Raw genomic sequence first — 57,671 nt, forward strand, 5'->3', positions numbered from 1 at the left:
GCCCAGTTCCATAACCTGCTGCCGGTTCCCGCCTTTCGTGCCGAGATACAGCTCCAGCAGGTCGCGGCCGGTGAGGAACGAAGGGTATAACGGTTCCGCTTCCGCATAATTGATCAGCCGCCGGAAAGCCACCGGCTGGCGGTGACTGCTGACGTTGCCCTGTAAAATAATCTCGCCTTTAAAAGGGATCAGGCCGGCCATTACTTTCATGCAGGTGGTTTTGCCGGCGCCGTTCTCGCCCTGCAGCCAGTAAATGCCCGCGGGCAATTCGAGCCGGGCGATATCCAGCACATGAAAATCCTGGTAACTCTTCCGTACGTTGTGAAGAGCGATGACTGCTTCCATCCGTTCTATTTTTTCAGTACGTCCCACGTTGGTTTCCAGCCGCTCTTCGGTTCGTAGTACGCCCAAAGGTAAGCGCTTATTTTCCGGATGAGCTGCACGGCCTCATTGTCTGCCTCCCACCGCTGATCTTTGATATTTTTGGTACCTACATAAAATACGTAATCGCCGTGCGGGGCGTTCACCAGCGCCAGCTCCGACCGCGATTCGTTCACCGAGCCGGTTTTGGCGGCCACCTGCACGTAAGGCGGCACTTCCGAAACGGCCTGTTCGTCGTAATACCCTTTCGTCATAAGCCGGTACATTTTTTCACTTGCGCCTTTGCTGATCACTTCGCCCTGGCGGATCTTCAGCAGCAGCGTGCTCATTTCGCGCGGGGTGGTCTGCCCCCAGCCGAACACCGCCCGGTTTCCTTCGCGCCCGGGCGTACGGGAATTCACCCGCGTGTCTTTCAGCCCGTATTGCGCCAGCAATTCGTTCACCCGTGCGCCGCCGCCCGCCAGCGCCTGGTTCCAGAGCGAGGTAGTATTGTCGCTGTAGGCCATCATCAAAGCGACCAGCACGCTCAGTTCGGTTTCGGAGCTGTCTTTGAAGAACTGCATCAGTCCCGAGCCGCCATACTTCGCGGAATCGCGGTACACCAGCGGCTGGTGCCATTGCAGCTCCCCTTTTTCGATCTTGTCGAAAACGCCCGCCAGCAAAGGCACTTTTACGATACTGGCAGTGGGGAAAATCGTATCCGCGTTCACGGCCGCGAAACGCCCGCTGCGCACATGCAGCACGTATACGCCGGCGGTGCCTTTAAAATCGGCCACCATGGCGGCAAGCGCCTTTTCAAGTTTGCGGTCGGGCTTACGTTCCTGGGAAAATAAGGCGTAAGGGAAAAGCAAAATGCTGAATAACAGGGAAATAACCTTCTTCATGCGGCAGGGTTTGGATTCAGGCCTTTAAAATAGAAAAAGATTCACATAAAAGACAGGATATGCCGGGCGATGGCGATATACGAAGCAAGGTCGCTGGGTTTGGCGATGTAATCGCTGGCGCCGAGGTCCATACAGATGGAACGGAAAACCGGCGAATTGGAAGTGCTCCAGATGATCTTCGGAATGTTCCGCAGGCGTTCGTCCGGCCCCAGCAATTGCATGATCTCCGCGCCGTTGAGCTCGGGCAAGTTGTAATCCAGCACGATAACGGACGGCAAAGCATCGTCTGGCCGCTCGCCCAGCCAGTTCATGAATTTTTTGCCATTGGGCAGGCAAATAAGCCGCATTTGCGGGTCTACTTCCCGGAAGGCGAATTGCAACATTTCCTGGTCGTCATGATCGTCCTCAGCCAGAACGATAAACCGGGTTGCGTGGCCTGGAAATTGCATATATGCAAGAGTTGAAATTGGTTGACGCACAAAATTAACACTTGTTTTGATATTGAAGTCGATTAGATATGCATTACTAAATAACCAATCCGCCTATACGCGCTAATTCCTTTACAATGAACTCACGGAAAAAAACCGGGGAGCCCACCGCCTCCAAGACCCGAAGTGTGGAAAAAGTTCCCCAACCTTCCCCTATGAACGGCCACGACCAACTCGATCTCAGCGAACTGTTACAGGTATTGACCGAAGTCCGGAGCGGGAATTTCACCGCGCGGATGCCCGTAGACAAAACCGGTCTCAGCGGCAAGATCTGCGACGCTCTCAACGACATCATTTTTCTCAACGAAACCTTTGTGGATGAATTACATGTAGCCCGCAACACCATCGGCAAACAGGGGCAGCTCAACCACCGCGTGCAGATGCCCCGCACCGCCAAAGGTTCCTGGCATGCTTCGGTAGGCTCCATCAACAGCCTCATTTCCGACCTCGTTCAACCCACCATCGAGATCGCGCATGTGATCAGCTCCGTTGCGAAAGGCGATCTTTCCACAGAAATGAAGCTCCAGATAGAAGACAATGTGCTGCAAGGCGAATTTGCCCGCATCGCCACGGAAGTGAACCGCATGGTGAAACAGCTCAACAATTTCTCCATGGAAGTAACCCGCGTGGCGCGCGAAGTAGGTTCAGAAGGAAAACTCGGCGGCCAGGCGAAAGTAAAAGACGTGGCCGGCGTTTGGAAAGACCTCACCGATTCCGTGAACCTTATGGCCGGTAACCTTACGGCGCAGGTGCGCAATATTGCGGACGTAACCACCGCCGTGGCGAAAGGCGATCTTTCCAAAAAGATCACCGTAGACGTACAGGGCGAAATACTCGAGCTGAAAGGCACCATCAACACGATGGTGGACCAGCTCAATTCCTTTTCTTCCGAAGTAACGCGCGTGGCGCGTGAAGTAGGTACAGACGGCAAGCTCGGCGGCCAGGCGCAGGTAAAAGGCGTGGCCGGCACCTGGAAAGACCTCACCGATTCCGTGAACCAGATGGCCTCCAACCTTACCGGGCAAGTGCGCAACATCGCCGAAGTAACCACCGCCGTGGCGCGCGGCGACCTTTCGCGCAAAATTACCGTAGACGTAAAAGGAGAGATCCTCGAACTGAAAAATACCATCAACACCATGGTGGACCAGCTCAATTCCTTCTCTTCCGAAGTAACGCGCGTGGCGCGCGAAGTAGGTTCAGAAGGAAAACTCGGCGGCCAGGCCACCGTAAAAGGCGTGGGCGGCGTGTGGAAAGACCTGACCGAATCGGTGAACCAGATGGCGGGCAACCTCACGGGGCAGGTGCGAAACATCGCCGAGGTAACCACCGCCGTGGCCAACGGCGACCTTTCCAAAAAGATCACCGTAGACGTAAAAGGAGAGATCCTTGAATTAAAAGACACCATCAACACGATGGTGGACCAGCTTAACTCTTTCGCCTCCGAAGTAACGCGCGTGGCGCTGGAAGTAGGCACCGAAGGAAAGCTCGGCGGCCAGGCCAAAGTGCAGGGCGTGGGCGGCACCTGGAAAGACCTCACCGATTCCGTGAACCAGATGGGCTCCAACCTTACCGCGCAGGTGCGAAACATCGCCGAGGTAACCACCGCCGTGGCCAACGGCGATCTTTCCAAAAAGATCACGGTGGACGTGGCCGGGGAGATCTTCGAACTGAAAAAGACCATCAACACGATGGTGGACCAGCTCAACTCTTTCGCCTCCGAAGTAACGCGCGTGGCGCTGGAAGTAGGTACAGACGGGAAGCTCGGCGGCCAGGCCAAAGTGCCCGGCGTAGGCGGCACCTGGAAAGACCTCACCGATTCCGTGAACCAGATGGCCTCCAACCTCACCGGGCAGGTGCGCAACATCGCCGAGGTAACCACCGCCGTGGCGAAAGGCGACCTTTCGCGCAAAATTACCGTAGACGTAAAAGGAGAGATCCTCGAACTGAAAAACACCATCAACACGATGGTGGACCAGCTCAATTCATTCGGCTCCGAAGTAACGCGCGTGGCGCGCGAAGTAGGCTCCGAAGGAAAACTCGGCGGCCAGGCCAGCGTGCCGGGCGTGGAAGGGCTTTGGAAAGACCTCACCGATTCGGTGAACATCATGGCCTCCAACCTTACCTCGCAGGTGCGTAACATCGCCGAGGTAACCACCGCGGTGGCCAACGGCGATCTTTCCCGTAAAATCGAAGTAGATGTGGCCGGGGAGATCCTCGAGCTGAAAAATACGATCAACACGATGGTGGAGCAGCTCCGCTCCTTCGCCTCCGAAGTAACGCGCGTGGCCCGCGAAGTAGGCACCGAAGGAAAGCTCGGCGGTCAGGCAAACGTGCCGGGCGTGGGCGGTACCTGGAAAGACCTTACCGATTCCGTGAACATGATGGCGGGCAACCTCACCGCGCAGGTACGCAATATCGCGGATGTGGCCATTGCCGTGGCCAACGGCGATATGAGCCGCAAGATCACAGTAGACGTGCGCGGGGAAATACTCCAGCTGAAAGAAACGCTCAACACGATGGTAGACCAGCTGCGCGCCTTCGCCTCCGAAGTAACGCGCGTGGCGCGGGAAGTAGGTACAGACGGCAAGCTCGGCGGCCAGGCGTTCGTGCCGGGCGTTGCGGGCACCTGGAAAGACCTGACCGATTCCGTGAACAACATGACCGGCAACCTTACCTCGCAGGTGCGAAACATCGCTGAGGTAACCAAGGCCGTGGCTTCCGGCGACCTTTCCAAAAAAGTGACCATCGACGTAAAAGGCGAGATCTTCGACCTTAAAAATACCATCAACACGATGGTAGACCAGCTCAACTCCTTCGCCTTCGAAGTAACGCGCGTGGCGCGCGAAGTGGGCACGGAAGGAAAACTAGGCGGGCAGGCCGAGGTGCAGGGCGTGGCCGGTACCTGGAAAGACCTGACCGATTCCGTGAACATGATGGCCTCCAACCTTACCAACCAGGTGCGCGGCATCGCGAAAGTGGTGACCGCCGTGGCCACCGGCAACCTCAAACAAAAACTTTCCATCGTATCCCGCGGCGAGGTGGCGCAGCTCACGGAAACCATCAACGAAATGATCGATACGCTGGCCGTGTTTGCAGACCAGGTAACCACCGTGGCCCGCGAAGTGGGCGTAGAAGGCAGGCTGGGCGGGCAATCCAGCGTACCGGGCGCATCCGGCATCTGGAAAAACCTGACGGAGAACGTGAACCAGCTGGCGGAAAACCTCACCACGCAAGTGCGCGCCATCTCGGCAGTAGCTTCCGCGGTAACCAAAGGCGATCTCACCCAGATGATCCGTGTGGAAGCGAAAGGCGAAGTGGAACAGCTGAAAGACACCATCAACCAGATGATCGCCAACCTGAAAGAAACCACGCAGCTCAACCAGGAACAGGACTGGCTCAAATCCAACCTCGCCACTTTCACACAGATGCTGCAGGGCCAGAAAGACCTTCACACGGTGACCAACCGTATTCTGACGGAGCTGGCCCGCGTGGTGAATGTGCAAAAAGGCATGTTCTACGTTCTGAAACAGGACGAAAACGCCACGCAACCCACGCTCAAGCTGCACGCGTCTTACGCATACGGCGAAGAATCGCATATCAAACGCGAGTTTAACCTCGGGCAGGGACTGGTAGGCCAGTGCGCGGTAGACAAGGAACGCATTCTGCTTACCAACGTGCCCGGCGATTACATCCGCATCAGCTCCGGCCTGGTAGACGCGCCGCCGCTGAACCTCATCGTGCTGCCGGTGCTGTTCGAATCGCAGACCAAAGCCGTGATCGAGCTGGCGTCGTTCGACACCTTCAGTCAAACCCACCTCGACTTCCTCAGCCAGCTGACCGAATCCATCGGCATCGTGCTCAATACGATCGAAGCGAGCTCGCGTACGGAAGACCTGCTGGAACAGTCTCAATCGCTGGCGGACGAGCTGCGCAAAGCGAACGAAGAATTGCAGGACAAGGCGCACCTGCTTGTGAAACAGAAAAACGAAGTGGAAGAGAAAAACAAGGAAGTGGAAGAAGCCCGTTTGTCCCTCGAAGAAAAAGCCGCGCAGCTGCAGCTTACTTCCAAATACAAATCCGAGTTCCTCGCCAACATGAGCCACGAGCTGCGCACGCCGCTCAACTCGCTGCTGATACTGGCGCAACAGCTGTATGAAAATTCAGATGGCAACCTCAACGACAAACAGGTGCGTTACGCGAAAACCATCCACAGCTGCGGCGACGACCTCATCCAGCTGATCAACGACATTCTCGACCTGTCGAAGATCGAATCCGGCTACATTTCAACGGACTTCATCAAAGTGCGTTTCCAGGAAGTGATCACTTTCGTGGAAACCACCTTCAAACATATTTCCGAAAGCAAGAACCTGCGTTTCGGCATCGAACTGGACGAAAAACTGCCGCAGATGCTGGAAACCGACGTCCAGCGTTTGAACCAGATATTAAAGAACCTGCTTTCCAACGCTTTCAAATTCACCGAAAAAGGCGAAGTGAAACTGCGCGTGTACATGGCGGACCGCAACTGGAAAATTCCCAACGAAAACCTCGATACCGCCGGACAGGTAGTGGCATTTGAGATCCGCGACACGGGCATCGGCATTTCGAAAGACAAACAGAACATCATCTTCGAAGCGTTTCAGCAGGCGGAAGGCTCTACCAGCCGCAAATACGGCGGCACCGGCCTTGGCCTGTCCATCAGCCGCGGCCTGGCAGACCTGTTGGGCGGCTCCATCGAACTGGTGAGCGAATCGGGCATGGGCAGCACGTTCACGCTTTTCCTGCCGCTCATCAACGTGCAGACCGCTCCCATCGTTCGCAAGGAAAAACCGCGCGCTGCCGGCCAGTTCGAAAATGTGCAGAAACCTTCCGAAACCAAAGACCTCGAAGGGCTCAACGAGATCATCAACGATATCGGCGACGACCGCAACAACATACTCGAAGGCGATAAAGTGGTGCTTATCGTGGAAGACGATGTGCGTTTCGCCAAGATCATGCAGGAAAAAGCGCATGAGATGGGGCTGAAAGTGGTGATGGCCGTTAGTTTCGGCGAAGTGTTCGACCTCACCAACAGATACCATCCCATCGCCGTTACGCTCGACGTGAAACTCCCCGACGCCAGCGGCTGGCGCATTCTGGACCTGTTCAAAAACGATGTCAATCTCAGGCATATTCCCATCCATCTCATTTCCGGCGAAGAAAACCGGCTGCTGGCCATGCACCGCGGCGCGCGCAGCTTCAACCTCAAGCCGCTCAAGGCCGAGGCGCTCACCGTGCTTTTCAAAAAAATGCTGGAGCAGCATGAACAGAAAAAGAAACGCGTGCTGGTGGTGGAAGACAATCAGCCCGATGCTTCACAGATCGCGCGGATGCTGGAAAACGGCGGGCTGATCGATCTCGATTTCGCGGAAGACGGGCAGGGGGCGCTGGAAAGACTGAGCGCCAATTCGTACGACTGCATCATCGCCGATTATATGCTGCCCGATGTGGACGGCTCCGATCTTTTTGCAAATATCCAGGCCTCCAACCGGCAAAACGCCACGCCGCTTATCGTATATTCGGCAAAAGATTTTTCGACGGCTGAAAAATCAAAGCTTAAGCAATACGCCAACAAGATCCTGCTAAAAGATGTCAATTCCCTTGACCTGCTGCTGGAAGAAACCGTGATGCAGCTGCACATCAATCACTCCACGCTGCCGGAAGAAAAAAGGAAACTGATCGAAGACCTCCGCTCGCAAAAAGACGTACTGAGCAATAAAAACGTGCTGGTGGTAGACGACGACGTGCGCAATCTTTTCGCGCTCACCACCGCGTTCGAAAAATACCACATCAACACCATCACAGCGGAAAGCGGGCAGGAAGCGATGAACATACTCGACGAAAGGGAACATATCGACATCGTGCTGATGGACATCATGATGCCCGAAATGGACGGTTACGAAACGATGCAGAAGATCCGGCGCGAGCACAAAAACAGCGCGCTGCCGATCATCGCAGTTACGGCCAAAGCCATGAAAGGCGACCGGGAAAAATGTCTCGAAGCGGGCGCGTCGGACTACATCACCAAGCCGTTGAAAATCGACCAGCTTCTTTCTCTCATGCGCGTTTGGCTTTACAGATAACCATTACCCGGCAATGAACAATGCAGTAAAAATATTGATCGTAGACGACCGGCCGGATAACCTCCTGTCCATAGAAACCATCCTGGAAAAGGAGCATTATCACATCGTGAAAGCTGCCTCCGGCAGGGCGGCGCTGAAAGCGTTGCTGCAGGAAACGGATTTTTCGCTGATCCTGATGGACGTGCAGATGCCCGATATGAACGGTTTCGAAACGGCCGCGCTGATCTACCAGCGGGAGAAGCTGAAAAACATACCGATCATTTTCATCACCGCGCATACGCATGAGGAAGAAGCCGTGTACAAAGGGTATAACGTGGGCGCGGTGGACTTCATCCATAAACCGCTGAACCCGCAGCTGCTGCGCATCAAAGTGGGGTTGTTCGTTGAGTTGTACCAGAAAACACATTCATTGCGCGAACAGGAAAAAAACCTGCTGCAGGCCAACGCGCTGCTGCAGAGGGAGATCAGGGAAAGGGAAGCGTCGGAAATGAAAGTGCTGGAACTGAACCGGCAGCTGCACCGCAGCAATGTGCATCTCAAAAAAGTGAACGAAGAGCTGGACCGTTTCGCCTACGTGGCTTCCCACGACCTGCAGGAGCCCCTGCGGAAGATCAGGGTGTTCACCGACATGATCAACAAAAACAGCGGCAACCCGCAGGAACTGGAACGGTATATTTCAAAGATCGGGGAAGCCGCGCAAAGAATGCAGCAGCTGGTAGACGACCTCCTGCGTTTCTCCCGCCACTCCACCCAGGGCCGCGATTATGTGAACGCAGACCTGAACGAGATCGTAAAAGAAGCCGTATCCGAACTGGAGATCCCGATACAGACGAATCAGGCCAGCATCCACGTAGACCCGTTGCCCTGCATTCCCGTGATCCCCACCATGATCCGGCAGGTGTTCAACAACCTCATCAGCAACGCCATCAAATTCCGGAAAAAAAACGTAATGCCCGTGGTGCATATTTACGCGCGAAAGTCCGACGAACCGGAAACGATGCCCATGTACCAGATCTTCGTGGCAGACAATGGCATTGGCATAGACAACCGTTATCTCGAAGATATTTTCGCGGTTTTCAAACGCCTGCACAGCTACCACGAGATCGAAGGCACCGGTATCGGGCTGTCTATCTGTAAAAAGATCATGGAACATCACAACGGCACCATTACCGCCACCAGCGAGGTCGATCACGGCACCACCTTCATCATCGGCATTCCTGAAAAACAATCCTGAAACATTTTGCATAACAAAAAACCTTACCGCACAAACATCAGTAAGGTTTTTTTATTGTCCGGCCGCGGCGTTAGTATTTCGCGATCCAGTCCGCCACATACTCCGCATCGCCCTCCCAGCCTGGCTGACCGAGCACGAAATGATTGCGGCCAGGGAACTCCTTGTATTCCAGCACAGAGCCGTTCTGTTTATACCTTTTGAAATTCCGGCGGTTGAGGTGCGCGGGAATGATCGTGTCTTCGAGGCCGGCAGTGATCAGCATCGGCGCATGCGGTTTGTTGTAATCCACTTTTGCCGCGCTGGTGAGGCCGCCGCGGGCCACCGTTTTGGATTCCGGGGCGGTCAGCTCGTCCCAGGCTTTCCGCTGCTGGTCTAAAGGCATGCCGTTTACAAAAGCATATTGCCAGTCTTTGAAAGACATGAGGTAGGTTTTTTTCAGGGAAGTGAACAGCCCGAGGCTTTTCCAGCCAGCCTTCAGGAAAGAAAATTCGTATGGGAACACGCCCAGCGTGGGCACGGGATGAATGGCCACGGCCGCCCTTGCATAACCACGGTTGTTGAGCACCTGGGTCATCATCCCGCCCAGCGAATGCCCGATGATGTAGGGTTTTTCAGGCAGGCTGGCGGCAACTTTGGCGTAGTGGTCGATCAGCTCGGTAAGGGTAAGCGCGGCAAGATCGGTATCGTTTGGCTGACGGGCGCGCAGTTCCGCCGCCGTGCCGTCTTTAAAAGGCCAGGCCGGGGCGATGGTATTGTAGCCTTTTTGTTCGAAATACGTTTTCCATTCGTCCCAGCAATGATGGGTCACGAACGCGCCTGTTACGAACAGGATGGTTTTAGTTGTTTCCATAGACAGATGAGATTCAGGGTGATTGTAATGAAACGAACGATATATAGTATAGTCTGTTATTGAGGTCTGAGCCGGGGTATCCGCTTGTCTAATGTTCCTGTAAAATACGTTTTTTACGGCTGTTTTGTTCGGAGAAATGCCTAAAAGCCGCTAAAATGCCACGAAAATCCGTGATTGTTTTGAAAGCGGCTTGATTTGTACTATTTTAGCCTGGTAAAATTTAGCACTTGCGCAACAAAACCCGTCCAAAGATTTTTTTACTGGCTGATGATGACCCTGAAGACCTGGAAATGCTTGAGGAATCCCTGCTGGCGGCTGATCCTGAAATACAGCTGGCTATGGTGCGGGACGGGCAACAGGCGCTCGAGTACCTCGAAAGCCATGGCGGCGAAGAGCTTCCGTGTTTTATCGTACTGGATTATAAAATGCCGGTGTTTAACGCTGTGGAAGTTTTGGAGAGGATACGGAAAGAACCGGGGCTGCAGGCGATCCCCAAAGTGGTTTGGAGCACTTCCAGCCAGCCGGAGCATGTGAGGTCCTGCCTGGAAAAAGGCGCCCTCGAATATTTTATAAAACCTTCCCGGCTGAGCGAGCTGAAAGACATCACCCGCCGCATGCTGCGGATCTGCGATGAAGCGGCGGGATAACCGCGCTTAATTCCCCGCGGGAATATACACTGCAAATTCTGCTCCCTGGTAAGGAAGGCTGCTGGCCCTGATAACCCCCTGGTGATTCTGCACGATCTTTTTGCAGATAGCAAGACCGATACCTGTGCCCGTGTATTCGTTCCCGTTATGCAGGCGCTGGAACAGGTCGAATATTTTCGCTGCATACTGCGTATCGAACCCGATCCCGTTATCGGTAACGGTGATCTTATGAAAAAAACCGCCCACTTCTTTTAAGTCCTTCAATTCCGAACCGGGCACAATAGACGCCGCCACTTTGATCTTCGGCGGTCTTCCCGGGTGCCGGTATTTGAGGGAATTGCCCAGGAGATTTTCGAACAGCTGGTTGAACTGGAAAGGAATGGCTTTGATCACCGGCAGCTTTTCCCATTCGATCACCGCACCCATTCTTTCCACGGAATCGCGGTGAGACGCCACCACCGCGTTCACGACCTCGTTCAGGTCTACCATGGCCAGCTCCTGGGAGAACGAAGAGGCTTTTGAATAGGTAAGCAAATCGTCTATCAGCTGCCGCATGCGCTTGGCCGCATCCATGGAGCGGCTCAGGAAGTCTTTCATTTTTTCCGGCAGGCCGTCCGCATATTCGTTGACATAACTATTGTAAAACTGGATCTTGCGCAGCGGTTCTTTCATATCGTGCGCGGCTGCGTAGGCGAACTGCTCCAGCTCTTTGTTCTGGAATTCCAGTTCGGCGGCGTATTTCCGGATCTTGTCTTCCGCTATCTTTTTCTCCGTCAGGTCGCGCGTTACTTTCGAAAAACCGATCACGTCGCCGGCATCGTTGTGCAGCGCGGTAATGATAATGCTTCCCCAGAAACGCGTACCGTTCTTCCGCATGCGCCAGCCTTCCTGCATGGCCTTGCCGGCAGTCGCCGCGGAGTTTATCATCCTGGCGGGAAGCCCCTGCTCCCGGTCTTCCGGCAGGTAAAATATGCTGAAATGCCTGCCCACGATCTCCTCTTCCCGGTACCCTTTGATCTTCTCCGCGCCTCTATTCCAGTTCAGGATATACCCTTCCCGGTTCAACAGCAGGATGGCATAATCTTCCACTTCCTCGATCATTTTATGGTACCGCTCCTCGCTTTTTTTCAGCGCCTCGTTTTTACGCAGCAGTTCCGCGTTATACTCCTGGACGCTTTTCTCCAGCGAAGCGGTTATTTTCAGGGCAATGGCTTCATTTTGTTTCGTAATATCAGTCAGCATGTTCACCGTGCCGGTAAGCCTGCCGTGTGCATCGTATACAGGGCGTGGAAAACATGCCACAGTTTTACGGAGTCCGTCTGCCCTTTCCAGGACCACCTCCACCCCTCTCAGCTCATTACCCTCCCGAAGCGCTATGGACATGGGAGCGGCTTCCGGCGGAATGGGACGCCCATCGTGGTCGAATACTTTCCAGAGATCGCTCCACAAGGTTTTGCCGGCCTCGGGCGAAACGCCCCAAAGCTCCGCCGCAGCGTCGTTGTACCGGAGGATAAATCCTGCGGCATCCGTTGAATAAACGGCGGCAGGCAGTAATTGAAGGATTTCGGGATAACCGGTCATTCCCCCCGCCGGTCTGCCTCTATAATGGTTGTTCGTTCCTGTTTCCATTGGCACAAAAGGTAATTACGAAGATACCTTATTGAACCCAAACGACATGCCATTCATGGCGGGAATAGCTGTTTTCAATCATAATGGCCCATGGCCCGGAAAACTTTTCCTTCGGCGTTCAGCTCAAAAAACTCCGCCGCCTTTTTCCCGGCAACGCTATCGTAATAAATAATGATGGTGTGGACGCAGGAAAACACTTCGTGCAATTCAAAATGAAGATCGGGATATTTGCCCATCGCTTTTCGCCAGTAAGCGGCTACGTTTTCTTTCCCTTTGAGCGTGCCGGACGGCGCGATGCCCATCTGCTGAATAAAAGGGCTGCTCATTTCAAAATCTTCCGTGTAATGGAGCAATACGGCTTCGAGGTCGTGGCTGTTCCAGGCATTCACCCATGCCTGCGCGAACTGGAGCGCCTGTTCTCTTGTGATCATGTTTTTTTATTTCAAAATTATGCGCGGCGCGGCCGCGGGGTTATGACAAAAAGCTCAGTTTTTGAAACTGCCCCGGCGTTACCCCGAAATGTTCCCTGAACTTCCCGATGAAATACGAAAGGTCATGAAACCCGCTCTCATGGCAGGCCTGCGAAACGGTAAGCCGTTTATGCTCCAGCAGGTAACGCGCTCTTTCGAGCCTGCGCACCCCGATCCACCTGCCGGCGCTGCCGCCCGTGTGGCGAAGCGCCCAGCGCTTGAACGTGCTCAGGCTCATGTGGTGCAGCCGCGCCAGTTCCGCCAGCGGCAAAGGATCTGTAATGGTCGCGGCGATATTTGCCAGTATGGCGGCCGCATCGTCGCCGGGCGGGGCGTTGTGGTGAAGAATGGTGTTGAGGCTGAGAAACGCTTCTTTTTTAACGGAAATGTCTGAATAGATCACGGAATATTTTGGGATGAAAAGCGCGTCGCCTTCTTTCATCTCATGTTTTTTCCCCTCGAGGTACACTACCTTTTTTCCCTGCCGCACGCAGGTGATGGCGGCATGAGGCATGAAAAACTCGTCTTCCGACGAACGGTCGTAGCGGCAAAGGGCCATATCTATCGTATCGCCGGCGTGCAGTTTTTGCACGCTGGCTTTCCGATGGTTGAAGTCTGAAAAAGCGGTGATCATGCGGGGATCAAATTACGAATTTCCGCGCTACGGGAGAAGCGCCGTGTCTTTCGGCAACCGGAAATAAAAAGTGCTGCCTTTTCCGGGAATGCTGCTGATGTGCAGCTCGCCGCCGTTGTTGGCCACAAATTCCTTGCAGAGCCAAAGGCCCAGGCCGGTGCCTTTTTCGTTGGCGGTGCCGTCTGTGGAATACAGCTTGCTGCCGTACAATATTTTGTACGCAGCCTCGCTGGTCAGGCCGTTGCCGCTGTCTGTCACGTATAGTTCCGTTTTTCCGCCGGCATCTCTTGCGCCGAACGAAATCACGCCGCCGCGCGGGGTGAATTTGATGGCATTGTCTACCAGGTTGCGGATCACGAGTTCCAGCTGGTGATCGTCTGCAAACACCGTGGCGCCCGGTGGCACGGAAATTTCCAGCCGGATGTTCTTCTGGCCTGCGGAAAACCGGTAAGTATCGGCGATCAGCTGGAAAAGCGGCGCCAGCTCCACCTTCTCGGGCCGGGTTTCGATGCGGTTCATCTGCGACAGCGACCAGTTGAGCATATTGTGCATGGTGGAATTGATGTGTTTGATATGCTGCCGGGCCATCTGTGCAAATTCCCCGATCTCCTGCGGCGACAGCGCTTTCATTTCCAGCAGTTCCATCAGCCCCGAAAGCGTGCCCAGCGGGGTGCGCAGGTCGTGCGAAATAATGCCCAGCAATTTGTCTTTTACCGTATTGCTTTCCCGCAAATGCTGCATCATTTTGGCCAGCTCCTGCGTACGGAGGCTCACTTTTTCTTCCAGCAGGTCTTTTTGTTTGTTGACGTACTCCAGGTGCGCCGCCTGCATATCGATCTTTTCTTTTTTCAACAACGCGTACCGGTGCCCCAAAGCCAGCGACAGCAGGATCATTTCCACACCGGAACCGATCGGCAGGATGTGGAACGACCAGGTGCCGTAATGCAGCAGTCCCACGTTGGTACATACGAAAAGCAGCACGCACGACAGCAGCGCGGTCCATGCGATAAGGAAATACAGCGCGGGTTTATATCCTTTCCTGTAAGCGTTGATGGACATCCAGATGAACAAAACGGGAATGCAGAAGCTGCACAATTCACTGACGCGGATGGCCGGCACGCGCCAACCCAACGCCAGGCAGATGACCGGCACCCACAGCAGCCAGAAGATCCACCGCAGTATCCGCGTTTGCACGGGCGCGTACTTTTTGCTCCGCAGGAACAACACCGAAAAACCGATGGTGAACATGTAACTCACCGCCGCAAGGCCGATACCGTACTGGTTGAAGAACAATGCGGCGCGGGGGCCGAGGCTGTAGTGAAAACCGCGCAGGTACAGCAGGTTAAAGCCCGCCAGCGCCACCAGGTAACCGAGATACCAGAGATAGGCCTTGTCGCGCACCCAAAAGAACAGCAGCAGGTTGTAAAAGAACAACGCCGTCACCACGCCGAGATAGATCAGCTCCACGATGTACATATCCGCCAGCGCCGTGGGCACGCCTTCCGCAGTAGCGGCGGCCAGCGGCACGATCAGCGCGTTGCCGGTACGCGCGCGCAGCCAGAAGTCCACCGGCTTCCCGTCATTGGCCGGCAATTCGAACGTAAAACCGTGAAAGTGGAAAGGATTGGGTTTGTATTGCAGGCTGCCCGATTGCGCCACATGCAGTTCGCCCCCGTGCTCGTAATACAGTGTGAGGCTGTCGATATTGGAAAATTCTATCAGCAGGTAAGTGACGTTGGTGGCAGGGTTGCTCACCCGCCCGTGGACCCACACCGCGGCTTTGGTGATGCCAAATGCGCCGATATCGTGTTGGATGGGCTGAAAAAGCGAACTGTAGGCAGGTTGTTTCACCTGCTGATAAGTGAGCATCCCTGTGGGGTCCGGCATCCAGCCGGAGGTTTGGGCTATGCGCACGTAAGGTCTGTCACTGCTCAGCTCGTTCACGGATTGGGCAGACAACGGCCAGGGAAATAGCTGTAGGATGAAACAAATAATAAGTTTTCTCAATACGGAGGGTTATGCATTGTACAACATCGTTCTTAATGTAAGATAATTTGACGACAGAAAAGGGTGAAAACAAGTGAATAATTTCACGGATTATTAACAGCGTAGGGCAATGGCGCGCCTTTCAGCCCGGCGATGATATTTTCGGCGGCCATCCTTGCCATACCGCTGCGGGCTTCCACCGTGGCGGAACCGATGTGCGGCAGCACGGCCACATTAGGCATGTTCAGCAGCGGGTTGTTTTTGTTCATGGGCTCGGGATTGGTCACGTCCAGCCCCGCGCCCCAGATGGTTTGCCGCTGCAGCGCATCCAGCAGGTGCAGCTCGTTGTGCATCGCGCCGCGCGCGGTATTGATGAAAATAGCGGAAGGTTTCATTTGCGAAAATGCTTCCGCATCGAATTTGCCGGCGGTTTCGGGGGTAAGGGCGGCATGCAGGCTGAGCACATCGCTGTTCTTCAACAATTCTTCAAAACTTACATAACGCGCGCCCAGCAAACGTTCCGCTTCTTCGTTGCGGCTGCGGTTGTGATAGATCACCGGCATGTCGAAAGCGCCACGGCATTTTTTCGCCAGCGCCATCCCGATCTTTCCCATGCCGAACACGCCCAGCGTTTTGCCGTTCAGTTCCATGCCCAGGTTGGCCGTAGGCTCAAAAAAGCCCCATTCCCCTTTCCCGATCACTTTATGCATATGAAACGCTTTGCGCGCGGTGGCGAGCATGAGCAGGAAAGCCGTATCGGCCGTGGCATTGCTGAGCACGCCGGGCGTATTGCCGATAGGGATCTTCAGCGCGGTGGCCGCCGCAACGTCTACGTTGTCGTACCCCACCGCCATCAGCGCCACCACTTTCAGGTGGGAACAGGCTTCCAGGAATGCCGCGTCGATCTTGTTGCCGCCAACGCTCAGCAGCGCGTCGTGCATTTTGCAGGCCGCGATCAGCTCTTCAGGGGAAAGGTTTCTTTTCTCACGATGCTCCGTATATGTTATGCCTGCGCTGCGCAACAGTTCCAGCCCGCTTTCGGGAATGATCCTTGTGATGAATACTTTCATGGTGATTGCCGGTTGTAAAGATAAAGATCAGGCTATTTTGTTACATTAGCGACCATAAAATCAAACGATAATGGAAACCAGGACGCTTGGAAATACAGGGTTCCGCATCGCGCCGCTAATGTTCGGCGGCAATGTGTTCGGATGGACGGCCGATGAACAAACTTCTTTCCGCCTGCTGGACGCCTTTACCGACGCGGGCTTCAACGCGGTAGACACAGCGGACATTTACACCGTGCGCGTACCCGGCAATACCGGCGGCGATTCGGAACGGATCATCGGGAAATGGCTGCATAAAACGGGAAAACGCGACAAGGTCATGCTCGCCACCAAAGTAGGCGGTGTGTTCAGCGAAACGAAACGCGGATTGAAAAAAGCATATATCCTTCAATCGGTCGACGATTCGCTGCAAAGACTGCAAACCGATCACATCGATCTTTATCAAACGCATTACGACGACGAGGAAACGCCCATCGAAGAAACGCTGGAAACGTACGGCGAGCTTATAAAGTCCGGGAAAGTGCGCGCCATCGGCACTTCCAACATGACGTTGCCGCGCATCATCGCGTCGGCCGCCGTGAGCAAAAACAAACATCTTCCCGCCTACCAAACCCTGCAGCCCGAATACAACCTGTTCGAACGTGAAAAATTCGAAACGGAATACGCGCCTTACGCCATCGAACACAATCTCGGCACGATCCCCTATTTCGCGCTGGCCAGCGGTTTCCTCACCGGCAAATACAGGAAGGAAGAAGACATCGCGGGCAGCGCCCGCGCGAAATACCTCGCCAAATACATGACCGGGAGAGGTTTCCGCATTCTCGACGCGCTGGATGAAGTGGCGGCGCGTTACAACGCCAACCCCTCCATGATCGCGATCGCCTGGCTGAAAGACCGGCCCGGCGTAACCGCGCCCATCGCCAGCGCCACCAGCATTTCACAGCTGAACGAGATTATCCGCGCCGTTTCCCTCCGGCTGGACGCCGACGCGATGGACACGCTGAATGCCGCGAGCGATTACAATGCATAAACACGGTTACCACAAAAAATAAAAGCGGGCGCATCTTTTCAAATGCGTCCGCTTTTTATACCGGTTTTTTTATTTTCTCGTCTTTTCCGCGTCTCGCAGTTTTTGCAGTGTGGCGGCCATTTCTTTCACCTTTTCGGGATGCGCCGCCGCGATGTTCTGTTTTTCTCCCACGTCCTTTTTCAGATCGAAGAGCTGCGGCTCTTTATCAGCGCCCGATTCGATGTTCACATGCGTCATCACTTTCGCGCCGTTGGAAGGCGTGATGTATTTGAGGTCGCCCTGCACCAGCGAAAGCGCGCCGCCCTGGAGAATAAGCCAGTCGCGGCCTTTCCGCGATTTACCGAGCATGGCGTCGAGCATATCGAAACTGTCCGGCGCGTCGTTGGCAGCCAGGGGCTGGCCGGTCATTTTTGCGAAGGAAGCAAACAGGTCTACCTGGCTGATGAGCGCATCGGAAGTTTGCCCGGCCTTTACGCCCGCGGGCCAGCTCACGATCCAGGGAACGCGGGTGCCGCCTTCGAACGCGCTGTATTTGCCGCCTCTCAGCGGGCCCAGCGGCTGATGGCCGTTTTGCATGGTCACCGCTTCGTCTGCGTAACCATCGTCGAGCACGGGGCCGTTGTCGCTGGAAAACATCACGATCGTATTTTTCTCGAGACCGAGCGCTTTGAGTTTTTCCATGATGCGGCCTACCATCCAATCCATTTCAAGGATCGCGTCTCCGCGGTAGCCAAGGCCGCTTTTGCCTTTGAACACGGTGGCCGGCATACGCGGCACATGCACGTCGCTCAGCGCGAAATACAGGAAAAACGGGTGCTGGCGGTTTTGTTCAATGAACTGTTCGGCTTTATCGGTAAAGGCGTAAGCCAGCTCTTCGTCTGCCCAGCGGGCTTTCCGCCCGCCCTTCATAAAACCGATGCGGCCGATGCCGTTCACGATGGTGTTATTATGGCCGTGCGAAGCCTGCATCCTGAGCAATTCAGGATTTTCCTTGCCTGTAGGCTCGTCGCCCACTTTTTCTTTATAGTTCACGGTGATGGGGTCGTTTGCATCCAGCCCCTGCACGCGGCCGTTCTCCACAAACACGGTAGGCACCCTGTCTGCCGTGGCGGGGAAAAAGAAAGAATAATCGAAACCTACTTCATTCGGCCCCGGCCTGATGTCCTGGTTCCAGTCGATCTCCCGGCCGTCTCCCAGCCCGAGGTGCCACTTGCCCACCAGCGCGGTTTTGTAACCCGCTTTTTGCATCATGGAAGGAAAGGTGGCCTGCCCGACCGGCACGATCATCGCGGCATTGCCGGGCAATACGCCGGTACCGGTCTTACGCCAAGGGTACCTGCCGGTGATAAGCGCGAAACGGGAAGGAGTGCAGGTGGCGGAAGTGGTATGCCCGTTGGTAAAACGGATGCCGCTTTGGGCCAGTTTGTCCAGGTTGGGGGTCTGAACTTTCGTAGCGCCATAGCAGCTGAGGTCGCCATACCCTACATCGTCTGCATAAATAAGGACCACGTTGGGTTTTTGCTGTGCGAAAATTGCCGGGCCGGAAAGGCCCGTTATCAGCAAAAAGAATAACTTTTTCATCGGATGAGCGTTAATTAAACATCGGGTTACAATCTTACTCATTAAATACATCTTTTTTCAACTTAAATTGATTAAATTAACAGTACTGCGTTTTGCCATAGATTGTATAATATTATTTTTCAATGTATTGTACCGGCCGATTGTTCGAAGTTTTAATTATTAATCCCAGCGTGTATGACGACAAATGTACCCACCATATTATTGATCGACGATGATACGGATGACCAGGAAATGTTTCTGTCCGCCCTTGAGTTCATCGACGAATCAATTATATGCAACACAGCCCCGAACGGTTATGAGGCCATTATGCAGCTGAACAGCGCTGATTCCCTGCCTGATCTTATTTTCCTCGATCTCAACATGCCGGTGATGAATGGCGTGCAATTCCTGCGCGAGGTAAAAGCGGCGCACAAAGCCAAAGACGTGCCGGTGGTGGTATATTCCACAGCCTCCGATATCCAGACCATCCAGGAAGCCCGCCAGCTGGGCGCTTTCCAGTTTATCACCAAACCGGAAAAATTCTCCGAACTGGTTGGTTTGCTGCATGGATTGCTGTATCCCGCCACGCGGTAATTTTCTCTTCTGCGATTTGCTACTGTGCGTATGAACGATTGTTCGATGCGAAAAGGTTTGAATACAATTCACTGTTCTGCGGAAGCAATTTCCGATGGCCATGCCACCGGGAGGCCGGAGAGTTTGAATACCGGCATCGTTATATTTCTTTCCTGCAGATAACTGGTCAGTTCTTCCGCGAGCTGTTTCGTCACGGATGGATTTTCCTTCGCCACGTCATGCGTTTCGCCGATGTCTTTTTTCAGATCGTACAAATACAATTCCTCCTTCCGATGATCGTACACAAGCTTCCAGTCTCCCTTCCGCGCAGCGGAAAAAAAGTGCAGGCCGGGGCCTTCGCCGCGGTTCCAGCGATGCGGGTAATGCCATACCAGCAAACGTTCTTTCACTTTCGCCGAATGACCTTTCAGCACCGGTAAAAAACTTATCCCGTCCGTTTGCTGTACCAGCACCGGTTTCCTGGCTCCCGCCATCGCCAGCACGCTCGGGAAAAAATCTTCGATGATCACCGGTTGCTCCGCGACCGTTCCCGGTTTTATCACCGCGGGCCAGCTCACGATCATCGGTTCGCGGATGCCGCCTTCGTTCACCGAGCCTTTGCCCGCTTTCAGCGGCAGGTTCTGCGTATGCGCCGGCGGCGTGCGTGGCGGCGAAAGGCTCAGCCCGCCATTGTCCGACATAAACATCACGACGGTATTTTTCGCCATTCCTTCGCGTTCCAGGTAATCCATGATATCGCCCAGGCTTTTGTCCATGCCTTCTATCAGGCTCGCGTATTTCGCTTCCGTTTCGCTCAGACCCTGATCGATGTAATGCTGGTAAAACCGTTTATCCGCCTCCAAAGGCACGTGCACCGCGTAATGCGCCATGTAGAGGAAAAATGGTTTTTTCGATGCACGGTTTTTGTCGATCGCCGTGAGCGCTTTGCGGGTAAGCGCGTCCGTCAGGAATACGTCTGTGCCGTAAAATTCCTCCAGTCCGGGCACACCATGCGATGCGCTGGCGGCGCCGTATTTTTTCTCCGGCAGATAACTCGCGGGGTGGCCGGCCGCATGCCCTGCAATGTTCACCGCGTAGCCCATCGCCAGCGGGTCCGCGCCGGGCGTGCCATTGGAAGCATAATGCGCCTTGCCGCAATGAATTGTGAAATATCCCGCCTGCGCTAAAAGTTTTGGTAACGGGGTCGCATATACGGTATTTGGAATGCCCGGCACAGGGCTCATCCCGTTCAGGTTCCACGGGCCGGACTGCAGTGTTGAATCCGGGTTGTCTGACCGTTTATCGCGCGCATAGTTCGTCCAGTTGGTAACATGATGGCGCGCTACGTTCATGCCCGTCATGAGGCTCACGCGCGTGGGCGTGCATACCGGTGTTGCGTAGGCGTTGGTGAACTTCATGCCTTGTTTCGCGAGCCTTTGCATGTTGGGCGTACGGTACCGTTTGTTGAGCGGGGTGGATTGCGTCCAGAAAGGTTCGCTTGTGTCTTGCCAGCCCATATCGTCTACCAGGAAAATGATGATATTGGGCCGCTGCTGCGCGCTTGCCTGAAAGGCGAGAAAGAGCGCCAGGCAACAAAAAACGGGTTTTATGCTTATCATATCCCCTAAGATAAAAAGTTATTTGTTCGTAAGCAATCCTTATTATATTATATAATTTTAGAATGCGAAATCATCGCCGCGTATGCTTATATTTATAATTACGCCATCCAACCTAACATTTGCGGCCGGGAGCAACCGGTACATGAGCATTTACGTATCCCTTGTCAGCTCAAATACATCTTCATGAGGCACATTTTGCTGCTCATTTTCATAGGGTGCTCATTCACCCTTAAAGCCGATCACATTACCGGCGGGGAGATGTATTATACGCTGAGAAGCTCCTCGGGCGGCATGAACACTTACCATGTTACGCTGAAACAATTCAGAAGCTGTTTTACGCCGAACCGGAATTTTTACAACCCCATTTACATCGGCATTTTCAACCGGGTAACGGGCGAGCGCATACGGGACGAACAGGTGCCGCTGTCGCGGGAGGAAGAACAGAGCGGTACGAGCGACGACCCCTGCATTACACGCCCGCCGCTGATCTGCTTTTACGTGGGGTACTGGGAATTCGATGTTACGCTTCCCGTATCCGCGGACGGCTACCTGCTTACTTCGCAGGTAACGAACCGGGTAGACGGCATCACGAACCTCGACCCCGGTTATGGCCGCATCGGCGCCACCTACACCGCGGAAATTCCGGGATCGCGGCCGCTGACCGCCGCGCCGGCCAATAGCAGCGCGCGTTTCACCGGCAGCGACCTGATAACCATCTGCGCGGAAAATTCCTTCAATTACAGTTTTGCCGCCGAAGACGCGGACGGCGACGAGCTCCGGTATTTTTTCAGCGAAGCGTACCAGACCGTCGGTTATTCCGGTGGCGGGCCCGGCGGACCGGGTGGAGGAGGAGGCGGTCAGCAAAGCCAACCGGTCGTGGAGCCGCCCTATTATCCTTTACCGTACGGTTCGGGCTTCAGCGGCAGCAGCCCTTTGGGCAACCAGGTAACCATCAATCCCGCTACCGGCATGGTTTCCGGCATTGCGCCGGGCGTGGGCATTTACGTGGTTACCGTATGCGTGCAGGAGATCCGGAACGGCGTGGCCATCGCGACGCAGCGCAAAGACCTTCAGCTGAGCATCACCGGCTGCACTATCGCGGCAGCTTCGCTGCTGCCGGAATACATGCTTTGCGGCAACACGCAGCGGCTGACGGTTACCAACCAAAGCAACAGTCCGCTGATCGCATCTTGGAGCTGGGAATTCAGCAACAGCGCGGGAAATGTCGTATATCGCACTTCAGGCCAGACGGCGGATTATACTTTCCCTGCGCCGGGCACCTACGATGTAAAACTGGTGACCAACCGCGGCATGCAATGCCCCGATTCCACCGTATCGAAAGCGCTCGTTTACCCGGGCTTCGATCCGCGCTTTTCATCGGCGGGCGCATGCATCAGCAAACCCGTTCTTTTCCGCGACGAAACTACCACGGCATTCGGCACCGTCAATTTCTGGGATTGGGATTTTGGCGACGGCGGCACGCAAACCGATTTTTCGCAGCTGCAGCATCCTACCTACGCCTACCCTTCCACCGGCCCGAAAAGCGTGCGGCTGATCACGCACAATTCGGTGGGATGTAAAGACACATTGGTGCAGACCGTTACGATACTGGACAAACCACCCATCCTCCTGGCTTTCCGCGACACGCTCATTTGTCCGCCCGACCCCTTGCAGCTGCGCGCGAACGGATTGGGCACATTCACCTGGAGCCCGGCCGTCAACATGACCGGCGCGAACACCGCCACACCGAACGTCAACGTGACCACGGATACGAAGTATTATGTCGACCTCGACTACGACGGCTGCCTCAACCGCGATTCCGTCACGATACGCGCCGTGGACCAGGTTACGCTGGGTTTGCCGGCAGACACGGTGATCTGTCTTGGCGACGCCATTTCGCTCCGCCCCGCCTCGGACGGCCTCCTTTATTCCTGGACGCCCGCGGCAAGCCTCAATAATGCGTCCGTCAAAAACCCGCTGGCAACGCCCACCGGCAATACGCGTTACGTGGTCACCGCCTCCATCAGCAACTGCACCGCTACGGACGACATCAATGTAAACACCGTGCCTTATCCGCAGGCCAACGCCGGGCCGGACACGGTCATCTGTTTCGAGACCTTTGCCACGCTGCACGCCACCACAGACGGCAGTTCGTACACCTGGAGCCCGCTTCAGCCACAAACGCTCACCCCCACCGTGCATCCCGAAGCCACCACGCAATACATTTTCACGGCAACGGATACACGCGGTTGTCCCAAACCCGTGCGGGACACGGTACTGGTTACCGTGCTGCCCAAAGTGCAGGCTTCCGCAGGCAGAGATACCGCGGTTGTGCTGGGCCAGCCTTTGCAGCTGAACGCCTCCGGCGGTTTGCAATATACCTGGTCGCCCGCCGGGGGATTGTCGAACCCCTTCATCGCCAACCCGCTGATCACTTTCAGCTCGCCCACCCGCGCGATCCGCTACAGGGTGCTGGTGCAGGATGAAGCCGGCTGCATGGATTCCGCGTTCATCAATGTAAAAGTATACAACACCCTGCCGCAGGTATTCGTGCCTACGGCCTTTACACCGAACGGGGACGGCACAAACGATCTTCTCCGGCCTATCGGCGCGGGCATACAGGAGATCCGGTATTTTTCCGTGTACAACCGCTGGGGGCAACTGGTATTTACCAGCTCGAAAAACGGCCTCGGGTGGGACGGGCGCATTAACGGCGCGCCGCAAACCAACGGAGTGTACGTATGGCAGGTGATGGCAGTGGACTATCTCGGGCAGGACTTCTTCCTTACTGGCACCGCCACGCTCATCCGCTGACCGGCGTATGCGTTAAATCAAAGGAATAGATCGCCTTGCGGGGCAGCCTTGTTTGCATCACCTCTTTACAAACGAGTTTGCATTTAAATTCTCATTTTGATTGAATGGCGCTTATGCGTAAATTTATAAAAGCAGCCGTATGAACCACAAGCCCCGACTGATTATTTGTTGACACCAGTTGCAGAACAACACCAAAACATGAAAGTATTTTCGTTCGTCGCTTCGATCATCGCTACAGGCACGCAGGGCCTTTCCGATGAGCAGAAGCAAAGAATAAGCATCAACAACGCATTGTGTTTCACAACAGGCGTGCTGGCCATCGTGATGGGTTTTATTTTCTGGCTGATCACGGATAAGCTGCAGATACTGATCCCCGCGATCATCGAAGGGATCGGCTTTTTCTTCATCATTTACCTCAACCATCTTAAAAAATATGAAACGGCTGCCATCTGCATGATCAGTTATCATGCGATGTGCGTCGTGTATTTCGGCGTGCTGCTGGGCACGCAGGTGGAAGTGGTGCTGGCCTTGCTGTTTATGATCAGCGCGACGTACCTGGTGTTCAACAAACCGAAATCCATTCTTATTGGTTTCTGCATTACGGTTGCCGGCCTGCTGGTGACAGAATTTTTTTATTACTCCGGCATCATCGAACCTATCACTTTTTCCCACAACGTCACTTTTTTTATCCGCTGGGTGTGCATTGCATTCATTCTCACGCTTAACACCGTATGCATCCTCTTTTACAAAAAAACCGCTATCCGGCTGATGGAGGCATTGAAAGAACGTTCGGGGCAGCTCGAGAAAGCCAATCATTCCAGGAAAATATTTTTGCAGGAAACCAGTCACGAGATCAGGAACCCGCTGAACGCCATTTTCGGCATCGTGCAGCTGATGCGGCTCGACCTGAAAAACGGCAGAACGGAAGAGACTTTGCCGGCGCTGGTAGACAACCTGTACGTGGCGAGCTTTAACGTAAAAGACATCATCAACAATGTGCTGGAGCTTTCCCGCATCGAGGCGGGCCAGCTGGACGCGGTGAACCGCAAACACGTGCACATCCGTCATCTCCTGCAAGGCATTACCGGCATTTATGAATATGTGGCCATTACAAAAACGGTGGAGATCAAGCTGCGGTTCGACGACAATATGCCCGATCTCGTTTTTACGGACGATACCAAACTTTCGCAGATCGTGAACAACCTGTTGCTGAACGCCATCAAATACACGCGCAGTCAAAGCGTGATCACGATAGACTGCGGCCTCCGCGACGATAAATGGCATATCAGCATCACCGACCAGGGCGGCGGGCTGGAGACGGAAAACCTGCAGAATATTTACCGCTGCCTGGAAGCGGACAGGAACGCGTTTATGGAAGGCACCGGCCTCGGGCTGCATATTTCCAAACATTTCGCGGAATTGCTGGGCGGCACCATTACCGTGGATACGCTGGAAGGCATCAGCACGACGTTCACGGTGTTGTTCCCGGCCAAAGACATCGTGAACCGCCACACCCCCGCCCCGCAGCGCTCCATGCCCACGCCGCGGCAGTTTGCCGGGAAACATATTCTCGTGGTGGAAGACGATAAAATGAACCAGGCCATTCTCCGCAATTTCCTGCAAAACAATGGCGCCACCGTGTCGCTGGCCGGCAACGGCGTCGAAGGGCTCGAACAGGCAAGGGAACAAATGCCCCATCTCATCATCCTCGATTCGCATATGCCAAAAATGAACGGCCGCGAAATGCTTTTCCATCTCAAACAGGACGAAACACTCCGCAATATCCCCGTCATTATCGCCTCCGGCGACGCGTTTACCGAAACCGCCGAAATGTTCCGGCGCGAAGGCGCCGCCGATTACGTGATCAAACCCATCGAGTTCACCGCGCTGCGCCAGGTACTGGACAAACATCTCAACAACAATATCCCCGTGAACCCCATCGTGGGGTAAACCCGCGTTTTTTACATAATTCCTGCCTTTTATTATACAATTCCTGCAAAACCCTTATTTGGTAAGGATTTTGAACATTCCCGCATGTATACCTGTTTCATTTTTTTCACCTAACTACACCGCAATGGATCATTCTCACGGTCATCAACATATGCCGCAGCCCGCTCCGCATCATCATGAAAATCCCCCGCACGGCGCCGCCGGGCACGATCATCACGCCATGATGACCGGTGACTTCAGGAAACGTTTTTATGTCACGCTGATACTCACCGTGCCCGTGCTGCTGCTAAGCCCCATGATACAACACTGGCTGCGGGTGAACTGGGGCTTCCCCGGCTCCAAATGGCTGCTGTTCGCATTGTCTACCGTACTGTTCGTCTACGGCGGATGGCCTTTCCTGAAAGGCCTGGCCGAAGAGTTAAAAGCCCGCAATCCCGGCATGATGACGCTGGTTGGTTTTGCCATTTCCGTGGCATACATCTACAGCGCAGCCACGGTATTCGGTTTGCCCGGCATGGATTTTTTCTGGGAGCTGGCAACGCTGATCCTCATCATGCTGCTGGGCCACTGGATCGAAATGACTTCGGTGGCGGGCGCCTCGAAAGAACTGGAGCTGCTCGTGAAACTGATGCCTTCCACCGCGCACCTGCTGCATGGCGATCATGTGATGGAAGTGGAAACGGGCGCGTTGAAAAAAGACGACGTTATCCTCGTAAAGCCCGGTGAAAAGATCGCCGCAGACGGATGGGTGGAAGAAGGGCAAAGCGCGGTGAACGAATCGATGCTGACCGGCGAATCGCGGCCGGTGGAAAAACACACCGGGGACAAAGTAATTGCCGGCGCCATCAACGGCAACGGTGCGTTGCGCGTAAAAGTGACGCATGGCAGCGCGGAATCGTACCTGTCGCAGGTGATACAGCTCGTGAACGACGCGCAGCGGTCGAAATCGCGCACGCAGCTGCTGGCGGACAAAGCGGCCCGCTGGCTCACGGTAATTGCCATCGCGGCGGGGCTTATCACTTTCGCCGCCTGGTATTTTTCAGGCAGCACGCTGGCCTTCGCCATCGAAAGAATGGTAACGGTGATCGTGATCTGCTGCCCGCACGCGCTGGGGCTGGCCGTTCCGCTCGTGGTGGCCAAATCTACCTCGATGGCGGCAAGGCAGGGCCTGCTGATCAAAAACCGGACGGCGTTCGAAAACGCGAGAAAGATCACCACCCTCGTGTTCGACAAAACCGGCACACTCACCGTGGGGCAGTTTGCCGTAGTGCGGCATGGCTCGCTGGACAAAAATCTTCCGGACGACGAAGTGCTCCGCCTCGCCTACGCCCTGGAGCAGGGCTCCGAGCACCCCATCGCCACGGGCATTGTGCAAAAGGCGAAAGAAATGGGGCTGACCGCGGAAAAAGCGGAAAACATTACCGCCATCACGGGCAAGGGCATCACGGCCACGGTAAACGGCCGGAAGGTTTCGGTGGTAAGCCCGAATGCGCTGGCTGAGCAGCCCGAGGCGATCCGCGCGGGTGAAACGCTGGTGTACGTGCAGCAGGATGGTCGAACTGCGGGATATATCGCACTCTCCGACAAGGTTCGCCCCGAATCGGCGGAGGCCATCCGCATCCTTCAAGGGCAGCAGATCAAAACCGTGCTGCTCACCGGCGACAACCAAACGGTAGCCGAAAGCGTGAGCCGGGAACTGGGCATGGACCAGTATTTCGCGGAAGTGCTGCCGCACGAAAAACTGGAGAAGATCGTTTCGCTGCAGCAAGCCGGCGAATACGTAGCCATGACCGGCGACGGCGTGAATGATGCGCCCGCCCTGGCCAAAGCCGACGTGGGCATCGCCGTGGGCTCCGGCAGCGACGTGGCGGCGGAAACGGCAGACATTGTGCTGGTAAACAGCAACCCGAAGGATGTGGCGAACCTGGTATTGTTTGGCAAGGCCACTTACCGGAAAATGATACAAAACCTCGCCTGGGCAACCGGCTACAACATCGTGGCCCTTCCGCTGGCAGCGGGCGTGCTCAGCGGGATGGGCATATTGCTGAGCCCCGCGGCAGGCGCGGTACTGATGAGCGTAAGCACCATCGTGGTGGCGATCAATGCGGGGATGCTGAAGATCAGGGATTAAAAATAAAACAACCGTAACCGGGCCGCGCGGTTTCTTATTTCATGAATCCGGGGAGGATTTATTAAATTTAAGACCTAATCTTAACCAGTTATGAAACTTAAAGCTGCTATCCTTTGTCTTTCATGCGCGGCCGTTCCACTGTTGCGTGTTTCCGCCCAATCGGCCACGTTAGAGAAAAAATGGACTTCAGACACCACGCTCCGCGTGCCCGAATCCGTTTATTTCGACGCTAAAAGCAATGTACTTTTTGTCGCCAACATCGACGGGCAACCCTGGGCCAACGACGGCCAGGGCTTCATTTCCAAAATGAGCCCGGATGGTAAAGTGTCTAACCTCCATTGGGTAGACGGTCTCAATTCCCCCAAAGGAATGGGCATTCACGGCAACCGCCTGTATGTGGCGGACATGGGTGAAGTGGTGGAGATAGACATCGCCAAAGGCGCGATCGTTACCCGCCACGCCATCCCGGACGCGGTGAACCTGAACGACCTCAGTGTAGACCCGAAAGGAACGGTGTATGTAACCGATTCCAAAAAGAAAAAGGTGCACACCCTCATCAATGGCAAGTCCGCCGTATTGCTGGACAGTGCGAACAGCGGCCTGAAAGGCCCCAACGGGGTGCTTTACCGTCCGGACGGGCTGCTGGTGCTGGATGCCGGCGCAGTATTCCGCGCGGGCAAAAACGGCAAACTCACCAAACTGGCCGACGTTACCCGCGGCACAGACGGCATCGAACATGTTCAGGGCGACGAATACATCGTTTCCTGCTGGCAGGGCGAAGTGTTTTACGTAAACGTCAAAACCGGTTCCGCCACCAAAGTGCTGGACACGCAGGCCCAGAAACTGCAATCCGCAGACATCGGTTACGACGCAAAAAAGAAGATCGTGTACGTGCCTACTTTCTTTGGGAACAATGTTTCTGCTTACCAGTTGAATGTAACGAAGTAACTTTACGCTTCCGGGCAGGCAACGGGCCGCCCGGAAGCTGTTTATACCTGAATGAGAGCTATACATCTGCTGGCAGCCATATTTCTCAGCCTGGGCGCTTTAGCCCAACAACCTGAGCACGCCTATACCTTTTCCCATCTCACCATGGAAAACGGACTGGCCGGCAATCACGTTTCCGCGATCCTCCAGGACAAAAAAGGCTTTCTCTGGATCGCCAGCACATCGCTGCAACGGTTCGACGGCGAAAATTTCCTCACCATTTCCAATTTCGACCGGTTGCCCGGTTCCATTTATTACGAAGACATCGCCCTGTTCGAAGACCGTAAAGGCCGCATCTGGATGGGCACCCCGGACAACATCCGTGTATACGACCCCGTTACCGCCAAAGTAGCGGTCGTAGCGCTGGAGCCCGGCGTAATGCCTCCCGGCGACTTCCGCTGCCACGCCTTCTTGCAGGACCATAACGGCGTGCTCTGGATCACCACCGGCGCGGGCCTGCTTCAGTTCGACGAAAAAAACAACCGCTTCCGCAAAGCCCCCGGCCTGCCGGACAGCCTGCGCACCCGCATGCGGAGCGCCATCGTTGAGGACGCTTTCGGCCGGCTCTGGGTGAGCGGCATCCACGAGCTTTACATGATACCCAAAAACCGCGACAAGGTTTTCGGTATGCACAACAACCCCGACAGCCTGGCGATACTCAACATCCCGACCAGCGCTAAAAAAATATTCGAAGACCATCACCAGCGGCTCTGGATCGCTACGCGCGGCGAAAGCGAGCTGTATACCTGGCATCCGGACACCAATCACCTGCGTTCCTTCATCTTTCCTTATAAAAAAGGCGAAAACGACCAGGTGTACGACATCATCGAAGACGTTCACGAAGAAATATGGATCGCCATGGAGCATCTTGGCCTTCACCGGTACAACGAAAAAGAAGGCCGATTCAACCTTCATCTCCCCGGCAACAATAAAGACCCGCTCGGCCTTCATTACGATTACGAAACAAACTGCCTGCTGATCGACCGCGACGGGCACCTGTGGGTGGGAACGGACCGCGGGGTGAACATCATGAGCCTGCACAACCAGTCGTTTACACGCCTGGATCACCGCAGCCGCCCGCTTCCGCAGTCCGAGGTCACCGGCATTCACACCGCGCGCAACGGCGACGTGTTCATCGGTTACTGGGGGCAGGGTTTTGCCTGGCTCGGGCCGGACCTTCGGGTGAAAGCGCATTACACGCACCGGCCGGACGGCTCGGGCATCCCGGAAGAACGTTCGCTGGTATGGAGTTTCGCGGAAAAAAAGGACGGATCGATGCTGATCGGGCAGGAAAACGGGCACGTTTCCCAATTCGACCCCGCCACGCGGCGCTTTAAACATTACCGCCCGCCCGGCTTCAGCGACCAAACCGTGCTGTGCATGTGGCCCGAAAACGATTCCATCGTTTGGGTGGGGCTTTACAAAGTCGGTATTGTGCGGTGGAACATGCGCTCCGGCGAAGTGACCGATTACAAACAGGTGCATGAATACATTCACCGCAATACTTCCGTGAGCGGCATCGTACCGGCAAACGACGAATATTTGTGGCTCGCGTCCAGCAACGGCGGGGTATTGCTGTTCAATAAAAGATCCGGCAAGGTAGACCGGCAGATCATGTTCCGCCGCGGGCCGGATACGGTGCGTAACGTTACCGCGCTGATGCCGTTCTCAGACAGCATGCTGCTGGCGGGCACAGACCATGGCATCTTTTTTTACAATCACCGCAACCATCATTGGGAAGCACAAACCATCAACGACCAGCTGTTCGACGAATGGATACTGAGCGTTCAGCCCGCCGGTAACGACGACGCCTGGTTCACCACGCCATTCGGGTTTTACCGGCTCAACGGCAAAACGCGCACCCTGTCTGCTTTCGTGCAAAACGACGACATCATCGATAATTCGAGGAAAGTGCGCCGCAACATCGCATTTCTGCAAGACGGGCGGCTGCTGGTAGGCGCATCCGACCATGCCATGGCCTTTTCCGCGTTCCGCCTAGAAGTAAAACCGCCCCCGCCGGATATTACCATCGTGGATTTCAGGGTACTCAATCACCCGGTGAACGTGGATTCGGCCCTGAGCCCGCGCACGCCGCTGAAGCTCACGCACCGGCAGAATTACATCGGCATCGAATTTAAATCGCTGCAGAACCATGCCGAAAAAACGCAGTATTTCTACAAGCTGGAAGGTCTCGACAAAGACTGGATACACGCCGGGAACATACTGGTGGCGCGGTATACCAACCTTCCGCCCGGCGATTATATTTTCAGGGTGAAAGGCATGAACATGGCGGGCGTTTTTTCGCACAACGTCACTTCGCTGTACATCAGCGTGCTGCCCGCATTCTGGCAAACCTGGTGGTTCCGGGCGCTGGTGGTGCTGGCCATCCTTGGGCTGGTGTACGGCTATTTCAGGGTGAGAGTGTACCTCGTGCGTAAAGAAGCGAGAAGCCGGGCGGCTTTCCGCGAAGAACTGGCGCAGCTGGAAATGAAAGCGCTGCGCGCGCAGATGAACCCGCACTTTATTTTCAACGCGCTCAACTCTATCCAGACGTTCATGATGAAAAACGAAACGGAGCAGGCGCTTGCTTACCTGAGCCGTTTTGCCAGGCTGATCCGCAACGTGCTGGACCATTCGCAGCTCAACAGCATTTCCATTACCCGCGAAACGGATATGCTCGAAAACTATCTCGAGCTGGAACGCCTCCGCCTGGCCGAACGTTTCGATTACCGCATCATGATAGACCCGAAACTGGACAGCGATTTCCTGGAAATTCCCGCCATGGTGATCCAGCCCTTCGTTGAAAACGCTATCTGGCACGGGTTGCAACATAAAAATGAAAGGGGATTGCTGACCATCGAGTTTATCCGGCGGGAAAACCAGATCCTTTGCATCATCGAAGACAACGGCATCGGCCGCGACGCCGCGACCACGTTAAAACAGCAAAGCCACCCCACGCATATTTCGCGGGGCGTTCAGATAACAAAAGACCGGCTGCAGATCTACAACAGCCGGTTTAAAATGGATGCTTCCTTTGATATCGAGGACCTGAAGGATGCGAACGGAAATGCCACGGGAACGAGGGTGAACCTTTGGTTCCCGCTGCTGGAAGATTAGCCGAGACCTGCTTCCGAATGCCTTTCGGGAATTTCCACGTCCCCGAAACCTTTTTTGATCAGCCAGTCTTTGAAAACGGTCTGCACTTCATATTCACCATGCACGAGGAATAATTTTTTCACTTCCTTCGGGTCCTGGCAGGCCAGCCACTGGCTCATATCCTCATAGTCGCCATGCGCGCTCATGGAGCGGATCACGCCTACTTCCGCCTTCACTTCATGCCTTTCGCCGTAAATAGATACTTCTTTCGCGCCGCGCATCAGCCTGCCGCCGAGCGATTGCGGCTCGCAATACCCCACGATCAGGATGGTGTTGCGCGCGGAATCGATGTTGTTGGCGATGTGGTGTTTCACCCTTCCGGCTTCCGCCATGCCCGATGCGGAAATGATCACGCAGGGCTCTTTGCGGAAGTTCAGCGCCTTCGATTCGTCTACGGTTTTAATGTATTTCATGCCGGGAAAGCTGAACGGGTCGTCGTCTACTTCCAGGATCTTCTGCACTTTTTTGTTGAAACATTCGGGATGCAAACGCGTTACTTCCGTGGCTTCGAGGGACAGCGGGCTGTCTACGAACAGGTCTACATGCGGCAGTTTGCCCGCCAGCTGCGCCCGGTTGAGCGTGTAGAGCAGTTCCTGCGTACGGCCTACGCTGAACGCGGGAATGATGAGTTTTCCTTTTTTGCCGATGCAGGTGTCGTGGATGTATTTGAGCAAGATGTCGTCTGTAGGCGCAATGTCTTCGTGCAGGCTGCTGCCGTAAGTGGATTCCATGATGATGTAATCCGCCTGCGGGAATACTTCAGGCGATTTGAGGATGGGGTCGCCATAACGGCCGATATCGCCGCTGAAGGTGATCTGCCGGGTTTTGCCGTCTTCCGTGATACGCAGGTGCACGCAGGCGCTGCCAATGATGTGGCCTGCGTCTGTAAACATCACTTCCACGCCTTCGGTGATCTTCTCCCATTTGCCGTAAGGAACGGGGCTCAGCTGGCCGATGGCGCGTTTGGCGTCTTCGATGCGGTACAGCGGCTCGATGTAGGGCTTGCCTTCGCGGGCGTTCTTTTTGTTGACGTATTTGATATCGTCTTCCTGTATCTCCGCCGAATCGAGCAGGAGAATTTCCGTGAGGTCGCGGGAGGCGGGCGTACAGTAGATCTTACCGCGGTAACCCAGTTTGGAAAGGCGCGGCACGAGGCCGGAATGATCGATGTGCGCATGGGAAAGGATCATGATGTCCACTTCCTCGGGATTGAACCCGAAATCGAGGTTCAGCGCCACCGTTTCTTTGCCCATGCCCTGGTACATACCGCAGTCCATTAAAATCCGTTTTCCGTTCTTCAGGGTGATGAGGTGTTTTGAGCCTGTCACCGTACGCGCTGCGCCGTGAAATGTAATCTTCATGATGAAATTTTTTTAAAGCTCCAGGTGATCATGAACCGGGCTATTTCCGCGCCGTCTTCCCCAACGCCCGCCACTTGGACGGTCAGCGCGGAAGGCTCGCCGGTTTGCACAGCCTGGTTAATTGCATGTTGAATATTTTCACCTGCATCGCATGTGAAATAGGTTTTGTTTTTTGCTTTTTTGAGAAAGATGCCCTCCATGCCGGTCACGAGCATCGATACTTTGGCGGGCGCTCCGTTCGCATGCGCCATGGCCAGTAAGCCGCTGCTCATTTCCGCCGCCATGGCCAGGCAGGCGAAATAAGTGGAGCGGAACGGGTTCTGGGAAAGCCAGCGGTAAGGCACCACGGTGGTGCAGCTTTCGGCGGACATTCTACGCACGCGCACGCCTGCCATCCAGGCGCTGGGAAGTTTGTACAGCAGGAACAGGGAGAACTTGAACCGGTTGTTCACCAGCGCGATAAACCGTTCAGTTGTATCAGGTGTGCCCATACGCAGGTTTTAACATTGTTGTACGTAGGCGTAAATGCCTTTCTGCGCGTTAACGGCCGGCTCATTTTCCTTTCTTTCGACGGGAATGTTCCGGATTTGCGCATCCAATATTACGGCATTTGTGTTATCCGCGAGCTGTATATCGATAATATCTCTCACCTGCCGCCGGTAAACCTGGTCGTACACCGGGAAACAAACCTCGATGCGGCGGTGCAGGTTGCGGTTCATCCAGTCTGCCGACCCCATGTATATTTCTTCTTCGCCGTTGTTGTGGAAAATGAAGATCCGCGCGTGTTCCAGGTAACGGTCCACGATCCGGCGCAGGCGTATGCCTTTGCGGGGAACGATGCAGCAGATGCTCCGCACGATCAGGTCTATTTCTACGCCAGCCTCCGCCGCGGCGTACAGCTCGGCGATCATCTGTTTTTCCTGTAGGTTGTTGAGCTTGATCACGATCTTCGCAGGCAGCCCTTTGCGCGCGTTCTCCGCTTCGCGGCGGATCATGGCGGTGAAGCGGTTTGTAAGATTGAACTGCGCCACCAGCAGGTTGTCGAAATGCATGAAGTTGTAACGCGTGGGCGAAATGCCGGTTTGCATGTAAACAAAAAGCAGCTCCAGCTCCTGCGTAATGCCTTCGTGGGCGGTGAGCAGCACATGATCGGTATAGAACCTGGCGGTGCTTTCGTTGAAATTACCGGTAGCCAGCAGGCCGATGTGGTCCCATTGAAAACCGCGTTTGCGTTTTACCAGCGCTACTTTGGCGTGAACTTTCAGGCCGGGGATGCTGTACAGTATTTTCACGCCGGCCTCTTTCATACGTTTGGCCCAGCGGATGTTGTTCGCTTCGTCGAAACGCGCTTTCAGTTCCACCATCACCGTCACCTGTTTGCCGTTTTTCGCGGCGCTGATCAGCGCATGTACGATCTGCGAACCAGAAGCCACGCGGTAAAGCGTCACGTAAATTTCCTTTACATCGGGATCGGTGGCGGCTTCGTTGAAATAACGAACGATGTAATCGTATTGCTGGTAAGGCACGTGCAGCAGCACATCCTTTTCTTTGATAACATTGAGCAGGCTGCCTTCCCCTTCCAGCGCGGCTACCGGTACGGCGGGCATGGGCGGATAAGTGCAGGTAGCATTGGCAGACCACATGGGCAGCTCCGCAAGGTCTTTGAGGTTATGATACCTTCCGCCCGCCACAAGTTCCACATGCGCGATGCGGAAATATTCCGCCAGCGAATCCCGCAAATCACCGGGCATGCGCGCATCGTACAGGAAACGCGTAGGCACGCCCAGCTGGCGTTTCACGAGCATGTTCTCCACTTTTTCCAGCAGGTGCCCGCTGAATTCATCTACGTCGATCTCCGCGTCCCTGGTCACTTTGATGCTGTAGCAGCCGGTGATCGTTGTATGCGGGAAAAGAAAACCGAGATGTTCGCGGATCACGTCGTCCAGGAAAATGATCTGTTTATCCGGCAGCCGCAGGAAACGCGGCAGATTGGCCGAAGGGATATTCACGATGCCATGTTTGCCGTTGCTGAGGCACACCACGAGATAAAGCGCATTGTTCTCCAGGAACATTTCCACGGGCTTGTTCAGTTCGATGATAACAGGCTGCAGAAAGCCGAGCACGGTGTTGTAAAAATAATCCCGCACCGGTTTCCGGTGTGCCGCATCGATCGTTTCGCCGTAATATAAATGCACGCCTTCCGCTTTCATGGCGGGAAGCAGCTGCCCGGTCAAAATCTGCCCGAACTCCTGCAATTGTTCCCGGATAGTTTCCTGCACGGCGGGCAGCAAGCTCGTATCGGCCTCTTCGATGTGATGCAGCGCCATGAGCGCGGGCATTCTCACACGGAAAAATTCGTCGAGATTGGAAGAAAAAATGGACAGGAAACGCACCCGCTCGAAAAGCGGTACCTGCGGGTCGGCCGCCATACGCAGCACACGGTGGTTAAACGAGAGCCAGCTAAGGTCCCGGTCGTTCAGTGGTATATCGATCATTTGCAAAACCTATCCTTTTACCGGAAAAAATACGGCGGCGATCACGAAAGCCAGCACAGAGGCCACAATGCCGTACATAAATGTATTGTATGCCACGCGCAGCAGGCGGTATTTCCGGCCCAGCACCACGCCGAGGTTGTAAATGTCGTGGATCATGTTGCTATAGAGGTATTCCCCTTCCTTCATGATGGTTTCCATGCCCTGTTCGTATTCCTGGTAAGTCATCTGGTGGAAGTTGCCGAAAAACAGCAGGTTGGCTTTTTTACTCCTGATGTCCAGGTCTGTAAAACGCCCGCTGGTCACGTTCGGCCGGGTGGCCAGCACCGAAAATACGATGGTGGTTACGCTCGTGGTCAGGAAAATGATGGCGGGAAGAATGAAGTTGGGGTAATCTTCCAGCTTGCGCAGCAGTACAGACAACAGTACGGAAATAATGATGGCGTTCACCGAGATCATGATATTGGCTTTGCTGTCTGCCATCGAGCTGAGGCGGATGTGATTGGTGGATGTGGTGCGGAACATGGTTTCCACGCCGCGTTCCGGCCGTTTTTCCTTTTCTTTTTTTTCTTCCTTCTTTTCCTGTTTCTCCAGCATCAGCGCTTTATCTTTATTTTCTTCGATGGCTTCGGCGAGTTTATGTTCGAGTTTGCTGCGCAGTTTTTCGAGGTTCTCTTCTTTCTGCTGCTTCAGCAAAGTGCGGCAATAAGCGGTATGATAAGTATGTGTTTCGAGGAACTGGATGCTGGATTTGGCCCAGTCCGCCCCTGAGATTTTCTGTTCGGTGGCCAGTTCCACTTCGGTGCGCAGCAGCTTGTTGCGTTTTGAAAAATCCTTGCTGCCGAGATGGAAAAGGTCTGCGTCGCAAACGATCTGCTCCAGCAGGTTGCGCGGGTGCTGCGGGATGCGGGTGGCCAGGATGCAGTCCGCCACGGCCTGCCCCATGCTTTCGGGCAGCTGCTGCTGTGAAATGAACGCCTTTGCGGCTTCGGCGCCGGCAGGCTCATGCTGCGTACGGTCGCCCAGTAAATAACCCATATCGTGAAACCATGCCGCCAGCAGCACCACCAGTTGGTCTGCTTCCGTAAGCCTGTAATACGCCGAGATCTGTTCGGCGGCCTGCACCACCTGCAACGTATGTGCGAGATTGTGATAAACCAGCACCGGGTCTGCATGTTGCTCATACTGGCGGGTAACATAGGACTGTGCAGCACTGATCACTGAACTTATTTCCATCTGATGTTGTATTTACTGAGAAAGAATTTCTATTTCCAAATTACGGCATTTTTTGCGTTAATTTTATTGTATAAAGAACGGCGTATGAAGATGATATTGCATGTCCTGGTAATAACCACCCTTTTTTCCTGCGATGCATTGGGCACCCGCAGCAAAGAGAAACAGACCTCGCCTGCCGGCTATAACCTCGGCCAGTACGAGCGTTTTAAGGTACGGGAATCGTTGCAGGAGATCTCAGGCATCGCGTTTTACCGGGACGAAGACCACTTTATGGCGAATAACGACGAACAGGGCAGGGTCTTCCAGGTCGGGCTGCGCGCCAAATCCGCCTATCCCACCTGGAAATTCGGCAAAGGCGGAGACTACGAAGAACTGGTCTTTACCGGCAAAGACTGGCTGGTATTGAAAAGCAACGGCTCCGTTTTCCGTATCGATTACCTGTTTTCCGATACTACCGAATCCACCGTGTACCACTTTCCCCACCCCGGCAAGCGGGATATGGAAGCGGCCTATTACGACATCCAGCGCAACCAGCTGATGGTGATCTGCAAATCCTGCGAGGAAGACAAAAAAACGCCGTTTACCAGCGTATACGCCTTCCGCCTCGATTCCATGGCTTACCTCCGGGATACGGCCTTCAGGATCAGGTCGGAAGACATTCCGGGGCTTGCGGAATCGCCTTCCCGGCATTTCCGCCCTTCCGGCGCGGCCGTGCACCCCATCGAAAAAAGAGTGTATATCGTGGCGTCCATCAACGAACTGCTGGTGATCACCGACCTGCAGGGCAATGTGCAGGAAGCGCACCACCTGCCGAGGAAACATTTTTCGCAGCCGGAAGGCATTACCTTTGCGCCCAACGGGGACATGTACATCTCCAACGAAGGCGACGATGAATACACAGCCGATATTCTCAAATTCAAATACCGTCCGAAAAATTGAAATACCTCGCCCTACTATTCCTCAGCTGTATCGCCGCCGGCGCGTTTGCGCAGGAAGACAGCGTGCAGCAGCGCATCATCCTGATCGGCGACGCCGGCGAAATGCATAACGGCAAAAACGCCGTGATAGACGCCGTTCGCCGCAACATCGACCTCAACAAAGGGAAAAATACCGTGCTTTTCCTGGGAGACAACGTGTACCCGCTCGGGTTACCCGACCCCGCCGCCAAAAACTTCGACGAAGCCCGCTTCATACTCGATTACCAGGTGAGCCTCGTGAAAGACACGAAAGCGGAAGGGATTTTTGTACCGGGCAACCACGACTGGAGCAAACACCGCCCCGAGGGATGGCGGCAGATCCGCAACCAGCAACATTATATCGATTCGCTGCTGCTGCCCAACGTGAACTTCCTGCCGAAAGACGGCTGCCCCGGCCCCATCCCCGTACCGCTGGGAGACGATGTGCTGCTGATCGTGATGGATACCGAATGGTGGCTTTATCCCGGCAGAAAACCCGGCGTGGAATCCAGCTGCGACCAGAAAACGGAAGACGAAGTGCTCACCGAACTGGCGGACATCGCGGCACGCAACCCCGGCAAGCTGCTGGTGTTCGCGGCGCATCACCCGCTGCGCAGCCATGGCATTCACGGCGGTTATTATACGCTCAAACAACATATTTTCCCGCTTACGGACGCCAAACGTTATCTCTACGTGCCTTTGCCCGTGATCGGTTCCGTATACCCGCTGGTGCGCGGTGTGTTCGGCACGCGTGAAGATCTGCCGCACCCGCTGTATAAAAGAATGGTAGCCGGCATCGAAGAAGCCATGCCCAACGATGCGCCGGTGGTATTCGTTTCCGGCCACGACCACAGCCTGCAGCTGATCCGCGAACGCGACAGGAACTTCATCGTAAGCGGCTCCGGCGCGAAAGACAACCGCGCGAAAAAAGGCAAAAACTCCCTTTTCGCCACCGACCTCAACGGTTATACCGTGCTCACCGTGATGAAAAACGGCCGCGTGCGCGCGGATTTCTACAACGAATCCGATGCACAGCCCATTTACAGCCAGGCCCTGCTGGACCTGCGCGATTATCGCCGCCGCCTCGCCGTTCAGGGCGCCACCGTGCCGCCCGCAACCGTTACGCTGCCCGCCGATCCGCAATACGCGGATGTCAACAATTTCCACAAATGGTTCCTCGGCACCAATTACCGCGACGTATGGGCCACGCCCCTCACCTTCCCGGTGATCGATCTCGATACGGCCAAAGGCGGCATGAAAATATTGAAACGAGGCGGGGGCAAACAAACCCGTTCGCTGCGCCTTGAAGATACCACCGGGCGGGAATGGGTGCTGCGCTCGCTGGAAAAATGGCCCGTATCGGCCATCCCGGAGATATTGCGCGAAACGTTCGCGAAAGAAATTGTGCAAGACCAGATATCCGCGGCCAATCCTTACGCGCCGCTGGTAGTGTCGCCGCTGGCGAACGCCGCCGGCATCCCGCATACCACCCCTTCTTTCGTGTACCTGCCGGACGATACCGCGCTGGGTATTTACCGGAAAGACTTTGCCAACAAACTTTACCTTTTTGAAGAACGCGAGCCCGTGACCGCCAGCAAAACCTACAATACCATGAAGCTGCTGGACGAACTGCTGAGCGACAACGACAACAGCGTAGACCAGGCTTCCGTGCTCTATGCCAGGCTGTTCGACACGTATATTTCCGACTGGGACCGTCACGACGACCAGTGGCGCTGGTACGCGGAAAAAAATAAAAAGACGAAAGTTTTTTATCCCATCCCGCGCGACCGCGACCAGGCGTTTTTTATCAACAGCGGCTTCCTGCCGAGAGCAATGAGCCGCCCATGGCTGCTTCCATACATCCAGGGTTTCCGGAAAAAAATTCCCTGGGTGCCTGGCATCGCATTCAACACGCGTTTTTTTGACCGCAATTTTTTGAGCGGTATGGGTGAAGACATGTGGAAGGAAAAATCGAAGCTGCTGGTGGAAACCATGACGGACAGCGTGATCCGCCATGCTGTGGCGCAATTCCCCGATACCATCCGCAAACAGACGGAAGACATGATGGTGAGCACATTGATCGCAAGACGAGCCATTTTGGAAAAAGAAGCGCTGAAATATTACCGCTTCCTCGCCAAAACCGTGGATGTGACCGGTTCGCAGAAAAACGAGCTGTTCTCCGTCCACCGCCTGCAGGATGGTTTTATGCGCATCACTTCGCAGAAGATCAGTAAAAAAGGCGAGCTGGAGCAAACGTTGTACGACCGCACCTTCAACCCCGCGCACACCAAAGAAGTAATGGTGTACGGCCTCGGCGGCGAAGACCGCTTCGTGATGCGCGGCGACGAAAAATCGCCCATCCGCGTGCGGCTGATCGGCGGCAGGAATAAAGATACTTATATCGACAGCAGCACCGCAGGCGGCGGCAAACGTGTGATGATCTACGATCTGAAAGGAAAAGAAGACAGCTTTGCCGTTACGCGCCGCGAAAAAATGAGATTGTCCACCAACCCGGAAGTGATCCACTACAACCGCTTCGCGTTCCGCTACAACCGCCTCATGCCGCTGATCGCGGGCGGCTATAACCTGGACGACGGCCTCCTGATCGGCCTGGGCGTGCAGTACGTGGGGCAAGGGTTCCGTAAAGATTCTTTTGCCGTGAAGCATACCTTCACCGGCGTGCACGCCGTGGCTACGGAAGCGTTCCAGTTCAAATACGAAGGGCAGTTCAACGACGTGATCGGCAAGTCAGACATCCTGCTGTACGGCATTGCGAAAGCGCCGCACAACACGGCGAACTTCTTCGGCTTCGGCAACGAAACCGTATACGACAAGGATATAACGGACCCACCTATACGATATTACCGCAGCCGCTTCAACCTGTATTCCGTTGAAGGTTTGTTGCGCACGAACCTCGCGCAAAACATCAGCTTCGGCATCGGCCCTTCGCTGACGGCTGTTACGCTGGAGCAGGAAGACAACGAAGGCCGGTTTCTCACCAATTACGACGCCCATGGCCTCGATTCGGCGAGCCTGTTCAAGAATAAATATTTCGCGGGCCTGCGCGGCACGTTCAACATCGACACGCGCGACAACGACATCGTCGCCACCCGCGGCCTCTCGTGGAACACCACTATCATCGGCAACAAAGGTTTGAGCCAGTTCAGCAACGACTTTCTGCAGGTACGGTCAGACATGAGCATTTACGCATCCCTGGGCCTGCCGCCCAGCGTAGTGCTGGTTACCCGTGTTGGCGGCGGTTATACCTGGGGCAAACCGGAATTTTTCCAGGCACTGTCTCTCGGCGGAACGGCCAACCTGCGCGGCTTCCGGAACAACCGTTTTACCGGCACAGGCATGTTCTATAACAATATGGAACTGCGCGTGAAGCTGTTCGACTTCACATCGTACATCCTTCCCGGCTCCATCGGTCTCATTGCGTTCAACGACCTGGGAAGGGTATGGCAAAAAGGGGAAAGCTCCGGCCAGTGGCACGACGGCTTCGGCGGCGGCATCTATTTCTCGCCCGTGAACCTGCTGGTGATCACGGCGGTGATAGGCCATTCCACGGAAGACACTTTACCGTACGTTACGTTCGGGTTTAAATTTTAGGAAGATTCACGCTGAGACGTATCGCTTTCAGGCCGCTGATGCCCTGCACCTCTTCCAGGTCGAGCATTTCAACATCCGGCAGCAATATGTTTTTGTTTTGAAGGAATTCGATGTATTTGCGGTATTCGTCCGCTTCGCGCGCGTAAGAATATACGATGGCGATCTTCCCGGGCTGCGTCAGCCTTTCGTTCGTATTCCTGATCCGCACTTTATCGATCCGTTTTTTCATGATCTCGTAGCGGATGTTGTAAGCCCCTTCCACATCAAACCTTCTTTCATCTTTCCGGAAACTGATCGCGATCGGGTTGCTGTGCGCGAGGATCAGCTGGGTGGTCTGCAAAGGCAGTTTCAGCCGCGGCTCCAGCTCATGCGTGATCTTCGCAATCGCCGCCATGCTTGAAAGTTGCCACAGGCGAAGGTTTCGCAGGTACAGCATATCGAATTTCCGTTCCGGCGCAATGGTCTGCCCGATATAGATATTGTACTCCACCCCGTCTGTGCGGTACTTTTCAAAGTAACAGGGGTAAGAACGCTGGAGCTGGTCTTTTTCTTTTTCGAGGTACTGGTTGATGGCCATATTGATGTCGCGCAGGCTTTCTTCGTATTCCCTGCGGTGATGGTACACGTGGCCGGTGGCTTTGTCGATCTTCTCGAAATATTCGTTCAGCAAAGGTTTCAGCTCGTCCCCGCTGTCGTACAAATGCCGGAAGGTAGGCGCGATCTCGTGGTCGAGGAATTCGTTGATCTTCACCTCGTCTTCAGCGAACAATGTATCGTGCATGCCGTTCAGCATACGGTTGTTCTTGTACTGCAGCTCTTCCAGCAGCGGCAGGTGCAGGTCGCCGTTGATCCGTTTGAAGGTTTGCTGTATCAGCAGCAGTTGTTCCTTCAGGTCGTCGCGGATGGCGGAACCGCGCTCTACGGAAGAGTTGCGGATATCTACCGCGCCGTACAGCGGGTACACGTCTTCGAAAAGGATATTGCCGATATCTTTTTGCTGCGCTTTGGGCGTATGCAGGTATTCCCAGGCCGCTTCGGTAAACTTCCATTCCACGGCGGGCTGCAGCGCGGTGAACTGGTCTTTGATCACTTCGTTGATACGTTCGTTCGCCAGTTCTATGCTTCTGCGCAGCAGCAGCGAGCCCACGGCGTAAGCGGATTGCAGCTGGCCGAGTATGTCCCAGTCCACCACCTGATCGCCGGTGGAGGCTATTTCCAGCATGCCGAGCAGGTTGTTTTCGTGCTGGATGGGAAACAGCAGGAAACTTTTAACGCCGTGCAGCGGCAGGTATTTGAGGAAAGGGTACAGCTCCACGGTCTGCCGGTTCACTTCGGTAAGCACCAGCGGTTGCGGGTTGTTGGCGAGGAACAGCTGGAGTTGTTCGTTGATGCTCTGGCGTTCCGCATCGTTGCGGGCGCTGGCGAATATGATGCTTTGGGAAATGTAGGTTGTTTCCAGCACGGATTTGTCGTTCACTTTCAGGAACGGCACGAGATGAATGTTGAGATCGGCGCGGCCGGCCAGCGTTTTCAGGTATTCGCGGGCCTGCGTATAGGTTTTCAGCTCGTTGTCTTTCCGGATGTTGAGCACGAGGTTTTTCATGCCGTTCACCACATGGTCTCTCGTTACGTCCTGTATGGTCCAGATCACGAAACCTTCCAGCGCGAAATTCTTCAGCGGCAGGATGCGCTCCAGCTCCTCGATGTCCTGGAACTTGAAGTCGCCGGCGCAAATGCCGCCGCAATCCAGCTTCGGCAGCTCGCCCACGAGTTTTACGTCCGTAAAACGCGGGTCGATGTGCACTTTGATGTATTTGGAAAGCCCGGTCTCGGGATTTACAATGTGATGGATCAGTTCCTGGTCGTAGTTGATAGGCAGGCCGTACCAGCGTTCGAGGATCATCTTGTAAAGCCAGTACAGTTTGTCGCGGCGGACCTTATCCACCGAAATGCCTTTGGGCACGGCCATCAGTTCTTTGCCGTCTTCGGTGAAGATCTGGCGGAAGCGGTCTGAGTAATAAAATATCGCGAAGCGGTATGGCACGCCGATGCCGTAGATGTCCCGGCTTTCGTCCATGGTCACGGGGAATACGGTGGCGGTGATGAGATCGAGGTATTCCTGGTACCGGGAAATGTCCGTGTCTTCCCGGAGCGGCTGTTGCAGCTCGGGATTACTCTCGAAGTGGCGGACGATCTCTTTGAAATACCCGGCGCGGGCACCCTGGGCCTGTTCCGCTTTGTCTTTCATGAACCTTATGAAAGGCACGAAGGAAATATGACTGTCTATCAGGTGGTCGTCCTTGAATAAGCCGGGGTGTGCTGTAAGTATCTTCATATGCAATACAAAATTCCAATGTGCTAACAGTCACAGTGCAGGAAAACAGATTGGTTGCGTGGGATGGTTATGCAAAGTTACGGGTTTTCCGATTTTAAAGCGGGTTGGGCGTAAAAATAGGTGACGCCTTCGTCCGCATCGTCGAAACTGAGGGGCTGGCGGTGGCGTACCTGGAAGAAGTAGGCGCAGAGCCCGAAATCGCCGGCGCAGCAGATGGCGTGGAACACCAGTATGCCGAGGATAAAGGCTTTCCAGGGAGCGGTTACCCACAGGAAAGCACCGGCCAGCAGCAGCGAAATGATCACGAACGGCGCCAGCGCGATATAACGGAACTGCCTGTAATTCACGGGGAAACCGTGCGCTACGGCATAAAACATCAGTTTTTTCCAGATAACGCCGTACCGTACGTCCTTCGCGCCGTACCAGCGGAAGGCCCAGCCGTGTATCAGTTCGTGCAGCGGCACCAGCAGCAGCGTGGCGGGCACGCCGGCGAGCGTGTACCAGAACACCTGGCCGCCGCTGAGCGCATCCGTTAAAATAAAATGGGCCGCGAAGGCGCCGATGCCTCCAAAGCCCATTAATATGATGATAAAAAATATAGTTGCGTACCTGTTGCCGGAGCGCAGGCCTTCCTGCAGGGGAACGGCCAGCTCGTTAAAGCTGAAACGGGCGTATTCCTCATACCCCTGTTCGCGGAGCGATCGGGCCAGCGCGTCCATTACATCGGGATTTCCAGCTGGTTCTTCAGCAGGTCTTCGATGGTATCCCGCTTGCGGATGAGGTGCGCTTTGCCGTCTTTTACCATTACCTCGGCGGGTTTCAGGCGGCTGTTGAAGTTGCTGGACATCTCGAAACCGTAGGCGCCGGCGTTGTAGAACACGAGGTAATCGCCTTCGCGCACTTCGTTGATCTTGCGGTCCCAGCCGAAAGTATCCGTTTCGCAGATGTTGCCCACCACGGTATAGATCCGGTCTGTGCCTTTCGGGTTGGAAATATTTTTGATGAGGTGGAAAGAATCGTAGAACATGGGGCGGATCAGGTGGTTGAAACCGGAGTTCACCCCCACGAACACTGTAGCCGTGGTCTGTTTGATCACATTGGCCTTTACCACGAAATAACCGCACTGGCTTACGAGGAACTTGCCCGGTTCGAACCAGAGCTGCAGCGGCCTTGCGTAGTTTTTGGCGAATTTGTTGAAAGCGTCGGTGAGCTTTTTGCCGAGCAGGTCGATGTCCGTTTCCGGATCGCCTTGCTGGTAGGCCACTTTAAAGCCGCTTCCCAGGTCGATGAACTCGAGGTCGGGGAAATGTTCGGTCATTTCGAACATGATCTCCACCCCGCGCAGGAACACGTCCACATCTTTGATCTCGGAGCCGGTGTGCATATGCAGGCCGGTTACTTTCAGTTTGGTGGATTTTACGATCCGCTCGATGTGGCGCAGCTGGTGGATGGAAATACCGAACTTGCTGTCTACATGCCCGGTGGATATTTTAAAGTTTCCCCCTGCCATAATGTGCGGGTTCAGGCGGATGCAGATGGGATAGCTGCCGCCGAACTGGTTGCCGAACTGTTCGAGGATGGAAATGTTGTCGATATTGATGTTCACGCCCAGTTCCTTGGCCGCGATGATCTCCTGGAGATCGACGCAGTTGGGGGTGAAAATGATGTTCTTCGGATCGAAACCGGCCTTGAGGCCGAGTTGCACTTCCTGGATAGACACCGTGTCCAGCCCGCAACCCAGCGAGTTGATATAACGGAGCACGTTGATATTGGTCAGGGCTTTGCAGGCGTAAAAAAAGCGTGCGTCCGCCTTGCTGAAGGCGGTCTTTAACTTCTCATACTGTGTTTTGATCTTTTCCGCATGGTAAATGTATACCGGGGTGCCGAACTCCTGCGCGGTTTTCACCAGGAACTCCGCGCTGAGAACATCGCTTTGTTTAGCCATTGTATCGTGTAAATTGAATGTGCGAAAATAATAAGAATATTAATCTTCCTTCATAAAATCGTCCAGATCGCGGCGTTCCTTTTTGGTGGGGCGGCCGATCTTGCTTTGGCGTTTGCCGGTATCGAAGCTGGATGCGATCCTTTGATTGAAAAGCTTATCTTCTTCCGGGGTAATATCCAGGTAATATTTGATAGCTTCGGAATATTGCACGCGGTTGGCCAGCAGCCCCGTCACTTCTATCTTCCAGCGTTTGGCTTCGGTGCGCACGTCGTACTGGTCGCCCACCACCACGGGGCGGGCCGCTTTTACGGCGGTGCCGCGCAGCTTTACTTTTCCCGTATCGCAGGCAGCCGCCGCCTGTGTGCGGGTTTTGAATATCCTGATGGCCCAGAGGTATTTGTCCAGGCGTAATTTTTCCGCGCTCATGGGCGCAAAATTACGCAAATTGTCGTATTTGACCCCTGATTTGTCTTATTCAGGGCGCATCTCCATGGCAGGATGAGCCTACTTTTGCGATACACACACTAAATCCCGACGTCATGAAAAAAACTAAAATCTTCTACTGGATCGTTACCGGCCTGATGGCCGCTTTCCTCGGCATGGGCGCTTTCTTCGACGCCATTTCCGCGCCTGAAGCCGTAAAAATGATCTCCCAGGACCTGGGCTACCCAACTTACCTCGTGCCTTTCCTGGGCGTGGCCAAACTGCTGGGCATCATCGCCATACTCATTCCAGGCTTCCCGAGAGTGAAAGAATGGGCCTACGCCGGCCTGATGTTCGACCTCATCGGCGCCACCTATTCTTCGCTGGCCGTGGGCGAGCAACCGGGAGCCACCGCTTTTATGCTCATACCCATCGCCTTTGTGATCGCCTCCTACCTGCTGTATCATAAACTGCGCAAAGAAAAGCTGGCGCAGGCCGGCCAATCCGATGTTCTTTTCGGTTGATAAAATATGTGCACAATATCGGTCCGGGGTTAACGGGAAGCAACACCCCGGCCGCTGTTTTGCAATAAAAACCAGCGGGGAGTTTGTATCTTTCGGTACTTGTATCTATCGGAATGAAAAGGAACCATCTCCTCTACCCCTTAATCATCGGCGCGTTTGCGCTGTTCACCTGGCTGATCATCGCCCAGGGCGAAAAATTACCGGAACGCGCGGCCACGCCGCTCACCAATGCCATTGTACAACCGGCCCCTGTGGCGCCTCCGCCAGCGGGCGGCAACGTGCTTACCGAACTGCTGCATCACGCACAACATCCGCTGGCGATACTCCTGATGCAGATCATTGTTGTGCTTTGCGTGTCCCGCATCTTCGGCTACCTGGCCCGCAAGATCAAACAGCCCGCGGTAGTGGGCGAGATCGTCGCCGGTATCGTGCTCGGACCTTCCCTGTTGGGCTGGCTTTCGCCGGCCGCCATGGAAGCCATTTTCCCGGCAGGCTCCATGTCCAACCTTCAATTTCTCAGCCAGATCGGCCTCGCATTCTTTATGTTCATCGTGGGCATGGAACTGGACATCAGCAAAGTCCGCCAAAAGGCGCACGATGCAGTGATGATCAGTCATGCAAGCATCATCATACCGTTTTTCCTCGGCGTATGCCTGGCGTATTTCACGTACCGGCAATATGCGCCGCCGAACGTCAATTTCCTGTCTTTCGCCCTGTTCATGGGCATTGCCATGAGCGTAACGGCCTTCCCGGTGCTGGCGCGCATCGTGCAGGAACGCGGGCTTAGCAGCACCCAGCTGGGCGCTATGGCTATTACCTGCGCGGCGGCAGACGATCTCACCGCCTGGGGCATTCTGGCCGTGGTAGTGGCCATCGTGAAATCCGGCGGTTTGCTCAGCGCAATGGTTACCATCGGGCTGGCGCTGGTATTTGTGCTGGCGATGCTGTTGGTGGTGCGCCCGTGGCTGAAACGACGCATGAGCCGGCTGCAGGGCACGAAAACGAAAGTGGCGCTCGGCTTTTTTGTGCTGCTCATCGCCGGTTACCTCGCGGAAGTGATCGGCATACATTTGTTGTTCGGCGCTTTCCTGGCCGGGGTCATCATACCCGCCGAAGCGAATATCAAACAGGTATTGCAGGATAAGCTGGAAGATGTGAGCGTGGTGATACTGCTGCCGGTATTTTTTGCTTTCACTGGTTTACGTACACAGATCGGGCTGTTGAACGACGGCAGCCTTTGGATGATATTTTTCTTCGTGATGCTGGTGGCGGTTGGCGGGAAGTTCGCCGGCTCCGCGCTTACGGCCCGCATTGTAGGGCAACCCTGGACCGAGGCCTTGTCTATCGGCGCGCTGATGAATACCCGCGGCCTGATGGAACTGGTAGTGCTCAATATCGGTTACGATCTGGGGATTCTCACGCCGCCGGTTTTCGCGATGCTGGTGTTGATGGCGCTGGCTACCACGTTTATGACCGGCCCTGCGCTGGACATCATCAACAGTTACAAATACAAATACGCCGCGAAGGGGGAAAAGGCCCTGCATTAGGATATTGTTTTTACGGGAACCAGGCAAAAAAAAAGACCGCCCGGTAGGCGGCCTTTCTCTATCTTCTGAACTGACTATTTTCTTCTTGTAGTTGTTTTTTTGCGGGTAGTAGTGGGCTTTTTAGCAACTACTTTCTTTTTCGGGTTGGCATTCACTTCAGGCTTTTTAACCGGGGCCGGGAAGCGGGATTTGTCAACCGTAGCAGCTTTGTCGTCGAGCGTGAGTTGGAGGGATTCTTTGAGAATTTCCTCTTTTTCAGCCAGGAACAGCTTCATTTTTTCTTTCGGGATACGCAGGTCGTAGCTGTTGCTTTCGCCCGCCAGCGCCTGGGAGAACCCGGGGTTCAGGCGTTCCAGCTCGGCAGGTTCCATGGAAAGTTTTTTCGCGATGGCTTCGAGCCTGTATTTGCCCGAAATATTGAACTCCACCGTATTGAACATATCTTCTTCAGTAAGCGGCTGCGCCTTGCGGAACTCCGCGGCAGTGCTCATACGTGCGGCCGGGGCTGCGGCGTAATTGTCGCCTACGCCAAAGAAGGTATTGAAACGGTCGAGAATGTAACCGGTAGCGATGAATTTATACACATGCCCGCGGGATTCGGCCGGGAGGAAATACTGGATACCCCAGAAATCGCTTCTGCCGGAGATCCGCTGTGCGCGCTGCACACCGCCGGCGCCGCAATTGTAAGCCGCTACTACCAGTAACCAGTCGTCGAACTGCTCGTACAGTTCGTTCAGGTATTTGGCGGCGGCCACGGTGGATTTGTAGAAATCTTTCCTTTCGTCCACTTTTTTACCCACGTTCAGCCCGAAGATGCGGGCGGTGCCGCTCATAAACTGCCACATGCCTACCGCGCCAACGCGGGAGCGGGCGTTGTAGGACATACCGGATTCGATCACGGCCAGGTATTTCATTTCCTCGGGAATGCCGTGGTCTGAAAACACCTTTTCGATCATGGTAAAATATGGCGCCGAGCGTTCCACCATCACGGCAAGGTGACGGCTGTAACGGGTGGCATAGTCATTGATATAACCTTTTACGAAATGGTTGCCGAGTTGTTCGTACACTTTGGGCGTACGCACTGCAACAGGCATGTTCTGAGCAGCCTGTTTAACCGCCTGTGAAGCGGGCGCACCGCGCACCACCGTGTCTTTCGGCAGATGGGCGGATTTTTTCAGCGTAACGGAGGTATCGGCGTGCGTTTCCTGGAGCGGAAGCGCTATCTCCTTAGGGCTCTCGCTGCTGGCGGCTACCGCACTGGTGCTTCCCGCTAATACCGGCAACAAGAGTAATAAAAAGACTTTCGTCATACGCGTTGTTGTTTGTTTTTTATACTATTTGTACTTGCTGCTCTTGCAACATGTTATGTGCTATCTGTAACAAGTTCCTTTCGTCAAACTCCTTCGTGATGATCTGCAGGCCGTACGGCATCCCGTTAGAATGCCGGTGCAAAGGTACGGAAATCGCCGGAACGCCGGTCAGATTCGCCAATACGGTGTAAATGTCAGCCAGGTACATGGCTATGGGATCGTCCATTTTTTCCCCGATCTTAAAGGCTGTGCTCGGCACGGTGGGCAGCAAAATAGCGTCGTATTCCGACAGTATCCGCTGCATTTTCTCCATCACCAGCCTTCTTACCTGCTGCGCCTTGGTGAAATAAGCGTCGTAATAACCGGCGCTCAGCACGAAGGTGCCCAGTAAGATGCGGCGTTTCACCTCTTTTCCAAACCCTTCCGAACGGCTTTTTTTGTAGAAGTCGTTCAGGTCCAGGCCTTCCCGGGGAGTGCGGTAACCGTACTTTACCCCGTCGAACCGGCTCAGGTTGCTGGAGGCTTCCGCGGTAGTGAGCACATAATAGGCCGCCACCACGTAATCCAGGTAATCGAAGTTCACCCCTTCAACGGTATGACCTTCGGCCTTCAATTGTTCAAAGAAACTTTCAAATCCCCCCCGCATTTCGGTATCGAGACCTTCATGATGCAGGGCATCTTTCAAATACGCAAATTTCCGGCTTTTATTGTGCCGGAGCTCCGCCTGGTAATCAGGAACTTCACTTTGAGAGGCTGTGCTATCATAGGCATCGGGCCCGGAAATGACTTGCAGAACCACGGCGACATCTGCAATATTCGAGCCAAAAATGCCTATCTGGTCAAAGGAAGAGGCGTATGCAATAAGGCCATGCCGCGAAACCCTGCCGTAAGTAGGCTTTAATCCCACGATACCGCAAAAATCCGCCGGCTGGCGCACGGAACCGCCGGTGTCGCTGCCCAGGCTTACCTGGCAAAGACCGGCCTGTACCGCTACGGCCGAGCCGCCTGAAGAACCGCCCGGTACCCGGGTATTATCCAGCGCATTCAGCACTTTGCCGTATGCGGAGTTTTCGTTGGTGCTGCCCATCGCAAACTCGTCGCAGTTCAGGCGCCCGATAATAACGGCGCCTTCGGCCAGCAGTCTTTCCACTGCCGTCGCGTTGTACAGGGAAGTAAACCCTTCCAGTATTTTCGATGCGGCGGAAACCTTATGGCCTTTGTAGCAGATCACATCCTTGATGCCGATCACCACACCCGCCAAAAGGCCCGGGCGCTCCCCCTTTTGGATCTTTTCATCCAGGGAACGCGCCTGCGCCAAAGCATCTTCGGTAAAAACTTCTAAATAAGCATTGAGATGCCGGGCCTGCTCAATCCTGTCCAGGTACATTCGCACCACGGCCTCGCAGGTCGTTTTTCCGGCATACAACGCCTCATGAAAAGACGATATACTGCTGAATTCAGTCAAACCCAAACCAGTTTAAATCTTACAATGGGAGATTTCTGCAACAAATGAGAATAGGCCGTCACGGCCATTCTTCGAGGTCGATTAGGCGTTTTTCTTAACTTCGGTTTCTTTCATGCCCTCTTCCATCTCGCGGCGCACGTTGTCTTTCGCGTCTTTGAATTCGCGGATACCTTTACCAAGACCACGCATGAGCTCGGGAATTTTTTTACCGCCGAAAAGGAGCAATACTACGGCAGCGATGAGGATGAGTTCGGTCATGCCTAATTCTTGAAAAAGTAATAATGGTGATTTAGCGAAAATAGCAGTCATTTCTCAGTTTTTAAAAAGTTCAGCTAACAAAGGTAGGGTATATTTCGGGGTTTTTCAATGCACCGGGGCATACTTTAATGAACTTTTAAGGTTCCTCAAAACAGCTATGGTGCGGCCCTTGCAACAATCCCTTCCTTCGCCGGCATACACAGTTACCATTGGTAAGATACATTAATTTCCGGCTGCCGGGAATACTGCCATAAAAAAATGACATTGTGAGCCGCCAACTCTAAAGCCGGATACAGAACACATTCAGGATCAACGTATAACAGGCACAAAAAAACGGAAGCCCATGCGGACTTCCGTATACTAATTTCCCTGTATAAATACTAAACCCTTTTTTCTTTGATACGTGCTGCTTTACCCTGGCGTTCGCGGAGGTAATACAGTTTCGCCCTTCTTACTTTACCCACCTTGTTCAACACGATGGAATCGATGTTGGGAGAGTACAGGGGGAACAGCCTTTCAACGCCTATGCCGTCGGAGATCTTACGAACGGTGAAAGATGCGGTGAAACCAGAGCCCTGGAGCTTCACTACGTCGCCTTTGAAGGATTGGATACGCTCCTTATTGCCTTCTACGATCTTATAGTTAACGGTAACATTGTCACCGGCTTTGAATTTCGGAAATTGCTTGTTAGCAGTCAACTGCTCGTGAACAAAAGAAATCGCGTTCATCTTCAATTATTATTAGGACGGCAAAGGTAAGGAACAATCTCCAAATACCAAGACCTTTTCCCGGTTTTTATAAAAATATTGTTTCAGTCATGTTTCAAAAGGTCCGGCCGGCGCTCTTTCGTGCGTTTTACGGCCTCGTCGTGCCGCCATTCCTCGATCTTCCGGTGATCGCCGCTCATCAGCACCGCCGGCACTTTCCAGTCGCGGAAGGTCTCGGGCCGGGTATACACGGGGGGCGCCAGCAGGTTGTCCTGGAAAGAATCGAACAGCGCGGAGGTTTCGTCGTTCAGCACCCCGGGCAGCAGCCGCCCGATGGCGTCTACCACTACCGCCGCGGCCAGTTCCCCGCCGGACAGTACAAAATCGCCGATGGAGATCTCCATGGTCACGAAATGTTCCCTCACCCGCTCGTCTATGCCCTTGTAATGGCCGCAGATCAGCAGCAGGTTGCCTTTGAGGCTCAGGCGGTTAGCCATTTTCTGGTTAAACGTCTGGCCGTCCGGCGTGAGATAGATGATCTCGTCGTAGGTCGTTTCTTTCTGCAGCGCTTCGATGGCGTTCACCAGCGGCTCGATCATCATCACCATGCCGGCGCCGCCGCCGAACTGGTAATCGTCTACCTGGTTTTGCCGGAAATTGGAATATTTGCGCAGGAAATGCACGTTTACTTCCAGCAAACCCTTGTCTTTCGCCCGTTTCATGATGGAATGGGCGAAAGGGCTTTCGAGCAGCTCCGGCAATACGGTTATGATATCTATCCGCATAATGTTCTTTTTAACCTAAATAGATGTCCAGCAAGCCTTCCGGCAGTTCGAGGCGCACCAGCTGGTTCTTTTTGTCCACTTTCAGGAGCGTTTGCTCGTTCAGCGGCAGCAGCATTTCCTTTTCCTTGTAAGTAACGCGGGCAAGCACCTGGTGCGGCATTTCGATGATCTCTTCGATCACGCCGAGAGCGCCTTCCACACTGTCTTCCACCTTATAGCCCAGCAGCGACAGCGGCGCGGAGCCGGAAGCCTGGGTTTTGAAATCGGCTTCTTCGAGGTATACCCCTTTCTGCAGCAGGTTGCGGGCCGCTTCGCGGGTATCGATGCCTTCGAGTTTGATGTAAAGATGTTCGGCGTCTTTGGCTTTGGCGTGCTGCACGAAATAAGGCAGAAAGCTGTCTTTCCGCTCTTCGATAAAAACGGCGGCAACGTCTTTCAGCGCGGTGCGTTTGCCGAGGCTGTGGCGGAGAATGAACTCGCCATCTGTGCCGTAAACGGCGCTCAGCTTGCCGATATTGAAATAATTAGCCATGGAACGGGTGCCTTGTAAAAGCAGAAAGGGAATCTTTGCGAACAAATCTTCCCTTTCTGAATATGTTGTTTATTGCCGGATTAAGCTTCGGGAGCTTCCTCACCTTCAGCAGCAGGAGCGCTGGGAGCTACGTCCTCAACTTTCCTTACAACCGGCTGTGCAGCGCGTACGGCCCTTTTCTGGGTTTCGCGGCGTGCGGATACTTTCTCTTCGTGGTCAGCCTGCCATTGCTCGAATTTGGTGTAAGCGGTAGGCTCGTCGAACAGACCGAGTTTAACCCCTCTGAGAAGGTGTTTCAGGTACAATACGCCTTTGAAGGACAAGATGCGCCTAACGGTATCGGTCGGCTGTGCGCCTTTCTGCAGCCAGCGGAGCGCTTTCTGCGTATCGATGTTGATAGATGCGGGTACTGTCAAAGGATTGTAGGTACCGATTTTCTGGATGAATTTACCATCCCTGGGCGCGCGGGCGTCTGCCACAACAATAAAGTAAAAAGGTCTCTTTTTCGCGCCGTGTCTCTGTAATCTGATCTTTACTGGCATAAATAAGTCGAATTATTTTTTGCGAGTTGTTAAAAAATATTGTTTCTAATTCGGGCAGCAAATGTAGCGCTAAAAATGAAATTCTCAAAACAAAATTTAACTCTGTATTTTACTGCTATATTTTATTATCTCATTTTCAAACCCTTCGCGCCACCCGGGATCTTATTCATCATTTTCATCATCTGTCGCATCTGTTCGAATTGTTTCATGAACTGGTTCACGTCCTGGATCTCCTTGCCCGCGCCTTTCGCGATCCTTTTGCGGCGGCTGCCGTCGATCAGGTCCGGGTTGCCGCGCTCGGCCGGCGTCATGGAATTGATCATCGCCTCGATGCCTTTGAACGCGTCGTCGCTGATGTCCAGGTCCTTCACCGCTTTGCCCACTCCGGGGATCATGCCCAGCAGGTCTTTGATGCTGCCCATCTTTTTGATCTGCGCCAGCTGTTCTTTAAAGTCGTCGAAATCGAACTGGTTCTGACGGATCTTTTTCTCCAGTTTTTTCGCCTGTTCTTCGTTGAACTGCTCCTGGGCCCTTTCCACGAGGGTGGTGATGTCGCCCATGCCGAGGATACGCTGGGCCATACGCTCAGGGTAAAATACGTCGAGCGTGTCCAGCTTTTCGCCCATGCTCACGAACTTGATGGGCTTCTGTACGGTGTAGGTGATGGTGAGGGCCGCACCGCCGCGCGTATCGCCATCCAGCTTGGTGAGCACGATTCCGGAGAAATTCAGCCGCTCGTTGAACGCCTTGGCGGTGTTCACGGCATCCTGGCCGGTCATGGAATCCACCACGAAGAGGATCTCCTGCGGATTCACGGCTTTTTTCACGTTGCTCACCTCGGTCATCATCACTTCGTCTACCGCTAGGCGGCCGGCGGTATCGATGATCACGATGTTGTTGCCCTGGGCTTTCGCGTGTTTGATGGCGTTTTCCGCGATCTCCACGGCGTTTTTGTTCTCAGGTTCGCTATATACTTCCACCCCTACCTGCCCGCCGAGCACTTTCAGCTGGTCGATCGCCGCGGGACGGTAAATGTCCGCCGCCACAAGCAGGGGTTTCTTGTTCTTTTTGGATTTGAGGAAATTGGCCAGTTTACCGGAGAAGGTGGTTTTACCCGAGCCCTGCAGGCCGGCGATGAGGATCACGGTGGGATTGGTCTTGATATCCAGCTCCGATTCCGTGCTGCCCATCAGTTCCACCAGTTCGTCCTTCACGATCTTTACCATGAGCTGGCCGGGAGAAATGGCCGTGAGCACTTTTTCGCCCAGGGCTTTGTCTTTCACCCTGTCGGTAAAATCCTTCGCGATCTTGTAGTTCACGTCCGCATCCACGAGCGCCCGGCGGATTTCCTTTACCGTGGTGGCAATGTTGATTTCCGAGATACGGCCTTCTCCTTTAAGTTGTTTGAAGGCCCCTTCGAGCCGCTCTGATAATGATTCGAACATAAATTATGCTGGTGAAAATTTTGGACTGCAAAAATACGGTTTCTGTAAAACTAAAAAAGTAAAAAAGATGGCTGGCATTGCATCCGAACCTTCTTTTTTACTTTTCCAGCTTGTTTTTTATGTACCGGCTCAGCCTCCCAGGTAGTTGCGCAGCAGTTTGCTGCGGCTGGTGGTGCGGAGCTTGGTGATGGCTTTATCTTTGATCTGGCGTACCCTTTCGCGGGTAAGGCCGAATTTTTCGCCGATATCTTCAAGGCTCATGGGATGTTCCACGCCGATGCCGAAATACAGCATGATCACGTCTTTCTGGCGGTCGGTGAGGGTGCTCAGGGAACGTTCGATCTCGCGGCGGAGGGAATCGTGGTGGTCCAGCTCTTCGTCTGCGCTAACGGCGTTGGGGTTTTCGAGCACGTCGAGCAGGGAGTTGTCTTCCCCGTCGATAAACGGTGCGTCCATGGAAACGTGGCGGGCGGCTACGCCCAGGGTAGCTTCCACTTCTTCGGTATTGATCTCGAGAATGGTGGCCAGCTCGTCGGGAGAAGGCTCACGCTCGAATTCCTGTTCGAGTTGGGAGTATGCTTTGCTGATTTTGTTGGACAAACCAACTTTATTCAGCGGAAGGCGAACGATGCGGGACTGTTCTGCCAATGCCTGGAGGATGCTTTGACGGATCCACCAAACGGCATAGGAAATGAACTTGAAACCGCGGGTCTCGTCAAAACGCTGAGCGGCCTTGATGAGGCCGAGATTGCCTTCATTGATAAGGTCGGAAAGGGATAAGCCCTGGTTCTGGTACTGTTTCGCAACAGATACGACGAAACGCAGATTGGCTTTGGTCAGCTTCTCTAAAGCCCTTTGGTCCCCTTGTTTAATGCGGATTGCCAGATTCACTTCTTCTTCCGGCGTAATGAGATCCACTTTGCCGATCTCCTGCAGATACTTTTCTAGCGACTGTGATTCACGATTCGTAATGGACTTCGTGATTTTTAGTTGGCGCATTGACATAGCACGGGAACAGTTACAGGTTATTAATAAGTTAATTTAGAAGAATGCTAGACAAAAATAACTTTTTTTAGATACCACCCAAAAAAAATTACCCCCCATTGAATCACATTCAAGCTAAATCGATTGTTGCCTATAAACTATTCGACTGATACTCCATTAACGAAACCCGGTACTGTATTCGCTTTGATTTTGAAGTAGATAGGAAAAGAAGCCGGTTAAAAAGATCAAAAAGCGCCTGATACGTAGTTGTAAAACTTCATATTTCAAATTATGCTCAGGTTTGAGAATGAAATAGTTAATATATCGAAAATTTTCTAAAATTTATTTTGATAGGATGAAAAAATTTCTATAATTGCAGGCAGATGATTTTGATTTAATAATAATACTGTGCGATGTCAAAGAAAGTGCAATATGAGTTAGAATATCCGGTTCGGTGCTCTCCAAGTATCCTTTATGAATTCCTTTCCACCCCCGCAGGTTTGCAGGAATGGTTTGCAGATAAAGTCGATTTCCGGGACAATGTTTTCTCCTTTTCCTGGAACGGGTCTACGGAAGAAGCCGAAGTGATGGAACAGGAAGACGACGAGTTCATCCGTTTACATTGGTTACACGCTCCCAAAAATGAATTTTTCGAATTCAGGATCCAGATTTCCGAAGTTACCAATATGACCATACTGGTGATCAGAGATTTCGCCGAAAAGAAAGAAGTGGCAGATCAGAGCCAGCTGTGGGATTACCAGATTAAAGATCTTTTCCACCGTATAGGCAACTAGTCCGTTCCCCCTTTCAGCATTTCCAGCAGGGCGGCGTATTCGGCCACTGCAATGGCTGTCATGTTTCCCCATTCCTCTAAGTCATACTGTTTCGCGAGCTTCACGAAAAATGTTTGCCGCATCAGCTGCTCCCATTGCGCCGGTGTAAGCGACCTTACCGTGCGGTAATTGTCTTCCCCGAAATGATGCTGCCAGGGATCGTCGTGCAC

44 protein-coding genes (2 of these 44 running past the window's edge) are annotated in these 57,671 nt (G+C 54.2%); 15 read left to right on the forward strand and 29 right to left on the reverse strand.

Translation table 11 applies throughout. From position 1 onward, the window contains the following. The 3 genes in view from J7I43_RS08760 to J7I43_RS08770 are tightly spaced (at most 41 nt apart) and all read right to left on the reverse strand, a layout consistent with a single transcriptional unit that may run on beyond the window. A protein-coding gene (locus tag J7I43_RS08760) for an ABC transporter ATP-binding protein (RefSeq protein ID WP_209145296.1) crosses the window boundary here: on the reverse strand, window positions 1-345 show its 5' portion. The gene continues 294 nt to the left of window position 1, outside the view; the window shows 345 of its 639 coding nt (coding positions 1-345); its start codon is at window positions 343-345; its stop codon lies beyond the left edge, outside the window. Window positions 346-350: 5 nt separating this feature from the next. Further along, on the reverse strand, window positions 351-1,265 hold the full coding sequence (locus J7I43_RS08765) for a serine hydrolase (RefSeq protein WP_209145297.1): 915 nt from the start codon (window positions 1,263-1,265) through the stop codon (window positions 351-353). A gap of 41 nt (window positions 1,266-1,306) precedes the next feature. Continuing rightward, entirely contained in the window at window positions 1,307-1,714 is a 408-nt protein-coding gene (locus J7I43_RS08770; protein ID WP_209145298.1) for a response regulator, read from the reverse strand. 116 nt (window positions 1,715-1,830) lie between these two features. On the opposite strand from J7I43_RS08770, the gene J7I43_RS08775 reads away from it, so the two are divergent. Next, window positions 1,831-7,872, forward strand: a complete 6,042-nt coding sequence (locus J7I43_RS08775) for a HAMP domain-containing protein (RefSeq protein ID WP_236023342.1) — start codon at window positions 1,831-1,833, stop codon at window positions 7,870-7,872. 13 nt (window positions 7,873-7,885) lie between these two features. Further along, the gene (locus J7I43_RS08780) at window positions 7,886-9,106 is read left to right on the forward strand and encodes a sensor histidine kinase (protein WP_209145299.1); all 1,221 of its coding nucleotides are present in this window, start codon (window positions 7,886-7,888) and stop codon (window positions 9,104-9,106) included. 70 nt (window positions 9,107-9,176) lie between these two features. Here the strand turns inward: J7I43_RS08780 and J7I43_RS08785 are convergent, their stop codons facing one another. Then, window positions 9,177-9,956 carry an alpha/beta hydrolase gene (locus J7I43_RS08785; protein WP_209145300.1) on the reverse strand — a complete coding sequence of 260 codons (780 nt, stop codon included), beginning with the start codon at window positions 9,954-9,956 and terminating at the stop codon, window positions 9,177-9,179. A 227-nt stretch (window positions 9,957-10,183) separates the two neighbouring features. Between J7I43_RS08785 and J7I43_RS08790 the strand changes: the two genes are divergently transcribed. Further along, entirely contained in the window at window positions 10,184-10,603 is a 420-nt protein-coding gene (locus J7I43_RS08790) for a response regulator (protein ID WP_209145301.1), read from the forward strand. A gap of 6 nt (window positions 10,604-10,609) precedes the next feature. On the opposite strand, the gene J7I43_RS08795 is transcribed toward J7I43_RS08790, so the two are convergent. The 5 genes from J7I43_RS08795 to J7I43_RS08815 form a co-directional block, all read right to left on the reverse strand. Next, a complete protein-coding gene (locus J7I43_RS08795; protein WP_209145302.1) occupies window positions 10,610-12,232 on the reverse strand; it encodes a sensor histidine kinase in 1,623 nt (540 codons plus the stop codon). 74 nt (window positions 12,233-12,306) lie between these two features. Beyond that, the gene (locus J7I43_RS08800) at window positions 12,307-12,663 is read right to left on the reverse strand and encodes a nuclear transport factor 2 family protein (RefSeq protein ID WP_209145303.1); all 357 of its coding nucleotides are present in this window, start codon (window positions 12,661-12,663) and stop codon (window positions 12,307-12,309) included. 40 nt (window positions 12,664-12,703) lie between these two features. Continuing rightward, window positions 12,704-13,336, reverse strand: coding sequence for an AraC family transcriptional regulator (locus J7I43_RS08805; protein WP_209145304.1), 633 nt, complete (start codon window positions 13,334-13,336; stop codon window positions 12,704-12,706). 27 nt (window positions 13,337-13,363) lie between these two features. Further along, window positions 13,364-15,295, reverse strand: coding sequence for a sensor histidine kinase (locus J7I43_RS08810; protein WP_209145305.1), 1,932 nt, complete (start codon window positions 15,293-15,295; stop codon window positions 13,364-13,366). Between the two features lie 131 nt (window positions 15,296-15,426). After that, window positions 15,427-16,392: a 2-hydroxyacid dehydrogenase gene (locus tag J7I43_RS08815; protein WP_209145306.1), complete on the reverse strand. Its 966-nt coding sequence runs from the start codon at window positions 16,390-16,392 to the stop codon at window positions 15,427-15,429. A gap of 70 nt (window positions 16,393-16,462) precedes the next feature. Between J7I43_RS08815 and J7I43_RS08820 the strand changes: the two genes are divergently transcribed. Further along, the gene (locus J7I43_RS08820; protein ID WP_209145307.1) at window positions 16,463-17,419 is read left to right on the forward strand and encodes an aldo/keto reductase; all 957 of its coding nucleotides are present in this window, start codon (window positions 16,463-16,465) and stop codon (window positions 17,417-17,419) included. Window positions 17,420-17,488: 69 nt separating this feature from the next. On the opposite strand, the gene J7I43_RS08825 is transcribed toward J7I43_RS08820, so the two are convergent. Continuing rightward, complete coding sequence (locus J7I43_RS08825; protein WP_209145308.1) at window positions 17,489-19,000, reverse strand: sulfatase family protein; 1,512 nt, start codon at window positions 18,998-19,000, stop codon at window positions 17,489-17,491. A 174-nt stretch (window positions 19,001-19,174) separates the two neighbouring features. Here J7I43_RS08825 and J7I43_RS08830 point away from each other — a divergent pair, with 174 nt between their 5' ends. Further along, entirely contained in the window at window positions 19,175-19,573 is a 399-nt protein-coding gene (locus J7I43_RS08830) for a response regulator (RefSeq protein ID WP_209145309.1), read from the forward strand. 68 nt (window positions 19,574-19,641) lie between these two features. Here the strand turns inward: J7I43_RS08830 and J7I43_RS08835 are convergent, their stop codons facing one another. Further along, on the reverse strand, window positions 19,642-21,171 hold the full coding sequence (locus J7I43_RS08835) for a sulfatase (RefSeq protein ID WP_209145310.1): 1,530 nt from the start codon (window positions 21,169-21,171) through the stop codon (window positions 19,642-19,644). Window positions 21,172-21,354: 183 nt separating this feature from the next. On the opposite strand from J7I43_RS08835, the gene J7I43_RS08840 reads away from it, so the two are divergent. From J7I43_RS08840 to J7I43_RS08860, 5 genes are all read left to right on the forward strand, one after another. Beyond that, entirely contained in the window at window positions 21,355-23,985 is a 2,631-nt protein-coding gene (locus J7I43_RS08840) for a PKD domain-containing protein (protein ID WP_209145311.1), read from the forward strand. Window positions 23,986-24,183: 198 nt separating this feature from the next. Next, on the forward strand, window positions 24,184-25,935 hold the full coding sequence (locus J7I43_RS08845; RefSeq protein ID WP_209145312.1) for an ATP-binding response regulator: 1,752 nt from the start codon (window positions 24,184-24,186) through the stop codon (window positions 25,933-25,935). A gap of 124 nt (window positions 25,936-26,059) precedes the next feature. Beyond that, the gene (locus J7I43_RS08850) at window positions 26,060-28,066 is read left to right on the forward strand and encodes a copper-translocating P-type ATPase (protein ID WP_236023343.1); all 2,007 of its coding nucleotides are present in this window, start codon (window positions 26,060-26,062) and stop codon (window positions 28,064-28,066) included. 90 nt (window positions 28,067-28,156) lie between these two features. Beyond that, window positions 28,157-29,014, forward strand: a complete 858-nt coding sequence (locus J7I43_RS08855; protein ID WP_209145313.1) for an SMP-30/gluconolactonase/LRE family protein — start codon at window positions 28,157-28,159, stop codon at window positions 29,012-29,014. A gap of 51 nt (window positions 29,015-29,065) precedes the next feature. After that, a complete protein-coding gene (locus tag J7I43_RS08860) occupies window positions 29,066-32,170 on the forward strand; it encodes a ligand-binding sensor domain-containing protein (RefSeq protein WP_209145314.1) in 3,105 nt (1,034 codons plus the stop codon). On the opposite strand, the gene J7I43_RS08865 is transcribed toward J7I43_RS08860, so the two are convergent. Genes J7I43_RS08865 through J7I43_RS08880 form a run of 4 tightly spaced genes read right to left on the reverse strand, consistent with a single transcriptional unit; the run spans window position 32,167 to window position 37,298 of the window. Beyond that, entirely contained in the window at window positions 32,167-33,570 is a 1,404-nt protein-coding gene (locus tag J7I43_RS08865) for an MBL fold metallo-hydrolase RNA specificity domain-containing protein (protein WP_209145315.1), read from the reverse strand. The two genes, J7I43_RS08860 and J7I43_RS08865, sit on opposite strands and share 4 nt — an antisense overlap. Beyond that, window positions 33,567-34,061: a DUF4442 domain-containing protein gene (locus tag J7I43_RS08870; protein WP_209145316.1), complete on the reverse strand. Its 495-nt coding sequence runs from the start codon at window positions 34,059-34,061 to the stop codon at window positions 33,567-33,569. The genes J7I43_RS08865 and J7I43_RS08870 overlap by 4 nt, the downstream gene beginning before the upstream one ends. Before the next feature lie 9 nt (window positions 34,062-34,070). After that, entirely contained in the window at window positions 34,071-36,065 is a 1,995-nt protein-coding gene (gene ppk1 / locus J7I43_RS08875; RefSeq protein WP_209145317.1) for a polyphosphate kinase 1, read from the reverse strand. 9 nt (window positions 36,066-36,074) lie between these two features. Continuing rightward, window positions 36,075-37,298: a Pycsar system effector family protein gene (locus J7I43_RS08880; protein WP_209145318.1), complete on the reverse strand. Its 1,224-nt coding sequence runs from the start codon at window positions 37,296-37,298 to the stop codon at window positions 36,075-36,077. Window positions 37,299-37,382: 84 nt separating this feature from the next. Between J7I43_RS08880 and J7I43_RS08885 the strand changes: the two genes are divergently transcribed. Together J7I43_RS08885 and J7I43_RS08890 are read left to right on the forward strand one after the other, a co-directional pair. After that, the gene (locus J7I43_RS08885) at window positions 37,383-38,237 is read left to right on the forward strand and encodes a hypothetical protein (RefSeq protein WP_209145319.1); all 855 of its coding nucleotides are present in this window, start codon (window positions 37,383-37,385) and stop codon (window positions 38,235-38,237) included. Beyond that, window positions 38,234-41,866 (forward strand): BamA/TamA family outer membrane protein, encoded by a 3,633-nt coding sequence (locus J7I43_RS08890; protein ID WP_209145320.1) that lies wholly within the window; start codon window positions 38,234-38,236, stop codon window positions 41,864-41,866. The genes J7I43_RS08885 and J7I43_RS08890 overlap by 4 nt, the downstream gene beginning before the upstream one ends. Here J7I43_RS08890 and J7I43_RS08895 read toward each other — a convergent pair. The 4 genes from J7I43_RS08895 to J7I43_RS08910 form a co-directional block, all read right to left on the reverse strand. Beyond that, window positions 41,856-44,201 carry a hypothetical protein gene (locus J7I43_RS08895; protein WP_209145321.1) on the reverse strand — a complete coding sequence of 782 codons (2,346 nt, stop codon included), beginning with the start codon at window positions 44,199-44,201 and terminating at the stop codon, window positions 41,856-41,858. The genes J7I43_RS08890 and J7I43_RS08895 overlap by 11 nt on opposite strands. A gap of 77 nt (window positions 44,202-44,278) precedes the next feature. Continuing rightward, window positions 44,279-44,920, reverse strand: a complete 642-nt coding sequence (locus J7I43_RS08900; protein ID WP_209145322.1) for a DUF3267 domain-containing protein — start codon at window positions 44,918-44,920, stop codon at window positions 44,279-44,281. Beyond that, complete coding sequence (lysA, locus tag J7I43_RS08905) at window positions 44,920-46,146, reverse strand: diaminopimelate decarboxylase (RefSeq protein ID WP_209145323.1); 1,227 nt, start codon at window positions 46,144-46,146, stop codon at window positions 44,920-44,922. The genes J7I43_RS08900 and lysA overlap by 1 nt, the downstream gene beginning before the upstream one ends. A gap of 39 nt (window positions 46,147-46,185) precedes the next feature. After that, the gene (locus tag J7I43_RS08910; RefSeq protein WP_209145324.1) at window positions 46,186-46,572 is read right to left on the reverse strand and encodes an RNA-binding S4 domain-containing protein; all 387 of its coding nucleotides are present in this window, start codon (window positions 46,570-46,572) and stop codon (window positions 46,186-46,188) included. 113 nt (window positions 46,573-46,685) lie between these two features. Here J7I43_RS08910 and J7I43_RS08915 point away from each other — a divergent pair, with 113 nt between their 5' ends. Then, window positions 46,686-47,093 (forward strand): DoxX family protein, encoded by a 408-nt coding sequence (locus tag J7I43_RS08915; protein WP_209145325.1) that lies wholly within the window; start codon window positions 46,686-46,688, stop codon window positions 47,091-47,093. 113 nt (window positions 47,094-47,206) lie between these two features. Then, on the forward strand, window positions 47,207-48,640 hold the full coding sequence (locus J7I43_RS08920) for a cation:proton antiporter domain-containing protein (protein WP_209145326.1): 1,434 nt from the start codon (window positions 47,207-47,209) through the stop codon (window positions 48,638-48,640). Between the two features lie 74 nt (window positions 48,641-48,714). On the opposite strand, the gene J7I43_RS08925 is transcribed toward J7I43_RS08920, so the two are convergent. The 9 genes from J7I43_RS08925 to J7I43_RS08965 form a co-directional block, all read right to left on the reverse strand. Beyond that, window positions 48,715-49,950 (reverse strand): lytic transglycosylase domain-containing protein, encoded by a 1,236-nt coding sequence (locus J7I43_RS08925; protein WP_209145327.1) that lies wholly within the window; start codon window positions 49,948-49,950, stop codon window positions 48,715-48,717. 19 nt (window positions 49,951-49,969) lie between these two features. Then, window positions 49,970-51,415, reverse strand: a complete 1,446-nt coding sequence (gatA, locus tag J7I43_RS08930; protein ID WP_236023344.1) for an Asp-tRNA(Asn)/Glu-tRNA(Gln) amidotransferase subunit GatA — start codon at window positions 51,413-51,415, stop codon at window positions 49,970-49,972. Between the two features lie 81 nt (window positions 51,416-51,496). After that, the gene (locus J7I43_RS08935; RefSeq protein ID WP_236023345.1) at window positions 51,497-51,724 is read right to left on the reverse strand and encodes a Sec-independent protein translocase subunit TatA/TatB; all 228 of its coding nucleotides are present in this window, start codon (window positions 51,722-51,724) and stop codon (window positions 51,497-51,499) included. 329 nt (window positions 51,725-52,053) lie between these two features. After that, window positions 52,054-52,401: a 50S ribosomal protein L19 gene (rplS, locus tag J7I43_RS08940; RefSeq protein WP_209145328.1), complete on the reverse strand. Its 348-nt coding sequence runs from the start codon at window positions 52,399-52,401 to the stop codon at window positions 52,054-52,056. 83 nt (window positions 52,402-52,484) lie between these two features. Then, window positions 52,485-53,165: a tRNA (guanosine(37)-N1)-methyltransferase TrmD gene (gene trmD / locus J7I43_RS08945; RefSeq protein ID WP_209145329.1), complete on the reverse strand. Its 681-nt coding sequence runs from the start codon at window positions 53,163-53,165 to the stop codon at window positions 52,485-52,487. Between the two features lie 10 nt (window positions 53,166-53,175). Next, a complete protein-coding gene (gene rimM, locus J7I43_RS08950; protein ID WP_209145330.1) occupies window positions 53,176-53,697 on the reverse strand; it encodes a ribosome maturation factor RimM in 522 nt (173 codons plus the stop codon). Between the two features lie 80 nt (window positions 53,698-53,777). Beyond that, window positions 53,778-54,176, reverse strand: a complete 399-nt coding sequence (gene rpsP / locus J7I43_RS25005) for a 30S ribosomal protein S16 (protein ID WP_378108706.1) — start codon at window positions 54,174-54,176, stop codon at window positions 53,778-53,780. A 188-nt stretch (window positions 54,177-54,364) separates the two neighbouring features. Next, window positions 54,365-55,684, reverse strand: a complete 1,320-nt coding sequence (gene ffh, locus J7I43_RS08960; RefSeq protein ID WP_209145332.1) for a signal recognition particle protein — start codon at window positions 55,682-55,684, stop codon at window positions 54,365-54,367. Window positions 55,685-55,813: 129 nt separating this feature from the next. Then, the gene (locus J7I43_RS08965; protein ID WP_074240841.1) at window positions 55,814-56,683 is read right to left on the reverse strand and encodes a sigma-70 family RNA polymerase sigma factor; all 870 of its coding nucleotides are present in this window, start codon (window positions 56,681-56,683) and stop codon (window positions 55,814-55,816) included. A gap of 398 nt (window positions 56,684-57,081) precedes the next feature. Between J7I43_RS08965 and J7I43_RS08970 the strand changes: the two genes are divergently transcribed. Continuing rightward, entirely contained in the window at window positions 57,082-57,462 is a 381-nt protein-coding gene (locus J7I43_RS08970) for an START-like domain-containing protein (protein ID WP_236023346.1), read from the forward strand. Here the strand turns inward: J7I43_RS08970 and J7I43_RS08975 are convergent. Beyond that, window positions 57,459-57,671: the 3' portion of a hypothetical protein gene (locus J7I43_RS08975; protein ID WP_209145334.1), read on the reverse strand. Its footprint extends 393 nt past the window's final position; the window shows 213 of its 606 coding nt (coding positions 394-606); its start codon lies beyond the right edge, outside the window — the gene reads right to left on this strand; its stop codon occupies window positions 57,459-57,461. The two genes, J7I43_RS08970 and J7I43_RS08975, sit on opposite strands and share 4 nt — an antisense overlap.

The sequence above is a fragment of the Chitinophaga chungangae genome, from assembly GCF_017742215.1.
Lineage (GTDB): Bacteria > Bacteroidota > Bacteroidia > Chitinophagales > Chitinophagaceae > Chitinophaga > Chitinophaga chungangae.

Coding starts and splice junctions, on each gene's coding strand:
- rplS (WP_209145328.1), bottom strand. CDS start 52,401: ATGAACGCGATTTCTTTTGTTCACGAGCAGTTGACTGCTAACAAGCAA.
- J7I43_RS08825 (WP_209145308.1), bottom strand. CDS start 19,000: ATGAAAAAGTTATTCTTTTTGCTGATAACGGGCCTTTCCGGCCCGGCA.
- J7I43_RS08880 (WP_209145318.1), bottom strand. CDS start 37,298: ATGGAAATAAGTTCAGTGATCAGTGCTGCACAGTCCTATGTTACCCGC.
- J7I43_RS08870 (WP_209145316.1), bottom strand. CDS start 34,061: ATGGGCACACCTGATACAACTGAACGGTTTATCGCGCTGGTGAACAAC.
- J7I43_RS08845 (WP_209145312.1), top strand. CDS start 24,184: ATGAAAGTATTTTCGTTCGTCGCTTCGATCATCGCTACAGGCACGCAG.
- rimM (WP_209145330.1), bottom strand. CDS start 53,697: ATGGCTAATTATTTCAATATCGGCAAGCTGAGCGCCGTTTACGGCACA.
- J7I43_RS08970 (WP_236023346.1), top strand. CDS start 57,082: ATGTCAAAGAAAGTGCAATATGAGTTAGAATATCCGGTTCGGTGCTCT.
- J7I43_RS08775 (WP_236023342.1), top strand. CDS start 1,831: ATGAACTCACGGAAAAAAACCGGGGAGCCCACCGCCTCCAAGACCCGA.
- J7I43_RS08925 (WP_209145327.1), bottom strand. CDS start 49,950: ATGACGAAAGTCTTTTTATTACTCTTGTTGCCGGTATTAGCGGGAAGC.
- J7I43_RS08860 (WP_209145314.1), top strand. CDS start 29,066: ATGAGAGCTATACATCTGCTGGCAGCCATATTTCTCAGCCTGGGCGCT.
- J7I43_RS08830 (WP_209145309.1), top strand. CDS start 19,175: ATGACGACAAATGTACCCACCATATTATTGATCGACGATGATACGGAT.
- lysA (WP_209145323.1), bottom strand. CDS start 46,146: ATGGCTAAACAAAGCGATGTTCTCAGCGCGGAGTTCCTGGTGAAAACC.
- J7I43_RS08835 (WP_209145310.1), bottom strand. CDS start 21,171: ATGATAAGCATAAAACCCGTTTTTTGTTGCCTGGCGCTCTTTCTCGCC.
- J7I43_RS08910 (WP_209145324.1), bottom strand. CDS start 46,572: ATGAGCGCGGAAAAATTACGCCTGGACAAATACCTCTGGGCCATCAGG.
- J7I43_RS08800 (WP_209145303.1), bottom strand. CDS start 12,663: ATGATCACAAGAGAACAGGCGCTCCAGTTCGCGCAGGCATGGGTGAAT.
- J7I43_RS08785 (WP_209145300.1), bottom strand. CDS start 9,956: ATGGAAACAACTAAAACCATCCTGTTCGTAACAGGCGCGTTCGTGACC.
- J7I43_RS08935 (WP_236023345.1), bottom strand. CDS start 51,724: ATGACTGCTATTTTCGCTAAATCACCATTATTACTTTTTCAAGAATTA.
- J7I43_RS08865 (WP_209145315.1), bottom strand. CDS start 33,570: ATGAAGATTACATTTCACGGCGCAGCGCGTACGGTGACAGGCTCAAAA.
- J7I43_RS08780 (WP_209145299.1), top strand. CDS start 7,886: ATGAACAATGCAGTAAAAATATTGATCGTAGACGACCGGCCGGATAAC.
- trmD (WP_209145329.1), bottom strand. CDS start 53,165: ATGCGGATAGATATCATAACCGTATTGCCGGAGCTGCTCGAAAGCCCT.
- J7I43_RS08805 (WP_209145304.1), bottom strand. CDS start 13,336: ATGATCACCGCTTTTTCAGACTTCAACCATCGGAAAGCCAGCGTGCAA.
- J7I43_RS08900 (WP_209145322.1), bottom strand. CDS start 44,920: ATGGACGCGCTGGCCCGATCGCTCCGCGAACAGGGGTATGAGGAATAC.
- J7I43_RS08915 (WP_209145325.1), top strand. CDS start 46,686: ATGAAAAAAACTAAAATCTTCTACTGGATCGTTACCGGCCTGATGGCC.
- J7I43_RS08885 (WP_209145319.1), top strand. CDS start 37,383: ATGAAGATGATATTGCATGTCCTGGTAATAACCACCCTTTTTTCCTGC.
- J7I43_RS08820 (WP_209145307.1), top strand. CDS start 16,463: ATGGAAACCAGGACGCTTGGAAATACAGGGTTCCGCATCGCGCCGCTA.
- J7I43_RS08795 (WP_209145302.1), bottom strand. CDS start 12,232: ATGGAAACAGGAACGAACAACCATTATAGAGGCAGACCGGCGGGGGGA.
- J7I43_RS08920 (WP_209145326.1), top strand. CDS start 47,207: ATGAAAAGGAACCATCTCCTCTACCCCTTAATCATCGGCGCGTTTGCG.
- ffh (WP_209145332.1), bottom strand. CDS start 55,684: ATGTTCGAATCATTATCAGAGCGGCTCGAAGGGGCCTTCAAACAACTT.
- J7I43_RS08895 (WP_209145321.1), bottom strand. CDS start 44,201: ATGAAGATACTTACAGCACACCCCGGCTTATTCAAGGACGACCACCTG.
- J7I43_RS08770 (WP_209145298.1), bottom strand. CDS start 1,714: ATGCAATTTCCAGGCCACGCAACCCGGTTTATCGTTCTGGCTGAGGAC.
- J7I43_RS08765 (WP_209145297.1), bottom strand. CDS start 1,265: ATGAAGAAGGTTATTTCCCTGTTATTCAGCATTTTGCTTTTCCCTTAC.
- J7I43_RS08855 (WP_209145313.1), top strand. CDS start 28,157: ATGAAACTTAAAGCTGCTATCCTTTGTCTTTCATGCGCGGCCGTTCCA.
- J7I43_RS08965 (WP_074240841.1), bottom strand. CDS start 56,683: ATGCGCCAACTAAAAATCACGAAGTCCATTACGAATCGTGAATCACAG.
- ppk1 (WP_209145317.1), bottom strand. CDS start 36,065: ATGATCGATATACCACTGAACGACCGGGACCTTAGCTGGCTCTCGTTT.
- J7I43_RS08815 (WP_209145306.1), bottom strand. CDS start 16,392: ATGAAAGTATTCATCACAAGGATCATTCCCGAAAGCGGGCTGGAACTG.
- J7I43_RS08840 (WP_209145311.1), top strand. CDS start 21,355: ATGAGGCACATTTTGCTGCTCATTTTCATAGGGTGCTCATTCACCCTT.
- J7I43_RS08850 (WP_236023343.1), top strand. CDS start 26,060: ATGGATCATTCTCACGGTCATCAACATATGCCGCAGCCCGCTCCGCAT.